Raw genomic sequence first — 52,826 nt, forward strand, 5'->3', positions numbered from 1 at the left:
TTCGGACAAAGTCAAGCAGTTCGAACGCTCAATGATGTTCCTGAATCTGAAGGACGCCGATCATCCCGCCGCGATGGTCGTCTTCGACAAGGTCGTCTCTTCGAATCCGAACTTCAAGAAGACATGGCTGATGCATACGGAAGAGGAACCTGTTGTGGACGGCACTATCACGACGGTGACGAGAAGCGATAGCGGATACTCCGGCAAGCTGGTCAACGAGACGCTGCTGCCGCTCGCGGACAATCTGAACATTGAAAAGGTAGGCGGGCCGGGCCATGAATTCGAAACGGGCGGAACGAACTATCCGCGTATTCCTTCAGGCAGGCCTGAATTTAACACGATTGAGGCGGGCGCATGGCGCGTGGAAGTATCGCCAGAAGCGCATGCGGAGACTGACTACTTCCTGAACGTTATGCAGGTGATGAACGATGGAGAAACGACGGTTCTGCCGAGCCAGCGACTGGACGCCAACCTGATGACCGGCGTTCAAATCGCGGACAGAGCAGTCTGGTTCAGCAAGAGCGGCCAGCGCTTAAACGAATCGGTGACGTTGTCCGTCTACGGTTCTCAGGCGGACATAACGGTAACCGTAGCCGATATGCACGCGGGGAACTGGGAAATTTCGATGCCCGGTCAAGCCGACCGAACAGGCGTAGTGAGCGAAGAAGGCGGCGTGCTGTCATTCGCGGCACCTGCCGGGACGTATACGCTGACGCCTGTCGGTGATAAGCCGGAGGACGAGTATTCCGTTGTTTATAGCGGAAATGGCCATACGGGAGGAACGGTGCCCTCGGATAGCCATAAGTATTTGCCTGGCGCCGCGGTAACAATAGCAGGGAACTCTGGAAACCTAGTAAGAGAAGGTTACGCATTTACGGGTTGGAATACGGCGACGGACGGCAGCGGGACGAAGCACGTGGCCGGCGCGACGTTTAGTATGGGTTCGGCAAACGTGACACTGCACGCGCAGTGGGAGAAGAACCCGCCGGTAGATCCTCCGGTGAACCCTCCGGTAAACCCGCCAGCGAATCCACCGACAGACACGCCGGTCAATCCTCCGGTAACTCCGCCGCCAACTAATCCTTCAGAGATCGAATTTAGTGATATTTCGGGACACTGGGCGGAGGCTGGCATTAAGCGAGCGATAAGCGTCGGAATCGTAAAAGGTTATTCCGATGAAACCTTTAAACCCGGCAATAAGGTGACACGCGCGGAATTCACGGTCATGCTAATGAACGCGTTGAAGCCGCAAGCGGAGGGAGCGGCACTTCAGTTAACCGATCTAGAGAAGATTGGCAACTGGGCGCAGAAAGCCGTGGCACAAGCAATCGATCTTGGAATTATTACAGGCTATGAAGACGGCAGTTTCCGCCCTAATGCCGTAATTACCCGTGCAGAGATGGCAGCTATGCTTACTAAAGCAATGGGTCTCCCAATCGAAGCGAATGCGCCAACAGGCTTTGCGGACGACAAGAACATTCCGGCTTGGGCAAAAGACGCAGTTGCCGCCTTGAAGAAAGCCGGGATCATCCAAGGGAAAGGAGCGAATTATTTCGATCCTCAAGACTCTGCGACTCGAGCCGAGGCGGTTACCGTTTTGCTTAAATTTTTGGATCGAAAAAGCAGCTAAAAGAATGTCTTAGCGACAGATAAGTTCATTATGGAAAAAAGGAGTTGTCTCATAAATGAGGCAACTCTTTTTTGGGGTATGCCTAGCATGGCGTCATCTAAAGGGTGAGTTGCTCCTCGGCAACAATCGGATAACCTGCGCAGCCGTCAACGACATATTGAAGGACCTTCATCTCCCGATTGTGAATAGCCCAACAATTCATATAATCTCGTCAAGGTTGGGTAAGAGTAATAACTCCAATGTGGGATGATTACATTGTTACACCAGGTCTTGTGAGGATAATGATCGAATGGTGCTTGTTTCGGAAGGATCAACTGACTTTTGTTGATTGGGAAAGCAACCTAACTTAATCTGTAGCATCTTAACTGATTAAGCTAACGGCAGGTTAGTTCCAATTAAAGGAAAATGAATTTATATAGCGAATAGTGCTGTATGAGAGATTGAGGCACACTTTTGCCCTCATAGATTTCGTCATACTTATACGTTTAGCTAACGAACGCTAGTTCAATAAAAACACGGAAGCAGCCGACCACAATGATCGGCTGCTTCATTACGCAAACAGGAAGGATAGCTCAAGCGGTCTCGGTGGTTCTGTGTACCTGCGAGTATGGATTTCGTTACACCGGCAGCAGCAGTTTTGCTATTTGCGCATCAAGTAAAGAAAGGACAAGGGGTCCAGTCCTTTCTTAATAGACGAGTGTATAAGCGTGAAAAAATTTTTTTCGATCAAGGTTTACAGATCGACTTTCAAGGTGCCCAGCATTTTGGCGAATTTCGGATCGTGGTAGGATAAAAAAAGACTTTCCCGTGTATCGAGGGAGGAGATCTGTTCCATATCGTCTGCGCTCAATTCAAAATTGAAAATGTCGAAGTTTTCGACGATTCGCTCTTTTCTCACCGATTTTGGAATAACAACGACTTCACGCTGAACAAGCCAGCGCAGCGCGACCTGTGCGGCGGACTTGTTGTGTTTTTCTGCTATAGAAGCCAGCACTTCGTTGCCGAACATGTTGTTGAGTCCTTCAGCAAACGGCGCCCACGACTGGTGCTGCACTCCCTGCTCTTTCATAAAAGCGGCACTCTCGATCTGCTGGTAGAACGGGTGCGTTTCAACTTGGTTGACGGCAGGTACAATTTCGTTATGTACGATGAGATCCATTAGACGATCTGGCAGGAAGTTGCTGACACCGATCGCCTTGATCTTGCCTTCGCGGTACAGGTCTTCCATCGCACGCCAAGCGCCGTAGTAATCGCCGAAAGGCTGGTGTATAAGGTATAGATCGAGATAGTCGAGCTGCAGTTTCTTCAAGGATTTGGAAAACGCCAACTTCGCACTCTCGTAGCCGGCATCCTGAACCCATAGCTTCGTCGTGATGAACAGCTGCTCACGAGGTACGCCGCTGCGCTTTATCGCGCGTCCGACCGCTTCCTCATTCAGATAACCGGCGGCGGTGTCGATCAGTCGGTAACCGGCCATCAGCGCTTCATATACCGCGTTTTCACATTCTTCAGCATCGGGAACCTGGTAGACACCGAAGCCGATGATCGGCATTTTCACTCCGTTGTTCAATGTTACGTTTTGCATATTAACTCCTCCTAGAGCTCAAATGTATAACGGCAAACGACGCGTATTTAGGGAATCGGGCACTGCAGCGATGATTCCACTTACGGTCGAATTGCATTACAATAAGCTTAGAACCTTCGTGTTACACGAAGTCAAGCCGTCTTCAAACATTTATTTTCAAGGAGGGTTTCAAATGCATACGGTCAAAGAAGCTGCCCAGATAACGGGACTCACCGAGCACGCCGTGCGCTTTTACACGGATAAAGGCTTAGTGCCAAGCGTACAGCGCAATCAAAACAACATTCGGATGTTCGACGATGAATCGATTAATTGGCTGCATGGCGTCAAATGCCTCAAGCAATCCGGGATGCCGATTGAATTCATTAAAAAATATATTGATCTCTGCCTAGAAGGGGATTCGACCATCCCACAACGCTTCACACTCATGATGGAGCATAAAGAAGCGGCTCTAGTTCAGCTAGAAGAAGCCAAACGGCACGTTGCGCATTTAGAACAAAAAACCGACCTATATCAGGCCATTCTGGAGCACCGCACTCCAGACACGACCAATCCCAGTAACTGGGACAAAATTCAGCATATGCATGCTGACGTATTTTACTCGAACTCAGTTCGGAAGGCGTGAGAGATACTCATGAGCACATCAAACGTTTTTAAAAAATTTCTCGGTTTAAAACTCTTGATTCACTCGCAATGAACAAGATTCATAAAGTCTTGATAGTACTAAAGGGATACGATAGCATTCCTATTATGAAGAAATACGAGGTGTGATTGTAATGGCAGACAATAAGTATCCAGAGAATTACCTTGAACACTACATAGTTAGTTTTTCTAGCACAGGACAAACACCTGATAAAATTGGATTTGAGAATTTAGCAAGGTTGTACATAGATATTGAAGGCTCTGGCACGTTTTCAGAATTGGTAAAAGAAATTCAGTTAATTAAGGAAAATGATGATTGGTCTTACTTTGATGAAATAGTTAGAGATTTTGAAATTAAAGATTTATCTACTAATAAACTAAAGGAAATGGCCGATGTAGCAATAACAGTTTTTATGGAAATGACTTAGTTGGGATTTAGTATAACTGGACGTTAGCTGCATTGATCTGTTCGTTAAACAAAAGTTAAGCGGTCCATACCTTTGAGCTCATAGGCTGGTTAGCAACCGGCGGTGATTATGTGGTAATTGAACTTGATGGTTTTTTCGAGAATTCATTTCTTATCGGCAATACATGTTCAATAACGGATTTAAGTAATAAGTACAGAATAGCCAAAAACCAATGTACGAACATGAGTGAGTTTACAGATGTTTTTTGCAGGCTTTTTCAATTTGAGCGGGTTCCTTCATCACATCTGGAGAGTGTCCGATCTGATATCGTAATTGATATCGATACTGATTACATTTATGCACCAAGTTAGTCTCAACTCCAATATACGTACATCCAACCAAAGCTGACTCAGTAAAAAGGGTGTATGCTACATCTGACGAAATATTATTTGATATGATGCGACCTTCGATAAATAAATTTGTTAACGATAATTATGGGCATGAAGTTTATTGGGTTGATCCACATATCACTGATGTGAAAAGTGAGGTAAGAGCGAATAACTTTAACTATGGAGTATCATTGATGATTAAAGTAGATGATCTAGAGGACCGATACGATAGTTTTGGGCTGGACAAATTGACATTAAAAATTAATTCAACCCGAAATGAAAGTAATGGGTCTACAAATGAGTCGGAAATATTATTGGTGGATTATAAGAGAATTTTGACTCCAAAGATGCAAATGCGGAACCAGTGATAATAGGGATCGTTCTGCTTACGGGAAACGATAATCAATATAAACACGGAAGCAGCCGACCACAATGATCGGCTGCTTCTTTACGATAACGGGTAGGTTAACTTAGTACATTTACATATTACTGTATGATCCTCCATAAACATGAAGGCTGAACGATCCTTCAATAGAGTAAGAGAGAAATGAGGTTCTTCCGCTTTGCAAATGAACCATTCGCGAGGTGCTCCTGTTCGCTTAGGCCGTTCATTGATCGCCTTTTCTGTTAGTTGCCAGAGTGGGGTGCTTTAGACAAAAATAATGGACAGACCCTGCATACAGTGAAATAATAATAGTCACTTTAATACAGGGGTGAAACTTGTGAAGCGTTTTAAAATTCGGTTAAACAATATTAGCTTGCGTGCCAAGCTTACAATCTCATTCATTGCCATGATCGTTTTATCTCTTACGATCATGGCTTTTGGTTATTTCATTAAGAGCTCCGACGTGATTTTGAGCAATGCGAGCCAAACATCGTTAGGTCTCGTCAGAATGAGCAATCAATCTATAGAAGCAGAGCTGGATCGCGTCGAACAAAGCGCAATTAACATGCACCTAGATGCTGATTTTTTTCAATTTTTTAATACGGGGGATTTTGAACAAAAAAGTATTGAATACGAATCGAATCGCAAGATCACAAGAACGCTTCAGAAGTATTTTCCCACTTCAGCTAATTTGTTTTCCGTCAATCTAGTGACGAAAGACTTTACATTTGGGGAGTCGCCTAGTTTCTGGATCCCCCGAAAGGAATATTCGCAGTTCAATATTTATAAAATCGGCCAACAGTCCATTCGCAATACGAGTTGGATTCCTACGTACAACTTGCTTGAGCAATTTTATTCCACAGCCCCTACCGACAGAGAACAATATGTGTTTACCGCAGCCAGATTAATGAATTTCGCCATGGTACGCAATAATATTCTCATTCAGATGGATCCTCATATTGAGCGTCCTGTTCTCATCGTGAATTTTAGTGAATCTATGTTAGAGAACGCTCTGAAGGGAAGTCTGACGGTCGATGACTCCTATTATAGCATCTTCACGAGTGCTGGCTCCCATGTGTCTAGTTCTGCTCAAATCAGAAATCAGGCGTCCGTCAGCCAGGAATGGATACGTCACGCTGTTGCCCAAAAAAGCGGTACGGAATACATAACGATTGACGGAAGGAAGATGGTCGTTTGCTTTGATACGATGAAAGTGACCGGGTGGTTATCGGCCGTATTTATTCCCTATGACAATCTGAAGAAAACCGTTCCTAATATGAATGACTATACGATTTACTCCATGGTCCTCATCGCTTTATTGTCTATTCTTTTGGCCTCTTTTCTATCCGGTAGGATTGTCCTGCCTTTAACGAAATTGATGTACGGTATCAACCGTATGGGAGACGGCAATTTCAATAATAAAATAGAGCTTTCCGATACCAAAGAAGTTAATGTCATCATTCGCAAGTTTAATCAAATGAATGATAATATACACAATCTGATCAAAGAAAATTATGAAACCCACTTGAAAGAGATGGAGGCTGAGCTGAAAGCTCTCAATTTTCAATTTAATCCCCATTTTTTGTATAACACTTTGAACATTATTAATTATTTAGCGATTGAAAATAAACAAGCATTAATCAGCAGGATGCTGGTCGAGCTTTCTGAAATGCTGGAATATACGGCTAAGAATACGGGCAAAGTGATTTTCTCGAAGGATGTTCAATACCTTAAAAATTACGTTTTTATTATGAGCAGCAGATTTGAAGATAAATTTACCGTAACCTATGACATTGATCCGGCATTGTACCATTATTCGGTGCCGAAATTTTTCTTGCAGCCCTTTATCGAGAATGCGTTAATTCATGGTCTAGAGGACATGGTAGAGGGTGGAACGATTCGCGTTTCGGGAAAAATGGAGGAGAATTCACGGATCTTTACGATTCAGGATAATGGGAAAGGCATGAGCCGAGACACCATACGGCGCGTACTTCGGACAGATGACGATCCAACACAGGTTGACAGCTCCATTGGGATTAAAAATGTCAATCAGCGCATCAAATTGTTATACGGATCTGACTATGGTGTGCATATTAAGTCGGAAAATGGTCATGGGACAACGGTTTCGATGATACTCCCTCTAGAGTGAAAGCCCTTTCACTGAAAAGTCCACTATTCAGCGATTTTTAGAGTAGGCTGGCGATAGTCCTTCCCCTTATGATGAATAGGTAAATAAAAACATACAAAAGGGAAGGTGCAGCAATTGCAAAAAGGATTTTATATTGCTCTTATGGCAGTAATTCTGTTAACCGGTTGTAGCGGACAATCGAACAGTTCGAATGTGAAAGAGGAGTCGGGGAAAGGCGACAAGGTGATTGAACTGAACTTCTGGCGTCCCCAAGCAAAAGAAATAGAAGATGATTTCTACGCGAAACGAATAGAAGAATTCAACAAAAAAAATGAAGGAAGAATTAAAGTCAAGATGGAAGTCATCACCCGCGGCAATTCTTTTGCTTATGAAGATAAAATAAATGCAGCCGTAGCTTCTCATACTTTACCCGATATCGTTGCTATGGATGGTCCGAACGTAGCCAATTACGCGTCCTCGGATATCATTATTCCATTGGATGATTATTTTACTCCAGAGGATATGAGCGATTTCGTACCTTCAATCGTTCAGCAGGGCACATATCAGGGGAAATTTTATGCGGCAGGTCTGAATGAGTCTTCGGTTGTTCTTTTCTATAACAAAAAAATCATGGATCAATACGGGATCACGCCTCCGGACAAAATGGAGAATGCATGGTCATGGGACCAATGGTATGACGTTATGAAGAAGACCTCTAAAGAGGGCGTGTTCGGGACAAACATGATCAATGATAAAGGCGAATGGATGACTTACGCCTTTGAGCAATTCTGGATATCCAATGGAACGGATATTGTCAATAAAGAAGGGACGAAAGCCGAGGGATTTGTAAACAGTCCTCAAGGAATCGAAGCGGCCACCTTTTTGAAAAAATTGGCCGACGAGAAGCTGTTCAATATCGATCCGAAACCAACCGAATTTGAAGAAGGCAAAGCGGCGACCAAGCTTGGTGGGCCATGGAATATTCCGGGATTTGAAGATTATCCTGATTTAGAGTGGGGCATCACTTATTTTCCTAAAAAAGCAGGCGGTACTCAAACCGCACCTTCAGGCAGTTGGGCTGTGGGCATATCCGCAGACAGTAAATATCCAAAGGAATCGGCAGAATTCCTACAATGGTTCACCAATACTGAAGGCTCAATGGGAATGGCGAAAGTAATCAGCATGCCGGCCAGCCGGAAATCTGCATTTGAAGGCATGTCGGAGTATGACAACCTTCCGCTGCGTGTCATTAAGGAGCAGGTGACGACAGTTTCCAATGCCAGACCGGTTACACCGGCCTATCCGGTGCTAACGCAGAAATTTGCCGAAGCATTGACGGATATTATGATGGGTGCGGATGTGACAAAATCGCTGAATAATGTGGCCAAGACGTATGACGAGGAATACGAGCGCAACTTTGCTGAGTAGCCTGCTTGATGAATGGATGCGGCAAGGGCATACCCACATATGCCTCTCGCCGCGTCTTTCGTTTACCCCACTTGAAGAAAGGAAGGATTCATGATGGAGGCGACTCGTGTTGTCCAGCCCAAAAGTGAAACGGTGTCGCTCGGCCGCCAGAAGCGCAGAGAGCGGCTTGTCGGTTATTCGTTCATCACACCGGCGACATTACTGCTCTTGTTGTTTCTAATTCTACCATTTGTGCTCGCGATCTCATTCGGATTCACGAAGTTTAATCTTTTAAGGCCGGATAAGATCCAGTTCATTGGCCTGGAGAACTATAAAACATTGTTCCAGGATAGCTTGTTCTATAAATCGCTTTGGAACACACTATATTTCACTGCTATCGTTGTACCCGTTCAATGCACAGTTGCCCTCATTCTGGCGCTTCTAATCAATAATAAATTAAAGCTTCGGAATATTTACCGAATCGCCTATTTCAGCCCTGTCGTTACATCAATGACGGTGATTTCTATTCTCTGGATCTCTCTCTATAATCCTAACGAAGGCTTAATCAATTCGGCTTTAAACTTCTTGGGAATTTCCAACCAGCCATTCCTAAGAAGTGCGAGTCAGGCTATGAATTCAATCATTTTCATGTCCGTATGGCAGGCAGCCGGTTACCAGATGATGATCTTTCTTGCCGGCCTTCAAGGAATTCCTAAAGACTTGTATGAAGCTTCAGCTATAGACGGAGCGAACAAATTTAAACAGCTTCGGTATATTACGATTCCAAGCCTTTACAACGTCATCGTATTTGTAGTAACAATTACAACGATTCAAGCCGTTAAGCTGTTCATACAGCCTTACATCATGACGAATGGCGGCCCGGAAAATTCGACGAGAACGCTTGCTCTGCTTATTTACCAACAAGGCTTTCAGTTCAGGAACGCGGGATATGCTTCAGCCATTTCCGTAGTTTTTTTCGTCCTGGTCGTGCTTATCTCTTTTTCCATCAAAAGATTTTTTAAAGATCGCTAAGGAGGTGCTCCCTACATGTCCTTCAAGAGAACGAACTTGCTATTGAATATAGTCAACATGCTAATCGCTCTGCTCTTCATTACCCCGCTGCTATGGATGGTGGTATCCTCATTAAAACCTGAAAATCAGATCTTTGCAGACTTGAGCTCAATTAAATCGCTCATTCCGATAAATCTCACCTTTGATAATTACATTGACGCATTCAATCGGATACCTATGATGAAATATTTGTCTAACAGTTTGTTTTATGTTTCGATTATTTCTATTAGCGGCCTTGTAGTCAACTCGATTTGCGGTTATGCGCTTGCCAAACTGGAATTCAAAGGCAAGGATGTCACTCTCACGGTTATTATCGCCTTGTTGATTGTACCCTTTGAAAGCATTCTAATGCCGCTGTACTTTATCGTGAATAGCCTCCATTGGGTCGATACCTGGCTGGCTATGATTGTCCCGTTCGTGGCGAACTGCTTCAGTATTTTTATGTTCCGCCAGTTTTTTATGGATATTCCGAATGAGATTCTGGAGTCGGCGTCAATCGACGGTTCTACTGCGATGAGAAGTTTTGCGAGTATTGTCGTCCCCTTGTCTGGACCGGTATTTGCTACGGTCTTTATTCTGGACTTCATCAGCCACTGGGGCGATTTCATGTGGCCCATCCTTGTTACTACAGGCGAGTCAATGCGAAATGTCCAATTGGGTATACAGACCTTTTTTACGTTACCACCAATCTATTACGGTCAGATTATGGCCACGCTTACCTTCACGACGATTCCGATTATTATATTATTTTTGTTTCTGCAAAAATACTATGTTCAAGGGATTACTAGCTCGGGAATAAAAGGTTAAGATAGGGTGAAGAAAGATCTTTGACTGAAGGATTTGGTTCGCATGATAGCGCCTTGGAAGAGTTTTCCCTGTTAAAACCGATGTGGTAGGTGAATGCTCCATGAACAGAATAATGGTAGTCGATGATGAAGCTATTCAGCGCAGAGTGCTTGGCAAGATGATGCGGGAGGCTCTGCCGGATGGTGAAGTCATGGAGGCAGGCAACGGCATGGCGGCTCTGGAGCTTGCGCGGTTGCATGCCTTCGATATGGTCATTACGGATATCAGAATGCCGATCATGGACGGGTTTGGGTTTATCGAGCACATGAAGGAGATTGCACCCGATTGTAAAATTATTATATTAAGCGGATACCGGTACTTTGAATATGCGCAGAGAGCGATTCAATTAGGTGCGTTCGATTATTTGCTGAAGCCCGTCAAGGAAGAGAGCATCGCGCAGATGCTGGATAAGGTCAAGGAAACCATCCTCAAGGAAAAGCAGCAAAACATTGAACAGGAAAATATGAAGAGGCAACTGGACAGCAATCTCAATGTATACTTTGAGCACTTGCTTCAGGAGTGGATTCTCGGAAATGCGACTACCGGCGCTCAACTTCAAGAGATTCAGCAGCAATATTCTCTTGGCATGTATGGGGCTGTATTCGTGACTAGACTGGTTGAATTACATGCGGAACCCTTGTCCTTAGAACGAATGGGGGAAATTAGGGATTTAATGCCGGATCAATATTCGACTCACACTGGCTTTAACGGCAGAGTGCTGTCCTTTTTTCCCCCGGAGGATAAGCGGATCATCATCACCATAATGACAGACGATAGTCCAGCTATCCTATTGAATAGTTTGAATGAATATATTCAGAATTATTGCCGTCAACTGTCGGAACGATATAATCTCAATGTGACCGTAGGAGTCGGGGAAGTTGGATCTGATTTTTATTTAAGCGCAGCGAAGTCGTATAGAGAAGCTCTGGAGGCAGCCGAATTTCGGTATTTTCTCACTGACGATCAGGTGTTTTACTATCGTGAGCTGGCAGGCCGAATGAAACCGATGCACTACGATTTCTTAGAGGCTGCAGCAGTATTCAAAGATTGCATTCGAGCATCGAAAACAGAGCTGATTATTCAGCATACGGACGAGGTGTTTCATAGGACTTTGGAAGAAGGCCTGCCTTATCCTAAGCAATGGCAGAAATCAATCGTGTATCTCATTTATAATATCGCGACTGTAATTAAAGACTTTCTGAGCGAGGAAGATTATCGGAGTACACTGGCCGAAATCGAGAAACGAATTACTGCATGCGCAACATTTCTTGATTGCAAGAAGGAGTTTCTTGATATTCTCCAGCAAATTATGACGATTCTTCAAAGCTGCCGAACCAGGAAACATGCGACGATTGTCGAAAGATGCATCAGCTATATAGACAATCATTACATGGAAGATCTCTCCTTGGACTCTGCCGCTCAGCAGATTTTTTTCAGCCCAAATTATCTGAGCAAAATACTTAAAGATCATTTAGGCGTGTCATTTACCAAATATTTAACAGAAATTCGGTTAAAGAAAGCGATTCAAATGCTTGAAAATGGGGATATGAAGGTTTACGAAATTGCCGGTAAAGTAGGATTCAAAGACGATAAATATTTTTATCGGGTTTTTAAAGCAAGGTTCGGCATTACACCTGATGATTATCGTAAAAATAACGCATTAAAAGAATAAAAACGGAATGTCAAAGATACGGATTAAAGAACAAGCTTTAGCGCATCTTAGAGGAAAAGCATCAAAGGAGTGCATCATAATGGCAAGAAGACGGCGGTATGCGGTGCCGGGGATTGAACAAGAGATGCGGAATTTCAAGGCGGATGTAATGAGGCGTGAAGGCTATGCGGTTGACCCGAATCGTCCGGATGACGTGAAATATGAAGTGGCCAAGGAACTGGGCATACCACTGCAGCCTGGCGACAATGGTGATTTAAGTACGGAATCAGCTGGCCATATTGGCGGTAAAATTGGCGGTTCCATGGTGCGGGAAATGATCCGTCAAGCCCAGGCTCAGCTTGCTAACGATGATAAATCGTAACAAAAAGTAACAAAGAGGTTGAATTCGCCTGATCTTACAGGGCGAATTCAACCTTTTTTCGCATCACTTTCATGAAGTTGGTCCCAGCGTGGCAGCTTATAAATTTAAATGATATTTTTGTCCATCGCCTTGACAATCAAGGTTGCAAACAAGCTATTGGACCAAGCAAACCATTCGCGGGAGAAGTCAGCCGGGTTATCCGGGTGGAAGCCCTCATGCATAAAGCCCGTATCGGCGTCCGTATCCATCAGCACTTGAATCAGCTCTTTGATCTCCTCGTCATTATCAGAGGTCAATGCCTGCATCGAGAGTGCCATATGCCATACATAGCCGCCAGGGGTATGGGGGCTGCCAATGCCTTTGGCATGCTTGCCCTCAAAGTAGAACGGATTATCAAAGCTAAGGGCAAAGCGGCGCGTATTCTGATAAATCGGATCGTCCGTGCCTACATAACCGATATAAGGGATGGAGATAAGCCCTGGTGTCCCCGCGTCATCCATCAGGCAATAATTGCCGAAGCCATCTGTTTCATAGGCATAGATTGGACCATGAGTCGGGTGGTTCACAATACCGTAATGCCGAATGCCGAAATCGATCTCTCTACGCAGCTTGTCTGCTCGCTCTGCAAGGCGCTCATCCTTATAAATCTCGGTTGCGATTTCAATAATATAGCCTAGCACAACGACAGCGAACATATTCGAAGGGATGTTATAGCCAAACACATTGGCATCATCGCTTGGACGGAAGCCTGACCATGTCATGCCCGTATAGTTGGCAGGCATGCCGCGTCCATCGTTTGGCAGAGTTTCTGTTTCTTGTTTGGTCTGCCTGATAAAATGGTAATTCGAACGCTCTTGATGACGCTGCTCCGTGATCATTACTTCGACGATGGAGGTGAGGGCCTGATAACATTCATGGGTGAATATTTCGGTTTGTTCCGCTTCCTTCCAATAAGAGTACATAAGCTGAACGGGAAAACAAAGCGAATCCAGCTCGTATTTTCGCTCCCACATCCATGGATTCAAATTGCAGTCGTCGGTGTCGCGATAATGGCGGTCGCTTGCCGTTTCATTAAAAGCATTGGTGTACGGGTCAATATTGATATAGAAGATTTGTCTGGCGATTAAACCGCCGATGATGCGCTGCAGTTGCTCGTCGTTTTTGGCAAACGGAATATAATGGCGAACCTGCTCGGTAGAATCACGCAGCCACATGGCGGGTATGTCTCCAGTGAATACAAACGTCGTACCGTCATCCAATAATTTGGTTGTTGTTTCTAGCGTGTTAGGAAACGTATTGCGAAATAGTTGCTGCAGCTTGGGACGATGGGCCAGACGCTTGTCGGCTTCCTCTAGAAAAATTGTAATCGAATTTGGCAATGTCATTTTATTAGCCTCCTGAAAGTTGGTCATGTCCTTACTTGACTTACCCAACAGGATGTCACAAGGTCATCAGGACGGCAATATGTATAATTTGCAGGTCGGAAAACGGGTTCAAAAACAACACAAAAGCGCTTACAGCGCTTTGCTGCAGGCATGTCGAATTTGCTTTGGCACTCGGTCAAACCCAGTAACATAAAGGGTTTGGCCTTTTTTTTCGCTTGCTTCAGATACGACATATTTATCCTGGCTAGATACCCGCCTATAATTTGGTGCAGAGCGGTACAGGAACAGGAAAGGGGCTTCAAAAATGAACAGTAAAGGACAGCAAGCTTTACGAACGCCTCCGCTGCGAGCGTCAGGCGGGATCGTCAAGCGAATGATGCAAAACTGGGAATTGTACTTATTTATGCTTCCCGCGTTTGTATATTTTGCGGTATTCCACTATGGTCCGATGTACGGAATTCAAATTGCATTTAAAAATTTCATTCCGTCCAAGGGTGTTTTTGGCAGTGAGTGGGTTGGCTTTCAGCACTTTGAACGTTTTTTTAATTCGCATTATTTTTGGGATTTGCTCTGGAATACGCTGAGCATCAGTTTTTATGAGCTGGCCCTCGGCTTTCCGCTGCCAATCATTCTGGCCTTGGCATTTAATGAAATCAGCAACGGCTATTTCAAGAAAAGTGTGCAAACGATTACTTACGCACCGCACTTCATTTCGATCGTTGTCATGACCGGAATGATCATTTCATTCCTTTCTCCGTCAAGCGGGATGCTTATCCGCGGGCTTGAGGCGCTTGGCATCGATGCGCCGCAGTTTCTTAATGATCCTGCTTGGTTTAAGACGGTCTATGTCATTTCCGGCGTATGGCAGAATACGGGATGGGGAACGATCATTTATTTGGCAGCGCTGTCAGCGGTTGATCCGCAGCAGCACGAAGCAGCCATTATGGATGGAGCAAGCAGATTTAAACGGATGCTTCATATTAACCTGCCAACCATTATACCGACCATTACGATCCTGCTTATTTTGAATACGGGCAATATTTTGGGTGTAGGTTATGAGAAGATTTTACTGCTGCAAAACTCATTGAATCTGGAAAGCTCAGATGTCATTTCGACCTTTGTTTACCGAACGGGTCTTGTAAGCGCACAATACAGCTTCTCAACAGCCGTAGGGCTGTTCAATTCAATTGTTAATGCTCTCATGCTGATTACGGTGAACCAAATTGCCAAACGTACAAGTGCCACAAGCTTATGGTAAAGGAAAGGAGAGGTTTAAGATGGTGAAGTCGATGAGGGAATCCACCTCGGACAAGCTGTTTCTGGCAGCAAACTATTTGTATTTGGCGCTTGCGCTCATTGTTGTGCTCTATCCGCTTATCTATATCGTCAGCGCTTCGATCAGTACGCCAAAGTTCGTCAATTCGGGGGAAATGTGGCTGCTGCCCAAAGGTCTGACATTGGATGGCTATAAGCTTGTTTTCTCTAACCCCAAAATATGGAACGGTTACGGCAACACGCTTCTCTATACCGTAGTTGGTACATTGCTGAATCTGGCAGTCACTTTGCCGGCAGCCTATGCCCTCAGTCGCTCCGACTTTGTGGGACGCAACTTTTTTATGGCGATGTTTCTCGTCACGATGTTTTTTAATGGCGGCTTAATCCCCCTCTATCTGACAGTCAAGAATCTGGGGCTGATTAATTCGATAGGAGCATTAATTCTCCCTGTTGCGGCATCTGTATGGAATATTATTGTGGCCAGAACATTCTTCCATTCCACGATTCCGAAGGAGCTGCAGGAGGCTGCGCATATGGATGGCTGTACGAATCTGCGGTTGTTCTTCCAAATCGTGCTGCCATTGTCCGCTCCGATTATTGCCGTTATGGCCTTATTCTATGGCGTCAGCCATTGGAACAGCTATTTTCCGGCTCTTATCTACCTGAATGATGAAATGAAATATCCTCTGCAAATGGTGCTGCGCCAAATATTGGTGCTGCAGGAGATGTCGGCGGAAACGACGGGGGCGGCCATCAGCGGCGATATTGCCCAAGCCATGAACAACAAAGCCGAAATTGCCTCATTGGTCAAATATGCGGTTATTATCGTATCTACCTTGCCGATTGTCGCTTTATATCCGTTTTTGCAGCGTTATTTTGTTCAAGGGGTCATGATTGGTTCGGTCAAAGGCTAGAATCACTTTTACCAAAATGGTAGTAGATGCATGCGGGTATGGGCTTTGCGCAGGCAAGGCCAGCTATTTCGCAATCATTTGTTATAGCGTTATGATTAGACAAAAAAGGGAGGATTTACGATGCAGAACAAGAAAAAAGGCGCAGCAGTGCTTTTGTCTGCCGCTCTAGTGGCCGGCTTGCTGGCGGGCTGCGGAACGTCTAATGACAAGGCCAAGGAAGAGGCAGAGGTTGAGGTAGTGGTGGCCAAGGAAGGCTTGCCCATTGTGAACGAGCAGATTTCGTTGACACTGACAGCGCCTGATGTCGGCATTCAGAACTGGAAGGACATGGACGTCCTGAAGGAAATGGAGAAACGTACGAACATTAAGATGGTTTTTAACAATGCACCGAAGGAAAGCTTTGATACGAAGAAAAACCTTATTTTCTCCAGCGGTGAATATCCGGATGTATTCTACGCTGCGGGGCTTACCCCAGCGGAGCAAATGAATTACGGCGAGCAGGGAATTCTCATTCCGCTTGAGGATCTGATTGAAAACTACGCTCCAAATGTCAAAAAGGTATTAGAGGATAATCCAGAGGTGCGCAAGTCCATTACGGCGCCGGACGGCCATATTTATTCCTTGCCGGTTATCGAGTTCAATCAGCCGTGGTACCGCAATCCGATGTGGTATAACGGCGATTTTCTGAAGGCGCTTGGCTATGACAAGCTGCCGGAAACAACAGAGGAACTGTATACGTACCTCAAGCGCGTAAAGGAAGAAGACCCGAACAAAAACGGAGCTGCCGACGAGGTGCCGTTGTCATCCGTCAATCTGCGTGATATTCGCACTTGGCTGCTTGGCGCCTATGGTATTTACGAGGAAGAAATCTATGTTGACGATAGCGATGTCGTTCATTACACGCCAGTTGAGGATGGTTATAAGGAATATTTAATCTTCCTGAACCGTCTGTGGACGGAGGATCTGCTGGATCATGAAACGTTCTCGCAGACGGCGGAGCAGAAAAAAGCCAAGGCCCAAAACAATCAGGTCGCGCTGTTCTCCGATTGGAATGCCTACATGACCTTGGGCGGCGAACCGAGCATGGATGATCCAATGTTCTTGCCGGTCAAGAGTGAAAAGGTGGACAAGGCTGTCATCGCCAAAAGCAAGGGCGTAACGACAGGAGCTTTTGCCATCTCCAAAACCAACGCTTATCCTGAAGCTTCGATGCGCTGGGTGGACTACATTTATGGATATGAGGGTGCGATGCTATTCAACAAAGGGCCTGAGGGCGTTTTGTGGGAGTATACGGATCGCGACAGCTTGACCAAGAAATATTTGCCGGTTCCTGGCGGCGGAGACCGCGAAGATTATCGCGCAACGCTGACGCCGAACTACGGTATTCCAGCGCCAACGATTTCGATTCCTGAAATTCAACTAGGATTGACTACCGAATTTGATGAGTGGGTGATGAATGAATCCAAGACCAAGCTATTGGATAAAGGCTCACGGATACCATACCCGACTTTATTCCTCACAGCAGAAGAGCAAGCTGAGGTAACGACGCTGACCTCGGATCTGACTACGTATGTACGTCAAATGGAAGCCAAATTCATTACGGGCGCCGATACGTTTGACAATTGGGAGAAATATGTTGCTACTGTTACCAAAATGGGCGGCGATCGCATGAGTGAAATCTATCAGGCCGCGTATGACAGATGGAAGCAAAGCTAACGATTAGAGCTTAAACAGCTAGTCCGAGCGAACCAAAGCTATCAGACAAAAAACAATCCAGATAGACTGCATTCGCCGGCTGCGGCTCCATCCGCAGCCGGCATATGGCATGAAATCTGATCATTTAGGGGAGGTGTGCTTCCAGGTGGACAAAGACAACAGGCAGGCTGAGGCGGGGAGGAAAGCACAGGATCTGATCGCCCGCATGACGCTTCCCGAAAAAATCGGACAATTAATACAGCCTTTTGGCTGGAAGTGCTATGAGAAGCAGGAGGATGGAAGCATTCGCCTGACAGACGAGTTCAAGGAGCAGCTGCGGCAAGGAGCGGTGGGTTCGCTGTATGGCGTGCTGCGAGCAGATCCCTGGACAGAAGTTACGCTTGCCACAGGACTGTCACCCGAGCAGGGGGCCAAGGCCATCAATGAAATTCAGGCATATGCGATGCAGCATTCCCGCCTCGGGATTCCGGTGCTGTTCGGCGAGGAATGCTCGCATGGACATATGGCGATCGGAGCGACGGTATTCCCTGTACCCATTCTGCTTGGAAGCTCCTGGAACGTAGAGCTGTACAAAGAGATGTGCCGTGCGGTTGCCCTTGAAACACGCAGTCAGGGAGGCGCCGTGACTTACTCGCCGGTGCTTGATGTTGTTCGCGATCCGCGCTGGGGCCGCACAGAGGAATGCTTTGGCGAGGACCCTTATCTCATTTCCGAGTATGCAGTTGCGGCAGTTGAAGGCCTGCAAGGCGAGAATCTTGCTGACGAGAACAGTCTGCTTGCAACGCTCAAGCATTTTGCAGGTTATGGCAGCACAGAAGGCGGGCGCAACGCACAGCCCGCGCATATGGGGCTGCGCGAGCTGCATGAGGTCGATTTGCTGCCTTTTCGTAAGGCGGTAGAGGCCGGCGCGCGCTCCATTATGACGGCTTACAATGAGATTGACGGTATTCCATGCACAAGCAATCCCTATCTGCTTAACGAGGTGCTGCGGCAGGAGTGGGGATTTGACGGCTTTGTCATTACGGATTGCGGTGCGCTTGGAATGCTTGTTAACGGGCATAATGTCGCAGCAAGCGGCGAGGAAGCGGTTAAGCTGGCGCTGGAGTCCGGAACGGATATGGAGATGTCGGGAGAGATGTTCAGCAAGCATCTGCTGGCCGCAATTGAACAGGGGCTATTGAGCGAGGAGACGCTGAACAAAGCGGTTCTGAGAGTGCTGCGCTTGAAGTTTGAACTGGGATTGTTTGACCGTCCCACGGTCGATCCAGCAAAGGCAGCGCAGGTTATCGGCAGTCTGGAGCACAAGCAGCTGGCTCGCAAAATGGCGGCTGAAGGAATTGTACTGTTGAAAAATGAGCGGCAAACTTTGCCGCTGAATAAGAATATAGGCAAGGTTGCTGTGATTGGCCCTAATGCTAATGCTCCATATAATCAACTGGGAGACTATACCTCGCCTCAGGAGGAAGGACAAATAGCAACCCTTCTGGATGGTGTGCGAGCTGCGCTAGGCGAGGATCGGGTTTTGTATGCTCCCGGCTGCCGCATTAAGGAAGAGGCACGGGAGGGTTTCGCAACTGCGATTGAATGTGCACGGCAGGCTGACGCCGTTATTGTGGCAATCGGAGGTTCAAGCGCCCGGGACTTTGGCGAGGGAACCATCGATCTGGTGACGGGCGCAGCTGTAGTGACCGACAACGCGCAGAGCGAAATGGAGTGCGGAGAAGGCATTGACAGAATGACGTTAAACCTACTCGGCTCACAGCTGGAACTGGTGAAAGAACTTCGTAAGCTGGACAAGCCGCTTATCGTTGTTTATATAAACGGCCGTCCGATTGTCGAGCCATGGATAGTGGATCAGGCCGACGCGATTGTTGAGGCCTGGTACCCGGGGCAGGAGGGCGGACATGCTCTTGCCGATATTCTGCTTGGTGACGTTAATCCATCTGGCAAACTGACAGTAAGCATTCCTAGACATGTCGGACAATTGCCAGTCTACTATTACAAGCGCCGTACACGGGGCAAACGTTACCTGGAAATGGACTTTGAGGCCCAATATCCGTTTGGCTACGGGCTTAGCTATACAAGCTTTGAATACTCGGGGCTGCAAATCGAGGATGCCGCCGCGGGCGAAGATGGTTATGCGGCGGCGGTTGTAAAAGTGCGTAATAGCGGCCAAATGGCCGGGCATGAGGTTGTGCAGCTATATGTGACAGATCATGCCGCCACGGTTACTCGTCCGCAAAAAATGCTCAAGGGCTTCTGTAAAATCTGGCTGGAGCCGGGAGAGAGCAAGCAGGTACGCTTCGTCATTGGAAGAGAACAGCTGGAATTTGTCGGCCAGCAGCTGCAGCGAATTGTTGAGGACGGCGATTTCACGATTATGGTCGGGTCCAGCAGCGTGCATTATCTGGAGGCGCCGCTGCGCGTCAGCTTGGAGGGAAGATCATCTTGAAATCCGTTCATCGTTTTGTCCGCTGGCTGGAACAGCGGCAATGGGTGGAGCAGATCCAGCTGACCCATTGGCAATTGAATAAGCTGCGCTATATCGAGCCCGGCGTCTATGAGCCTATTTCGGAAGGCTGGGCGTCGACCGATCTTGCCCAGCTTAATGAAGGGCATGGCACAACCTATATGCTGCGTCATCAGGTTGCATGGCCAGAAAATTGGCAGGCGGGAGACGCCGCCCTTCTGTATGATGGCGGAGGCGAAGGCTTGCTGCGACTGAGCGGAGCACCCTATCACGGTCTGGACAGCAATCATTGGTTTGTGCCGCTGCCGCAAACTTATCAAGCGGGCGACGTACTTGATATGGAGATTGAGCTGTTCGACCCAATCCCTGAGCCGGTAGATCCGCTTAACCGGCAATCGAGACAAAAGCCGCCGATTAACGGCGTTTCGGTCTCGCTGGTACAGGTCAATTGGCCAGTCTACCAGCTGCTTTTTACTGTACGTGCGGTACAGGAGTCGGCTGCGTTGCTTCCAGATGGAAACCTGCAGCGAACCCAGCTAATCTTGGCGCTGGAGGAAGCTATCGACAGCCTGTATGAGCCGGGCAGAGATACTTTCATTGATGTGTCCGCTTGCCAGCAGGCGGATGCTAAGCTGAGAATGGCAGCGGAGGCAGCGCAGCAAGCAAGCGGCAATAACGGACTGATGCATATGGTTGGACAATCGCATATTGATATTGCTTGGTTATGGCCGATAAAGGAAACCGTCCGCAAAGCAAGCCGCACCTTCTCTACCGTCTGTGCGCTGATGGATCGTTATCCTGATTTTTATTATTCGCAAAGCCAGCCTATTCTGTATGCATTCGTTAAGCAAAACTACCCGGAGCTGTATGAAAACATAAAGGGGCGGATTGCTGAAGGACGCTGGGAGCTTGTAGGCGGCATGTGGGTTGAGCCGGATCTCAATATACCAAGCGGAGAGTCGCTTGTTCGCCAAATCTTGATTGGCCAAAGATTCTACGAGGAGGAGTTCGGTCAGCGCTCAGGGATTGAGTGGCTTCCCGATACCTTTGGCTACTGCGCTTCGCTGCCGCAGCTGCTTAAGCAGGCCGGAATCGACTATTTCATGACGACCAAGCTTGGCTGGAATGATACAAATGAGTTTCCGCATACGTTGTTCAACTGGGTTGGCATTGATGGCACTAGCATTGTTGCTTATCAGAATCACGGTTTGAACGAGGATACTCGTCCAAAGGATGTGCAAGAGCATTGGCAGGCCTATAAAGAGAAGGACCGGCACGGTGAGCTGATGCTATTGTATGGCCATGGAGACGGAGGCGGTGGAGTCACGCATGAAATGCTGGAGTATATCGAGCGCTCGGCCTGCATCCCTGGCCAGCCTCAGGCGAAATATTCAACTGCACGGCAGTTTTTTGATCGAATAAGCAGCAGCGGGGTTAAGCTGCCCGATTGGCATGGCGACTTGTATTTGGAGCTGCATCGCGGCACCTACACGACACATGCCAAGAACAAGCGAAGCAACCGTCAAGCCGAGCAGCTGTATCGCGCTGCCGAAGTATGGCTAAGTCTCTCCGGCCTGCTTGATCCGCAGCGCCAAAGTCAAGCGGGACAGCAGCTGGAGGACGGCTGGAAGCTGCTGCTGCTCAATCAGTTTCATGATATTATTCCTGGCACATCCATTCCGGAGGTGTACGAAACCTCATCCAAGCAGTATGGGGAAATTATGAGGCTGGGCAATGCCGCACTGGAGGAAGCGATGGGGATGCTGGCCGGCCGTATGCAAACGGAGAATGAGGGAGCTGCCTACGTTGCTTTTAACAGCCTTGGCTGGGCAAGGGATGGATGGGTCTATATTCCGCTCCAGCCGGGCATGGAACAGCTGGCCGCTTATGATGCGGAGGGAGAACTGCCGTGTCGTATAGAAGCCCCATTGGAGCCGGGTGATGCGAGGCAGCTAGCTGTGCGGACGGGATTGATTCCTGCCTTCGGCTGCAAAACGATCTGGCTGCGCCAGGTGGATAGCGCTGCTCAGGATGCGCACTCAGGTGCGGAACAGCAACACGTTGAACAACAGGCTGCAGAAGCTGATAAATCTACTGGCATCGGCGTATTTGAAACCGATTATTATACGATTGAACTGGATGAACAAGGGCTTATCAGCCGCTTGTACGACAAGCCTTGCGATCGCGAGCTGCTGCAGACAGGGCGGCGCGGCAACGAATTGCAGCTATTCCATGATACGCCGCTGCTATGGGATGCATGGGACATTGCGCATGACTACGAGAGCAAACGCGCAGACGCGCAGCAGCTGACGGGCTGGCGCATACTGGAGCGCAGCGACGAACGTATCGTAATCGAGCTGAATTGGCAACTGAGCCAGTCGCGAATCAGACAGCAGATGATGATTCCGATTCATGATCGCTGCATCGAATTCCGTACTTACGTCGATTGGCAGGAGAATCACAAGCTGCTTAAGGCTGCTTTCCCAATTGGGTTGGTGAGCGGCAAAGCGACCTATGAAATTCCGTTTGGCGCATTGGAGCGCACGACCCATCGCAACACAAGCTGGGAGCAGGCGCAATTCGAGGTATGCGGCCACCGCTGGGCTGATTTGTCTGAGCATGGGTATGGCGTAAGCCTGCTGAATGATTGCAAGTACGGCTATGACATTAAGGATGCTGTCCTGCGCCTTTCGCTGCTTCGCGCTCCGGGCTGGCCGGATGAGGGAGCCGATCGGGGCGAGCATGTTTTCACTTATGCGCTATATCCGCATGAAGGCAGCTGGCAGCAGGCCCAGACCGTTCGTGTTGCAGCTGGTCTCAATGAGCCATTGCGGGCGATCAAGACGGGTTCTACTTTCGATATCGCCAAGGAAAGCCTGGGCTTTGAGCATTCCTGGATCGATTTGGCAAGCGGTCAGGTCATTCTGGATACGGTAAAACCAGCCGAGGACGGCACGGGAATCGTATTGCGGCTGTATGAATCAGCTGGCGGCCGCTCGGAAGCTAATATCGGCTTAAGCGGAAAGCTGCTTGCCGCCGGTGAACGGTTTGCTGTAACCGAGGTCAATATTCTGGAGGATCGACTGGCGGACTTGACGATGAGCGGCGATAGGCTCTTGCTGAGCTTCAAGCCTTTTGAGATCAGGACGATTAAAATAACGACAACATTATAACTGGGCAACCTCCCCAAATGCGGTAGTTCTTACTGGCTACCGAGCGGGAGAGCGCCTGGCAGGAGGAGAAAGATCATGCAAATTACGAGGCATCCGAACAACCCGATTGTTGTGCCGGGAGGATATGACTGGCGGAAAGTAACGGTTTTTAACCCGGCGGTTATCATTGATAACGATAAATTTTATATGATCGAAAGAACCGCGGAGTCGCTGACGCCATGCAAAAACTATTTGGGCTTGCTGGAGAGCGAGGATGGCGTGAACTTCACCCATGTGAAGGACGAGCCGATTGTAACGCCGGATATGCTCGGTTTTCCTTATGGCAGCGTACAGGACCCGCGTCTGGTCAAGATTGACGGTACCTTCTATTTGAATTATGCGCTACGTCCGTGTGCGATGAGTTATTATCCGACAGGCGCTGGCGTGCCTGCCAGATCCATTCCCGAATATCCGGATGGATGGGGGGAGCAGGAGGGGCATTGGCTGACTCGCTCATCCATTCTGAAATCGCAGAATTTGCTGGATTGGGAGTTTGTTGCTGATACTACGCCGCTGGATATTAACGATCGGGACAACATTCTGTTCCCTGAGAAAATTAATGGCAAGTTCGTTCTGCTTCGCCGGCCGGAGGAATATGTGGGCGAGCAGTACGGAACAGAAAAAGCGGCAATGTGGATTACCTATTCCGATGATCTGATCCATTGGGAGGAGCCGAAGCTGCTTATCAAAGGAGAAAATCCGGAGTGGGAATCCCGCAAAATCGGCGGCTCCACACCTCCGATTAAGACCGACAAGGGCTGGCTTGTGCTGTATCATGGCGTGGACGAGGAGATTGTGTACCGTGTTGGAGCAGTTTTACTGGATCTGGAAAACCCGGAGAAGGTGATCGCGCGTACCCGTCATTTCATTATGGAGCCGGAGGCTTATTATGAGAAGTTCGGCTTTCAAATTCCCAATGTCATCTTTCCGACAGGCAATGTCGTCAAGGATGGGCTGTTATACATTTATTATGGCGTGACCGATACGGCGATTGCGCTGGCTACAGTGCCGCTGGATGAATTGGTAGCGTATATTCTGAACGAGCCGGAGCAATAACAGGATAGCAGGGGCAAGTGATCCGGCTTCGGCCATTCACTTGCCCCTGGTCTGTTTGGGCTGTTAGTAGGAAGGAGTATTGCTTTGACAATGCTGCTTGCGGAATTGCCCCGGGGTTAAACCGCTGTCCTTCTTGAACTTGCGGATAAAGTTTGGGGCATCCAGATAGCCGACCCGCTCAATAATAATTTGGAGCGGGTCGTTGGTAACGATAAGCAGCCTTTTTACTTCGTTCATGCGCAGCAGCCAAATATAATGAGTGAAATTCATACCCATTTTTTCTTTGAAGCTGCGGCTAAGATAAGAAGTGGATACGGAAAAACGCAGGGCGATATGCTCAAGGCTCAGCGTATAGTCAGCAAAGTTCTGGTCGACGTAGGCAACCAAATCATCAATCAATGAGGGCTGGCTGGTTTCCGTCTGATGATTGACTTGCCTGCAAACCTCGCCGGCCAGCACGGCCAGCTTGTTCTCGAATTCCTCGAGCGTGTCAAAGGAAGCGAGCGCAGGCACGCGGCCAAACACGTCGCCCATGTCCAAATCAGCAGCGGTTCGTAACATCGTATTGAGTATGTCGAAGCATATAAGTCGCAATATAGGGACAGAAAGCGACTCCTGCTTAATTTCCTGCACCATGCCGGCAAGCATGGACTGTGCCAGCGGCTCGTTTCCTTGCTTTAGGCTTTGCTCCAGCCTAAGAATCGTTTTTTTGGACAGCCAGAACGTTGCCTGCGACACTGCCTGCTTATTCTGGAGATGATCAAAGAAGGTGATGCCCGGCTCTCCCGGCTGCCGATAATCAAGGGCGGTCGAGGCTTCTATAAAAGATTGGTTGATCTTTGACAAGCTGGGATATATCGTGCCCACGCCTATATGCGGCAGCGCATCCGTCTGTTCCAGAAGCAGCGCCCGAATGTTCTCAAAAAGGCTGTTAATCGCAGCTTCTTGCCGTTCGGGCTCTTGGTCTGGCAACAGTACCATAAGCGCAAAACGGTCACGGACAGAAAATTCAACGCCATATACTTGAATCTCAAGCTCTGGAAATGACAATTGGCTGAGCAGCTCCAGTTGAAGCATATGATCCGGCTGACGGGGTTCGTCTTCCGGCGGAGAATCCCAGGAGAGCACAGCCGTGAAATAAGCTACTCCGGCATTCGGGGGCTCAAGCCCTGTCTCCATAATCATTCGTTCGATCTCGGGATCGTTTGGTTTGCCATGCTTCAGCAGCAGCATGAGGCATTGATTGCGGACAAACGGCGTCTGCCAGTGAATACGCGCCTTATAGTCGCGAAAGGTCTGGGTAATCCATTCCCATTCGTTTCGTACCTTGAGCGCTTCATCACGGCTGCCTGTTTGCAGCCTGGCAAAGTCTATCAGATTTTTGATCGGATGATACTGGCGTCTCGCCAAAATAATGGCTACCACAATGCCGGTCAGAGCCGCGATAGTAAATACGAGCATGATCAGCGTTTTGATGTGGACCACGCTTTCAAAGAACTGGTAGGTCGGCATAGTGGTCGCGTAGCTCCAGCCGTTCTCGGTGGATTTGACCGCTACAACGGATTGCGTCTCCCCATCCAGACGGATGCTGTGTATGCCTGTCTCAAGCTCTGCAATGTCAGTCAGTGCTTCCCTAGAGAGCGCTGTTCCGTTCGTATTGGAGGTCAGTACCTCGCCGGTGGGCGACAGAATGTAGCTGTTGCCCTTGTACTGGTTAAGTATGGTGTCCATAAGACCGGTAATCTTGGCTTCCTTGAGCAGAAACATGACCGACCCGTACGGGTAGGGATCACTGGGTTTGATCGGGATGAGCAATGTAAGCAGAGCTTCCTCTCTCGAATAAATGGAGACAGGCTCGGCGGGACGAATAAGTGGAGCAGTGGAGTCGTTAAGCGCTTTCAATAAACCTGCGCTGCTCCAATTATGATAGATATATACCTTGTTGAAGAGGGTCATCGGATTGGTCATGCCTTCATAGGAATATATTTCGTCCCTGTCATGGTAATAGAGAAAGAGCTGCTCCACAATGCTGCTGTTGGCCGTGTAGCTCGCGAGCGTGTTAATGCCTTCCCGACTGCGATAGGGATCGCTCATCATATAGGGAGTCAAATGCTCGTCATAGGATATACGGCTGGCGATTTCGTAGAGATCAGACATATGGCCATCAATAGTCAGCTTGACTTGCGTCAATTGATTAAGGTTGGCCCGCTCGATTTCCGAGCGCAAATTGTAGGCTGCATTTTCATAAATAAAGATCGTTACGACTGTAAGCGGAACCAGAAACATGAAAATGTATGACGCTGCATATTTGAACAGCAGGCGAGATTTGTATTGGCTCCAATATTTGCTGATGTATTGAGTCAGTGTATTTGCTTTTATTTTGAATTGATGCACAAGAACGCTCCTTTTCTTCATTCATATAAACATTATAACGTTATATTTATTTTGATGCTAGATTGTGTTAAGCTGTTTTTGAAAAAATAATTGGAGCAGCTTTTCGAATGGGCATGGGGTAAAAGAGCCAGAGAGGGGCAGGAATGAAGTGAAGGATTTTATTTTGCACAATGTCAGGCTATTGTCAGGCGAGAAGACGGCGATTGTAGTCAGCGGCGGGCGGATTATTAATATAGCGCCACAGCTCCCGGCAAATGCGGCAGGCTGCAGAATGGATGGCAGGGAGGCCTATGTTTCCAGCGGCTGGATTGATTTGCATGTTCACGCAGATGCCGCTCTGGAGCCCTATGGAGATGAAATCGATGCGATAGGCATCGCTCAGGGCGTTGCCACAATTGTGGATGCGGGCAGCTGCGGAGCTGATCGCATCGGCGGTTTGCATGCAGCAAGCCAGAAAGCGCTAACCAATGTGCTTGCCCTGCTGAATGTATCGCATATCGGCTTGACACGGACGGATGAGCTCTCGCAGCTGGCCTGGTTGAACGAGCAGCTGCTGCGTGAAGCGGCCGAACGGTATGGCAAGTTTATTGTGGGCTTGAAGGCGAGAGTAAGCAGCAGTGTAGTCAAAGAGCAGGGAATTGAGCCGCTGCGCCTGGCTCGCGGCTTTGCTGATCGGCTGGACTTGCCTCTCATGCTGCACATCGGCTCGGGGCCGCCTTCCATCACAGAGATTCTGCCTTATTTGCGCGGCAATGATGTGATTACACATGCTTTCAACGGCAAGGCTAACGGATTGTTTAATGAGCAGGGGAGAGCGATACCCGAGCTTGTTGCCGCAATGGAGCGCGGTGTGCTGCTGGATGTCGGCCATGGCACGGCAAGCTTCTCGTTCAAGGTGGCAGAGCGTGCGCGTGCGGCAGGAATTGCACCAGACACAATCAGTACGGATATCTATCGCGGCAATCGGCTGAACGGGCCTGTGTACAGCATGGCGCATACGCTTGATAAATTTCTTCTTCTTGGTTATTCGCTTGAAGAAACGATTGCACGGGTGACAAGCATGCCCGCAAGCTGGTTGAAGCGTCCGGAGCTTGGGCGGATGCAGAAGGGTGACATCGCGAATTTAACCATTTTTTCAGTGCAAGAAGAAGAGGTATCCCTGACAGATTCAGAGGGAGAAACTCGGATGGGGATGCAGCATATCAGACCGGAAGGGGTAGTTGTAAATGGCAAGTACATTGCAATCTAAATATGGCCTTAAACGGGTTGTGAATGCCAGTGGGCGCATGAGCATTCTTGGCGTATCCGCACCGACGGATAACGTAATGGAAGCGATGAAGCAAGGCGGTCAGAGCTATGTTGAAATCGCTGAATTGGTAAAGCGCTCCGGAGAGCATGTCGCTTCAGTTATGGGTGCAGAGGGAGCGGTCGTTGTTAATTCGGCGTCTAGCGGCATCGCGTTGTCTGTTGCGGCTGTAGTGACAAGAGGATCGGAGCGTGCCGCACTTCGTCTTCATCAGGATCCTATATTGAAAAACGAGATCATTATGTTCAAGGGCCACAATGTCCAATACGGGGTGCCGGTCGAAACGATGATATATTTAGGCGGCGGGAAGCTGGTCGAGGTTGGCTACGCAAACGAGGGACATGCGGACCATCTCGAGCAGGCGATTGGCGAGCGCACGGCGGCTATCCTGTTTGTCAAATCCCATCATTGCGTACAAAAAAATATGATTGGCCTAGAGGAAGCGCAGCAAGTAGCCAAGCGACATGGGGTACCGCTCATTGTGGATGCAGCGGCGGAGGAGGATCTCTATAGCTATGTCAAGCTTGCGGACTTAGTCATTTACAGCGGCTCCAAGGCTATAGAAGGCCCGACCTCGGGGATTGTGGCAGGTCGAAGGCCGTATGTGGATTGGGTGCGCATGCAGCTTCACGGAATCGGCCGCAGTATGAAGGTAGGCAAGGAGGTTGTTTTTGGGCTGCTGGCCGCACTTGACGAATATCTGGTCAAGGAAGATAAAAGCGGGCAGGAGAAACAGGCGCTAGAGCAACTGAAGGTGCTGTCGGATTTGCCGGGAGTGTCTGTGGCTATCGTACAGGATGAAGCAGGACGCTCCATATTCAGAGGCAGGATTAGGCTGGATGCATCCGTCGCGGGCATTGGCGCGGGTGAAGTGAACGATCAGCTCCGCGAGGGGGATATTGCGGTGTATACGCGGGATTACGGCGTGCGCCAAGGCTACTTTGATCTGGACCCGCGTTCCCTTCAGGGAGATGATCTTGAAGTTATCATTGAGCGTATACAACAAATTGTAGGAGGGGAAACACATGTCTAAGCTGGAGAAACGCCTATACAAAAACAGGGCGGCACTTAATGTGCTGACAGGATCATTGGAAAATACGAAGCAGGTTTTCGCTGCGGCAGAAGGGCATGTCGTGGTTGGAATTTTGTCCAAAAGCTATAATACGGTCGAAGCGGCTGTGGAGGCCATGCGAGTGCATGGGGCGTATGTTGAGGACGCGGTATCGATTGGACTGGGCGCAGGCGACAACCGCCAGGCGGCGGTTGTGGCGGAGATCGTGCGGGAATACGAGGGCGCGCATATCAATCAGATTTTCCCTGCTGTAGGGGCTACCAGAGCTAACCTCAAGGAACGCGCGGGCTGGATTAATGCGCTCGTATCTCCATGCGGCAAGGCAGGCTATGTGAATATTTCAACCGGCGTCCATAGTGCGCAGCTTGAGCAGAAGGCGATTGTGCCTGTAGAAGCGGCCATTGCGTTGGTCCGGGATATGGGCGGAAATGCCTTGAAGTATTATCCGATGCACGGGCTGCGCTACGAGGAGGAGTACCGTGCCGTGGCTGCGGCCTGCGCAGTTGCGGGATTTGCGCTGGAGCCTACAGGCGGCATTGATATGGATAATTTTTCCGATATCTTGGAAATTGCGCTGAAGGCGGGTGTGCCTCAAGTCATTCCACATGTGTACACTTCGATTATTGACTCGGCTACTGGTGAAACAAGACCTGAGCAGGTGAGACAGCTGCTAGAGTCTCTCAAGCATTTGGTGGACAAATATGAGTAAAATTGCTGCGTTCGGCGAGGTGATGATGAGGCTTGAAACACCTGGCTACAGTACGCTTGCGCAGGAGAATCAGCTTAACTATTCCTTCTCGGGCACCGGTGTCAATGTACTGTCGGCGATGTCCCGGTATGGTCATGAGGCTTATCTCATTTCTGCGCTGCCGAACAATGCGCTGGGCGAGGCGGCGGCAGCGAACTTGCGCAAGCTGGGATTGTCCATCCGCCATATTATGCGCTCGGGACAGTATCTGGGCATGTACTTCTTGGAGAAGGGGTTTGGCGCAAGGGCAAGCAAGGTCACGTATAACGACCGCTTAGGCAGCAGCTTCAATACGGCAACGTTTGGCGATCAGCAGCTGGCTGCGGCGGTCGCAGAGGTGGAGGTGCTCCACTTTTGCGGTATTACGCTGGCGATGAACGATCAGGTTCGCAGCAATATGCTCCGCCTTGCTCGGGAAGCGAAGCGACAGGGACGGACGGTTGTATTTGATTGCAATTATCGGCCGACGCTGTGGGGGAAAGATGGTTATGAGCGGGCAAAATGTCATTATGAGCAGATGCTTCAGCTTGCGGATATCGTTATGATGAACGAAAAGGATGCCATGCTAGTGCTGGGAATGCCGACAGCTGCACTTGAGCGGGAGCAGCAGTTGCAGGAATTGCTTCCGGCAGTGGCGAAACAGTATGATATCCAGACGATCGCAGGCACTCATCGGCGCATTAACGGAGACAACACGCATTCGCTAAAGGGATTTATATACAGCAATGATCGTCTCGTTCTGGGCAGAGAGCATAGCTTCTCTGTGTATGATCGCTTAGGCGCAGGCGATGCGTATGCCAGTGGTATTATAGACGGCCTGCTGCGCGGGCTTCCTTTGGAGCAAGTGGTTGAATTTGCAGCGGCAGCTGCAAGGCTGGCCCACACGATTCCGGGGGATACGCCGCTGTCCACGCGCGAGGAAGTTGAGAAGGCTATCCATAACGAGACAGGTGATGTGGAAAGGTAGGGGACATTCGGTGTCCATTTCACGAAAAAAGGGTCCGCTCTATTTGCAAATCAAAAATATTATAAAGGATCGGATCATGCACGGAGTATATCCGCTTGGGAGTTTCGTCCCGGCGGAGCCGTTGTTGGAGCAGGAGTTTCAAGTAAGCAAGATGACAGTGCGCAATGCGATTCGTGAGCTTTCCACAGAAGGCTACGTCGAGAGAAAGAGCGGGGTAGGCACAATCGTGCTGCGCAATACGTCCTCCACCAAACTATCCAAGGGTAAGCGCTTCACAGAGCTGCTGGTGGAACAGGGACATCGCATGGAGAAACGGCTGCTCGGAGCAGAGATGGTGAATACGAAGACAAATGCTGAACTGCTGGAGCTGTTTGGAGAGAGCTGCCAACGCATTGAGCGGCTGTATTTGCTGGATGAGCAGCCTTATATTCATTTTCAGCATTATATTACGCCGGGCGTCGCACTGGTGCAGGCCGAAAACGATAAAGGTGCATTATTCTCTTCCTTGTATGAATGGCTGGAGGAGAAAGAAATCACGCTGGAAGGCTTCCGTGATCGCTTTCTTGTAGAGGCGGCAGCAGCGGAGAGCGCCGCCGTTCTAGGGGTGGAGCCGGGAACGCCAGTGCTCAAACGGCTGCGGCGCTCCTATGATAGCGAAGGCAATCTCATTGAATACAGCATCGGAATTTACAACACGCAGCTGCATCCCTACTTGGTTAGCTACGACGCTTGAACGGAATTGAAAATATGCTCATAGGTTCCATACGTGGAGCTGCAAGCTGGCTATGCAAGGAAGAGCTATCGTAGGCACATTTGCTTTGCGAAAAAGCTCTTCTTTTTCATGTGCCGGAATAAAAAGACTACGGTAAGAAAATGGTTATGTGGTACCTGCGGCTAAGACGGGAAATGCGATTATTGAAACCCAATCCAATGGCGGTGCATATTCCTTGCTGCTTAGTATCAATAATTCCACTGACATTGCCAAAAGCTTAGGCACAATGGATACGAATATTAGCATCCAAGCGAATATATCGCTGGTTGAAATGGCTAAACAAATTTGGATCGACCTATAGCGATTGAACTCCATGGGTCATTAAAAGAAAATAAGGCCCAATAATGGGCCTTATCGAGTAACGCTATAAAACCAAGCAGTCCGAACGCATGGAGGTTACGTCTAGACTGTATATGAGCAGAAGTTAGTAACCGCCGCCGTATCCGCCACCAAAAATTCCACAGCTACAAGAGATAATTACCAACAAAATAAAAAGTACCAATATAAAACCAATACTGTTATTAGCGCCGCCTACAAAACCACCCATTAAATCTTCACCTCCCAATGTCTTGAGTACCATGTAGATTATGTGAAGATGGCACTTTGTGTTTGGACGTTTGTGACGTAATGATATTAGCCCAAATGAAATCCAAAAGACGGCAAATGCTGAGATGGCTTTTTTCCATAAAGCTTATTTTCTTTTAGGAATAGGAGGCAGGCGAAAAGGAAGTCTCCTTCAAATAAAAAGTCCCAATAAAGTGATTGACCAATCAATAACGAGGTGGTAAGATGAATCAAAGTTAGTGATTGATCAATTACAAATGAAATGGGGCAAATAAAAATGGAAAAAGCGATTGTTATTGGAGCAACGGGCGGGACGGGAGCAGCAATCACGGAAGAATTGGTCAAACGGGGAATACATACCATTGCTTTTGGACGTTCGCGTCAGAAATTGGAGCAGATTGCTGGAAAGCTGGGTAATCCTAAGCATTTGAAGCTTGCCGTAGGGAACGCTATGCGACCTGATGATATTGTAGCCGAGGCAGGCGACGCAGACGTATTGTTCCATTGCGCGAATGTACCCTATCACGAGATGGTGAATAATCTAATTCCGTTAGGCGAATCGGTGATGGAGGCGGCAGAACGGCTTGCGATTAAAGTTGTAGCGATTGACGGAATTTATCCGTATGGGAGAAGGCAGATGGATCTTGTCACGGAAGAACATCCCAAACAGCCTCATACGATAAAAGGAAAAGTACGTCTGGACTATGAACGGATGTTGTTCAGTAAGCGTTGGACCAAGGCCGAAGTCATGATTGTTCGCTTGCCCGATTATTATGGACCTACGGCTAATGAAGCCTCGTATTTAGGTTCTACCCTGGAAGCGATAGCTGCTGGAAAAATGGCTTTTTTTGTTGGAAACATGCATGTTCCACGCGAATTCGTCTATTTGCCTGATGCGGCTTCGATGGTTGCTGAGCTGGCAGGCAAAAGCTTCGCTTATGGGCAGAACTGGAATATACCGGGAGCCGGGCTTATTTCGGGGCGAGAAATTGTACGGATTGCACAAAAGGCCATCGGCCAAGCTAAACCGGTCATACCGATGAGAAAATTTGGTTTATCGTTGATAGGCATGAGAGTGCCCGTGATGAAAGAAGTCGTCGAGATGCTTTATTTAACCGAAGATCCGCTGACGCTGAGTGGAGAAAAATACAAACGATTTATCGGACCGATCACCGCGACGCCTTTCCAAGAGGGTATTACCGCGACTGTGTTGGCATTGCAGGAAAGCAAGGCATCTCTTGCACTAAAGTGATTGATCAATCAATCATTAGGGAGGGAAACAGCGTTTAAAATGACGTAGTATGGGCAACAGTCGACTGCAAGCTGACAGCTGGGTTGCAAGTAGTTCCAGAACCAGAAACTACCTGCCTTTTATTGAAACTTTTTCCAATTAAATGCGTCTAATGGATGCGGTTATTTTGGGATGGATAAAAGGGGGGGCTGTCATGAATCGGCGTATGCGAACTTTCATCATACTGGGTAGCATTACCGTTATAACGCTTTCCATTGTATTGTTCTACTCAATAGCTACTAAGAAAGCCAATCATGTGCCTGCTGTGGAGCCTGCAGTTTCTATAGAATTGCCTGATGCGGGAGAAAGTGCTTGGCAGCCCATGGAAGGCGAATTTATGACTGACAAAAAGGAGCCTCAGGTGCTGTGGAAGCGAGGTCCGCAAACGATTTATGTGCAGGATCTTCATCTCTACTACATCTCGGACGAAGCGGGTGAGGAAGTGCTGCACGAATGGAAGAAACCGCTGTCTGCGCAGGCATGGTTGAATGGAGAGCATCTGCTCATTGGCACCCAGCTTATAGAGGAGGGTTCCGGGAAAGAGGGACGCCGAGGAGATTGGATGGCGGTTCGTATAGAGCCTAAGCCGGTCGTGACGACTCAGGAGGAATTATTTTTTGGGCCGCAAGAGGTGCTGACCATGACGGCGGCAAAGGAACCGCGTCTATTCTTCGTCAAAGCGATCAATGGACCTGGCTTCTCGGAGCATATATTTGATCCCTCCAGCAATAAGTGGGTATCTTTGAATAGGCAGTTCATCGATGATGCTGCTATGAAAAAAACGGAAAAGGCACAAGGCTTGCATTACTTCTCTGATACTCAATCGTTTCATGGGACTTCAATCTACGCTTTCACCGATGAGATTGGCGGCATTGTCTATATCCCAGAACCTAATAATGATGCGTGGCGCTATGCCGGTTATGAGCTGATTGACGCCAAGCAGGTGACCTTTCTGGAGGATTCCCCGCAGTTCATAGGACGTTTCCGCAGCCAGGACGGGCAGGAAGCATTGACGTTTATCAATAATGGATTTAGCTCCCTGCTTCCGGCAGAGCCAAGATTGTGGCAGAAAGATTGGCAAGCGCTGAATCCCCGTACGTTCACATATGCTTCGCCTGGCCGGTTGGAGGTTATTCAATACAAGGACGGGGGCGCGAAAAAACGTAACCCGCCAATATACACGCAGTTCTCAACCCAAGGTGCAAAGCTTGCAGCTGCTAAAGGGTCGTTCATGGAATTTGAATTAAACGGGGAAACAAAATATATTTCCTGGCATGATCTCATTCATGCCGAGAATTCAAATCCGGAAGCGATCTGGGCGTCCGCCATAAACAATGTCACCGTAAAGCGAGAAAATCGGCCGCCCCATTCCTTTGATTGGGTTAGTCATGATGTACTGGAATGGAGCTTCGAGGAGGATAATACGAACGCTTCAATTCCAGCGAAGGTTAAGCAGGCGGTGGACGAGGAGCATCAGGATTCAGATTATAGTTTTGCGAAGACATACCGTAAGTTCGGATCTCGGTGGTATGTGCTCGTTGACCGGCAATTCTACGAGTATAAAGACAACGAGCTTGTAAAAATCGGCGAATTGCCGATAAAGGTCACTGTTACTACTGGAGAAGGGTTTTCCAGTCGCGGAGCCAGAGATTTCGCTCGCGTGGCTGACGGATGGATCGTTGCGGATACGGAAGGCTCCCGGGTGCTCTTGCTGAATGATAAGCTGGAGATCAAGACAAAGCTCGAAGTTGCAGCTCCGTATCAGCTTGCGCTTGAAGGCGAGCAATTGCATATCGCTTCAACTGCTTACCGATACTCTACAGATATGGCATTGAGGCAAATGAGTGCCAAGCCGCAACCGTTTCAATCTACAGCCGGTATGAAAAAGACGGTGTTCGAGCATTTTCACCCACAAGAGTGGTATCAAGATCGGCAAAGCGGACTCACGTGGTACTATCTTAACGGTTATTTGTATCAGTATGATGAAGGGAAGCGGGAGTATCGTTCATCCTACATCGGTTATAATGAGAACGCGATAGCGGGGGTGCGGATTATTCCCTATGAAGATGAGGTCATTGTGTTGCTCGACCGCCGTTTAGAGCGTTTTGACCGACAAGGAAGATGGCTTAGCTCTTTAGCGTTCCCGCGTTCTGAGCCCGATGGCATCTATGACCGTACGACTCAAGGGGAAAATAGCTTGATCATCGACGAGGCGACGGATGTCTTTTACCTTGTGCAGGGCTATCGCATTCTCGGAATTGATTGGAAGCGGAATGAGGTAAAAACGATCTTTCGGCAAAATTATGCAGATATTGGCGAGCTTATTAAACATGGGGGCTATCTGTACTTTATGTTGCGGAGCAACGAGAACGATCGATATCGGCTTCAAGAGGAAGGGAAGAACGCAAGGACGAAGATGCATACCGAAATTGTGAAGATTGACCTGCGATCTCTCAGTGTGCATCGGTCATTAGCAGAGGGCTATTATGACGAAATGTCCATAGATGCCGGCGCTGACTCTCAGCCTGCCTTCGTCCTGATGAGTTATTCCTAAAGACTTATCGGCTAACTGGGTGCGATCACAATTGTAACAGCCGCAGGTGAAGCCTATTATGAAAAGCGCGACTCATACAGGCTCAGAGACAGCTTATTTTCATGATTATTCATTACAATTTAATTGAATGAAATATAATTTCTTAATAATAATTGAGTTTTAATTTTACATTACACTGTTATAGTACTCCTTGAATATAGATTTTACTAAGGAGTGAAGGGAAAGTAATGAAAGCAAAAGTATTATATAAGACAATAGTAATCGCATCAATGATAACGCTGCTGGGGGGAGGATTAAATACAGGAGTTGGTCATAAAAATTATATATATGCAGCAGATGCAACTGCGCCATCCGTCCTGATTGAAGATTTTGAAGATGGAATCTCAGATGTGAAATTTAATCCTAAACGTATGTACGACGCTACGCTGCACTTGGAAAACAACAAAAAGCATGTAAGAAACGGACAATATTCGGCTAGAATTGATTACGATATGATTGGCATAGTAGATAATCCCTCTCAAATTGAAGTAGGGTATAACACAGGAAATATTCCAGTAACCGGTTACCCTACTAAAGTAGGCATGTGGGTTTATGGGAACAATGAAGGGCATTTGCTAACGACAAAATTTAGAGATGCGGGTGGATCATCGTTCCAAGCAGAATTCTATAATGCGGATCAATTAGGTGTTGACTGGTCTGGTTGGAAATATATTGAGGCGAATATTCCGCAGGGTAAACCAGGTCCGTTTGTCCTTGAATTGTTTTTTCAATTGAAACAATCGAATATGAGCAAGAAAAATAAGGGCTCTATTTGGGTAGATGATATTGCCTTTATCTATGAGGAAGCTGACGAGGATAAAGACGTTCCAATCATTAAACCTATAGCACCTGCCCCGAATGAAATATTAACCGCGCCACTTGATGAGTTAAAGGTTGAGTTGACGGATAACGGATTAGGTCTGGATTTGGATACATTATCTGTTCTTTTGGATGAAACGGATATTACTGATGAAGTGCAGTATTCTCCAGATACAAATTTATTAACGTATCCAGGAGAATATGTAGATGGCGGTTATCATGAGCTTGTTATTGAAGTGAAGGATAAGGCTGGTAATCCAGCAGGGAGAACATTCGCCTTCACGATGAGTGCAGGAGAGCGTTTATTCATGACTGCTGATAAGGAAGCAGTAAGTAATGAAATTTATCCAGTTCAAGTTAGCATTAAAGATTATTTGAATGCAGATTCGGCAAAATTCGCATTACGTTATGATGCATCTATCCTTCAAATCGAGAGCATTACTCAAGTGACTGGAGCTACCCTAGCCTCGGATATTGATAATGAGAATGGAATGGTTCAGGTTACGCTGGACAACATACCAGCAGTTGCAGCTAATGGTATCGTTACTGTTAACTTTAGAGTAAGTCCTCATGCTGTACTAGAGCGCGGCGAAGATTACAAAACCATAACGATGAGCCATACAACTCTTACTGCGGGCCAAGTTCAGACCAGCTCACCGCTAGCCGCTCCAATTCACTACACAATTGCATTTCCATATCAGCTGGAAATGACGGGAGTTGGTTTGGGCACCCCTTCTTCATTTACTGTATTAGATCGTGAGGGTAAACCGTTTGAAGGGGCAGATATTGTCTTCACTGGATTGTTAAAGCAAAGCTCAGTCATAACAGTTAACACTGTAACTTCTAATGTATATGAGGACGATGACACATCTTCTGATGTATTAATGGTAGCTAAAGCTGGTGAACGTTATTATGCTTCAGCAGAAGCTGAAGATGGATTATTCGAGGTTATTTTTACAGATGGTCAGACAACAGGCTATATCGCTGAAGCTGATGTCAGCAGCCAGCTATTGAATGGCAGTCTTGGTAAAACAGATGCTAAAGGACAATTAATGACTGACTTAACGACATTGGCACTTGGAACTTATCAGGTTCAAGCTGTCAACGGTGACCAGAACAGTAAGGTCGTCAATTATGAAGTCGTTGAGCAGTACGGCACAGAGATACCTCAAAATGTTCAAACCTATGTGGCAGAAGATATGTCTTCGCAGCTTAGCGCTGCATGGCAAACAAATCCTGACCGGACATTTACTTATATTCAATATATTGAGGCTAGTGAATGGGGAGCAGCGGAAAACGCGGATATGAATCATGTAAAACAGCAGCAAGCTGAGAGTGAGCTTCAGGTGCTTAGCATGAAGGAAAATGGATCGAAGGGCGAGATCCGGTTCCATAATGTCTTGATTGAAGGCTTGAAAGCAGATACCACTTATAAATATCGTGTAGGTTATGAGGATAATTGGTCGGAGTGGCATGAATATTCGACAGTTGATCAGAATAAATCAACACCGACCTCATTCTTGTATGTTACAGATTCTCATACGAATCAATCACAAGGAATACAGGCCTACCAAGAACTTATGAATAGTGCATTGAAACAGCATCCATCGACACAGTTTGTTATGCATGGCGGGGATATGGTTGATGTAGGCGGCGCATTTGAAGAATGGCAAAAATTCTGGCAAGCATCTTCGGTCTATGCAACAAAAATTCCAACTGCTCTAACATTGGGAAATCATGATGTGAAGAGCGAGGGGAAGGAAGTATTCACCAAGGGTGCGAATTTTCCAAAGAACGGGCCAGAATCTCAACTGCAATATGTGTATTCCTATGATGTCGATGATACTCATTTTGTCATATTAAACTCAGAGGGCACAGAGGAACAAATGATTGATCAAGCAGCATGGTTGGAAGAAGATTTGGATAAAAATAATAAAAAATGGACGATCGCTATGTTTCACCGTCCTGCCTACCATACAGAAAATGGTCGAGAAACCCTAGTGGAGTATACACAAACGTATTTTGCACCAATATTAGAAGAGAAAAAAGTTGATTTGGTTCTCGTTGGTCATGATCATGTGTATGCGCGTACCTATCCCATGCAGAATGGAAAGCCCAATAAGGCTACAAATGAAGGTACCGTATATCTTGATGGCGGTGCATCAGGCTGGAAATTCTATGATGGTACGCAATATAATTATTTGAGTCATATATTCGATGAGAACATTCCTGTATATTCCGCTATTGAAATTACTGAAGATGGGATTCATGTGGAAGCACGTACGAGTGCGGGGGATAAGATCGATGAGTTTTCCGTCGTAAAAGCAGCGGAAAGCGAGCCGTCAACGCCGACACCAACACCAACACCAACACCAACACCAACACCAACACCAACACCAACACCAACAACAAAACCAACACCGACACCAACGTCTTTGGAGCTGGTCTTCAACGACAAGGTAGATGTTGATGCAGTTAAGGCTATCGTAGAAAAAGAAAAAACTGCTCCTGCTTTAAGCTTTACAGATGTCTTAGCATCTTCGTGGAGTGCCTCAGTAATTGAGCGTGCGGCTAAGATGGGAATTGTAACGGGATACAGTGATGGTTCATACCATCCTAATGCAAAGGTAACTCGCGCCGAATTCGCCACGATGCTTGCCAAAGCTTTTGGCCTAACGGCTGCAAGCACTTCTTCATTCTCTGACACGCAAGGGCACTGGGCTTCAGGAGCAATTGCGGCCTTACAGGCTAAAGAGTTAATTACGGGCTATGGTGATGGTTCTTTCCATCCTAATCAAGAGATTTCTCGTGCTGAGATTGTTGTCATGCTTGCTCGTCTGACGAACTATAATTCCAGCACATCCAATCTATTCACAGATGTAGGTACAAACTGGGCTTCTGAACCAATCAATGCTTTCGCCTCTGCAGGTATCGTCAGCGGTAAAGGCGACGGATTGTTCAAACCGAATGAAGCTGCTTCCCGAGCTGAGTCCGTTGCGATGATCATTCGTTTGTTGGATCAATTGCTTGTACAATAAGTTGTTAGAACTTATATTAACCTAAACCTTTCACGGAAATTCCAGTATCCCCGCAAGGAGCCATACTATATTTGCTGTAAATCTTAAGCGGATATTGAAGCTGAAGATGGAGAAGTCCGGATTCTCATTTCCTCAAGGTTCAAAAATAGAAGACATCGGTTCCCGAAATGGGATACAGATGTCTTCTATTTGTATTTGCCAATAAACAGAACCAAAGATAGTATGAGTATAATTGCAAACAAGGAGTGTGATCGTAAAGTGGAGGAGAAAGGAACGGTAGTATCGATGTTATCCTCGCAGACTGGAGATTCCACGCAGCAATCGAATGAGAATGCAGCGTTAACGTGCAAAGAAAACCCAGTTTTATTAAAACAAATGGCAGAAGGAATATTACATTCGGACTTCAAAATTGCCGGAGATTGTGCAGAGGTTTTTTCAAAGGTAGCAGAAACTCACCCCCACCTAGTTGCGCTATATGCCGAACAGCTCCTCTCTTCGATTCATCATAAGCATACACGGGTACGATGGGAGTCGATGCATGCTGTTGCATTCATAAGTCCTCTTATATCTAGTCGGATAATCACTGCACTTGGGGACTTGCAAGAAAGAATGTTCTCAGATAAAAGCACGATTGTAAAAGACTACTCGATACTTTGTTTGGGGAATGCGGCATCCTGCGGTGAATCGGAAGCCAAAATGATCCTGCCGATATTAAAGCAGGGACTCTTGCAATTAGGTGATAAGTTTATTTCAAAATTGTTAACCGCTATGATTGGAGTAGCGAAGGTCTCCCCTAGTTTAGCGGCCGAAGTTTTAATGTATGGATATGAATATGAGACTCACCCCAAAAGCTCCGTTCAAAAGGCGGCGAAAAAGTTAATGAAAGCAGCCCAATAGATCGCTTATTCTGAAAGAGGAGAATGGCATGCGTATATGGTTGGTTTGAATTTCGTCTATGTTAGGTTGGACACGAAAGAGACGGGAGGAAAGGGAATGAATATTCGAGTGTTGGATGAGCCCGATGCGATATTGTATCAAGCATTAAGATTGAATGCCTTGAAATGCAACCCGGAGGCCTTTGGCTCAACGTATGAGCGGGAAGCGGACTTTTCACTGGAAATAGTAATTGAACGGTTGAAACCCGGTGGAGATAAGTTTGTACTTGGGGCCTTTGACGATAATGGTTCGTTAGTAGGGATTGTATCTTTTGTACGGGAGAACAGTCAGAAAACGGCTCATAAAGGCAATGTTTATGGGATGTATGTGGCACCGGAACAGAGAGGGCAAGGCTTGGGGAAATTACTCATGAATGAACTTATTAGCCGAGCAAGCGATTGCGAAGGATTAGAACACATCAATTTAACAGTTATATCCGGCAATGATTATGCGAAAAAGCTATATCAGTCCTTGGGTTTCAAGGTATATGGTTTGGAAAATAACGCCTTAAAGTACAACGGTGAGTACTTTGACGAGTGCCTGATGGTACTAACCGTTTGATCTTTGCTGATCAAACGGGAATTGCGCTAAGGCACTGTATCACCATACATGGCAGTTGACAATCAAATAAACAATCGGTATGATAACCACATGAATGAACGTTCACTTCAATATTGGGTTTAATCCTCGTGAATGCAATGGAGGACAATAGGTATGTTTGAAAAGTACAGCAGTGCTCAAAAAGCCGTTTTAGAGTCCGTACTGAAGTTGATGAGCCAGAAGGATATTCAGGCTACATCGATGTCGATTATTTCAAAAGAGTCGGGCATTCCAACAGGAACGATTTATAACAATTTCGGAAGCAAAGAAGAAATTATTAATGAACTATTCAAAGCAATTGCCGATTCGTTCACTGCTTCTGTTTTAGAGGGTTTTGAGGCTGATCTACCTGTTCAGGATCGTTTTTTTCGAGTTTGGAATAATTTATTGAGGGCCAGCATCGAGAACCTGCCTGCTTTTCAATTTCTAGAGCAGTACTCTTTCTCGCCTTATATTAAAGAAGAGACGAAACAGGATGTCTATGAGAAGAATTGGTGTTACAATGTCGGTTTGATGTATCAGGAAGAAATGGAGCAGGATCGGTTTATTGAATCTTCTCCAAGACTTATGGTGCAGATGCACTACGGCATGATGGTGTATTTAATAAAGAGCCGCCTCTATAACCAGAATGAACTGACTGAGGAGATTATGCAAACGGCCATTCAGTCCTGTTGGAACTCTCTGAGCAAAATAAAATGGAAATCCAAACCTGCTGCCAAGGTATGACGTTTGAGTCATCATACCTTGGATTTTTTAAACCAAAATGTGAATGAACGTTCACTCTAAATTACTAAATTAAGCGGATAATGCCATGAATTCAGCTATTCATCATAAAATTTCACTAACTAATAGGAGGATTCAAAATGACTAAAACGATTTTTATTACGGGAACAAGCTCGGGATTGGGTAAGCTAACGGCGATTCATTTTGCAAAGATGGGTTGGAATGTTGCAGCAACGATGCGCACGCCTGAGAGGGAAACGGAATTGATCAAATATCCCAACATTCGAATATTTAAGCTGGATGTTACGGATTTGGAGCAGGTTGAATCAGCAATTGAACAAGCCATTACCGCCTTTGGCACAATCGATGTGGTTGTAAATAATGCAGGAATGGGCTCCTACGGAGCATTGGAATTAGCGGCAGAGGATACGATTGACTGGCAGTTTGCCGTTAATACGCGGGGACCGATCAATGTTATCCGCAAATTCCTGCCGCATTTCAGAGCAAACGGCGGGGGGATGTTCATCAACATTAGCTCGTTTATGGGAGTAACGACTGCTGTACCGCTGGGCTCGCTTTATAATATGTCCAAGTTTGCTTTGGAAGGCTTAACGGAGGGGCTTTATTACGAATTAAAACCGTTGAATATTGAGCTCCGGCTCATAGAGCAAGGCGGTTCATCCGGAAATAATTTTAAGAACAGCATCATTTGGAATAAGGATGAAACGATAACGGCTTACGATAATTTAATGGGCAAAATTGAAAGAATGATGGCGAACCCGGACAGCGCTCAACTGGATGATCCACAGACGATTGTAAATGCCATTGCAGCACAAGCAACAGGAGAGAGCAAGCAATTCCGAACCGTAATTGGCCAGGCAGGGAATGGACTGCTAGCTCTACGAAACTCTGTTCCTATCGAGCAGTATTTGGAGACCATAGCTCAAAACTATAATTGAAACCCATAAAGCGGGTATTGAAATGAGCCAAGCCATTCGTTAGATGGCTTGGCTCATTCGATGTTTACGCGGGACAATCTGTTTGGCACAACGTTTTAACAAGTATGCTTAAATCATCGGACAAGGGACAGACACTCGACCTAAGCGTTCGTTATTATCCGCTGATCTACAACAAATGCCAAATACGATACAAGATAACGGCTGCTTCTGCGCGAGTGAGCGAATCAGTCGGCGCAATGTTGCCATTCTTGCCGTTCACAACTCCGGCTTTCACTAAGCCAGCCGCGCTGTCTTGCGCATATTCAGAAATACTCGCTGCGTCAGAATAAGCCTCTAAGTCACCGCTTGCTTCAAGCAGCTTGTCGGCTGCTGCCAGCGCGCGCGTCGTCAGCACCATCATATCCTGACGGGAGATATCGCGGTTTGGTTTAAACGAATGGTCTCCAAAGCCAGTTGCAATTCCTAGTTCTTTCGCAATGGCCAGCTCATCGTAATAATAAGCGGTTTCCTGAACATCGCTGAACATTGCATCATCCTTGCCTGTACCTTGCAATTCAAGCGCTCTTACAAGGAGAGCGATGAAGTCTGCTCGTTTAATGGAAGCGCCAGGAGAGAAGCTGTCCTCGGAGATTCCTTTGATAACATCGCGTGCTGTCATGGCGTCAATCGCTTGCTTCGCCCATGGCACGCTCCCCAGGTCCCCGAAGGTTTTGACGACGGAAGCCACAGCATAGCTGCTGAAATGGGTCGTTTGGAATACGACTGCTTGGGTGGCGGCATCATATCGACCGTTCGGAATTGATGTCACATCGCCATTGTCAGCGAGATACCACACGACAATCGACTCCGGATTGCTAAGCTCTTCTGCTGTCGGCGTGTATGGAACAGAGATCGTAACAGGCGCGTTCGGGTTGCTCCATGCAATGATTTTTCCATCGACGAACATATTAAGATCCAGTACCGGACGGTTCCCAATCCGCTCGCGAGAGGCTGCATCCAGGCTAGCGGTAGAGGCCTTCGTTACACGGATGGATACTTGCTCCGCATTCTCGACTTCACTCGACAGCATGTTGCTTGGGATTCCAATGGCCGCATGCTCCGTCTTCATTGAAAGTACAAAGCTTTGTTGGCCTTTCAGGCTTTGAGTCGGCAATTGCACTTCATACGAATCGGCGTTGGTTTGCTTCGGAACATCGATTACGATTGTTATTTTGCCGTTTGCTGCTGGCGCAGCTAGTTCAAACGCTCTCCTCAGATTTTCGTTGGAAACCGAGGCTGTTACGAGGCCGCCCTCAGTTTTCACTCCAGGGTGGATCGTAACAAGGCCGTCTTTAACCTCTACGTTTCCTGAGGAGGAATTAGATCCGGTGCTAGTCGCTTCGCCTGGATGAACCGTTTGACCGGCAAGGGTCAGTACACCGTATACGGAAGTGTCCATATAACCGTTGCCAGTCGTATCGTTCCATGCAGCAACGCTTTGACGGGCACCGTCTTTTGCGTCATTAATCTGCACATCAAAGCCAAGCTTCTTATCGCTGCTTGGGGTTGCCTTTTTGAAAGGAATCTTCACTTCTACCGTGTAGCTTGTGCCGGAAACTTTAGTTGCAGACTCGAAGCCCTCCGCGATGCTTGACGGATTGAATGATGTTTCGTTATCGAAGTTAACTCGGTACTGTCCATCGTCATCCTGATAGAATGATGTTTTGGCATTGTTTTCGTCCAAAAAGATTTCAATGGAGTCCTGTTCATATGCAGCTGCATTGCTCTTGTCCAGCTGCGCGTCGCTAACCTGAATTAATACATACAGATTTTGATTATCCCAGAGCGTTTTTGCGACTCCTGTCGCGCCTTGCCATGCCATCTGATAGCGATTAACCGGAATCTCAGCCGCTCTGCTCCAAACGTCATCGACTGTTCCGTCGATTGTTGGTGTAGCAAATTGAGCGGTTGATTGCTTGGCATCTGTCGCAACAGGCGCATGTTCTTCCATAAATGAAACAGGATCGATGACACCATAATAAGACGGTTTGGCCTGCAGGTTCTGATCGAACAGCAGCGGGTTGTTAGCGGCCCTCCAGCTTGAACTGTCATTCAATCCCCAGAAGGTTACGCGACTGATATTAGCGGCATGAGCTTTGAAGATCTCAAACAGCTGCGCATATAAGTAGCCTTGAGCATTCGCAAGCTGCTCGGGGAGCTCGTAGCTGCTTCCCGCTTGAATGTCCAGCTCGGTTATGCTTACTTCTACGCCTAAGGAAATAAACTTCTCCAAGGACAGCTTAACGTTGTCCGGGTTCGTGTTTACATTGTAGTGCGCCTGCATCCCAACGCCGTCAATGAGGAGCTTGCCAGGATTAGTCAGCACATACTTATCATTGAGCTCTTTGACCATGCTGTAAATAGCTTGGGCTTTATTCTGGTTGTCTTCGTTATAATCATTGTAATAAAGTTTGATATCCCATTCCGGATGGGCGTCCAGCACTTCTCTTGCCGCTAAGAACGCCTGCTCTACGTAGTCTGATCCGATGGCGCTTTTCCAAGGGGATTGACGCAGCGCCTCTTTCCAATTCGATGGATCAGACGGATTATCGTTCATCGCTTCGTTGACGACGTCCCATGAGATCATTTTGCTGCCGTAATGCTCCATGACCGTTTCGATGTGAGTCTTCATATTAACGAGCGCTTCGTCCCGTCCCAAAGGAGAATCGTTCGACGTAGTCATCCACGCCGGCGTCTGCTGATGCCAGACAAGAACATGCCCATGCATTTGCATTCCCTCAGCCAGAGCCTTATCCACGAGTGCATCCGCGGCGGCAAAGGTAAAGCTGCCCTTTGTAGGCTGCATCTGATCCGGCTTCATTGCGTTTTCCGCTGTGGCGGCATTGTGATGGAGCTTGAGGAGCTCCAGCCTAACGCCTTCCAAATCCCCCGATGATATCGCGTTTCCGATTAGGAACTCGTTTTGATAAGCATTTTTGATTGGAGTCAGATCTTTTTGTATGGAGATCGGGTCCGATCCGGTGCTCTCAAAACTGATATCGTCGATATAATAAGAGGCTGTCTTATTATTGGAGCTTTCCACATAGATAGTCAGAAATTCGTTGCCTACGTTGGTATAACGGTAGGTGCCTTCGAACTGAACCCAGCCGTCGCTGGCATTGATCGTTTTGGATGAAAGGTTAACATAGCTTGGGCTGCTTTCGCCAACCTGGGTAGACAGCTGGAGCTGCGAGCTAGTAGGTGAGATCAGCTTGACCCAGAACGAAATGTTATATTCGTCGCCTTTGTCCACATATTTCTCCACGTGCAAGGTTGGCCCATGCCAGCTATCGGATCGGTTCTCCACCTTCAAAGCATAGGAACCGCCATCGGTATGATTGGCTTCATTGGTGACCGTGAGCGTTTCGGTACCGGACCTGCCTACAAAACCGCTCGCCGTTTGATCCTCGAAGGTTATGGTGTCGAAGTCTGCCGCCGGCGGTCTAGGTGTCTCCCCTTCGCCGCCGCCCGAAGCGGCCTTCTCGGTAATCCGTACGTCTCCAATATAAAACGGGACAGCCGCCCCATCAGCGTTTGATTGAACGCGCAGGCTCGTATCCTTGATCGTATCAACCGTAAATTCTTTCGTTAAAATAAAAGCTTCTCCGGCTGTGAAATTGGCTCCTGCCAGCCAGCTGTAGCTGCTCACCGTTTGAAGAAAGGCTTGTGCGCCGGCAGGTACGACTGCGTCAGCGTTTACGTAGCCTGTAACGGTTACCGTGTAGGTTTTTCCGTTATCGAGACCAATATCGCTGAATTTGAAGTCAGCCGCATCGTAATCGTTTTTTCTGTTGCTTACCGATAAAGCTGCTCCGTCAGCATTGCCGGCGAATACTTTATCGGTGGACTGCGAGAGGCTGGCTCCGCCTGATTGCGTCGCTGCTCCGTTACCATTTGCAAAGGTTTCGTGGTATACGGTCACGTCAACCAATGGCTCGGTTGGCGCAGGTCCGCCAACCATGGAAGCGAATTGGCTCAGAGTTGTACTTTTCATCATGTAGTGACGACCCATAGCATAGCTGCCTTGATTCGGGTAGCCAACCTTGAAGGCGTATTTGATGCTGTTCTCTTGTGCCGCTGTCTCCGCGTTCTCGTTAAAAGCACCGTAAGGGTAAGCCAATAGAAAGGGGTCTTTTCCCGTGATGCTCTTCAGGTAGGCGTTCGCTGCGGCAATCTCGCCTGAAGCTTGTTCTTTGGTAATATTGCTCGTCCAGATTTCTCCGGCTGCGCTGTCGTTAGTACCGTTATGCGTCTTGGAATGGTTCTGGAGGCTGACGCTAGGCTCTGCCGCAAGCGCCTGCAATTGCGCCGTCGTCATGCTGTATTCGCCGTTAATCCAATCGCTGACAACAAATTGCACGGATTGCATGCCATATTGCTTCAATATTGGGAGTGCATGAGCAATGAAATCAGGCGTTGCGTCATCAAAGGTAAGCAGGATCGGCTTCTCGGGAGGTGCGACTGTTCCTTCAAGAATGTGGGCATATTGCTCTGCAGACAACGTATTGTAATCGTTGTCGTTCAAATATTTCATCTGTTTCGTGAACTGCTCTATGCTTGTATGAGTCCAATCATCCGTTGCATTAGCGACAATCCGGTGGTACAAAATGACCGGTATTTCCTGTTCGGCAGCTTCCGCAGCCGGTGCAAGCCAGCCTGAAGGCAGGAGCAAAGCTGCTGCAAGCAAAATCGAGATGATCGGTTTGAAATGTGTACGCACGGGTTATATTCCCCCTAAAATAATTTGGCGAAGCGAGTGAAGCGCTTACATTATCTTAATTGGTTCTCCTTTCCAGAGCTTTATTATATCGTGTATCCAAATATTGTTTGACCAGAAGAACTATAGAACATACTGTGTTTTTTAAATATATAAGAATTTATATGTTTTCACATATAAATGTGCTTATATATCTCCGCGAAACGACTGCTATTGCCACAGTGGGCGGCGACAGCCGTTTACGCTTGTATGGAATGGAAATGAGGGCGAATTTTCACTCGCCTATGCCATCAGGCTGTCCAAAAGGGAACCCTGAGCCGGCCAGTCCTATAAAAAGAAAAATGAACCTTCAACGCCACTACAAAAGTGGAGCGGAAGGCTCTGATAACCCGATACGACGTAACAAGCGGTCTCTGAATGTTGCAAACGGACTTTTGAGACTGCCCCTTACATTATTCAATCTGCCGTATAGTTGTTTTTCAAAAGATGTCTCCGATAATCGCATATGAAGCATGCTGCATTAGTGAGCATTTTTTCTAGATCTCGCTGTGAAAGCAGGTTTTAATGCCAGTGAACGAACGAGTTCTTTTTGCGTGAACGATTTTTTCCTGCCCCATTGCTTGATGCGAACCATAAAGGGGCTTTCCGGGTTTTTCATATGGTAGAAGCCGGGTACGCGCATGACTCTAGATAGATTGGTGATCACGGGGTCAGAGCTGAATTTTTGTGCTAAAGCCTTTTGGATCGGAACGAATTTGTTAATCGACCCGCCTTGAAGAACCCAATAGATGTGATATCCGTTTTTTGTTTCGATAATCAACGTGTCCTTAATACGTCGTTTATACTTTTTTATATATTCTTTTTTTAAATATGCGACTCTCTCTCTCGTTCGCTCAGCCAAAAGGCGATATAGCCCTTGCTTATTTCTTTTGATGGTAATGGATAGGAGCTGCTCTGCGGGGTCTGCTTGCAGGGATTCAATCCGCTGCTGAGCTTGCTCGTTTGTGTGAAATTGTTCTGAAATTTTATTTAAGTCAACGTCGATGAACTGTGCCCTGATTTTTTTGAACTCACTTTTCCAGGTTTCGCGATTATTAATTTCCATAAAAACCGCGTAGCCTTTTTTATTTTGGCTGAGGATATGAATGAGCTCGTTTTTCTTGGAAAAGAGGGTTATTCGAGGCGTGCGCTTTTCTAGCAGCTTTAAAGGTTTATGCAGCGTCATCGCGGGGTGATGGGAGGAACGGCTGTAAACCTTGTTTTTGTGTTTTGGATCATAGACCAAAATAAAATGCAGCAGCTCGCTTGGTTTGCAGCCAAGCTTCTTAATAAAATGGCGTGTATGGCTTGAATAATGTCTCAACGACCTTGGAGGTCGCGATGAACGTGAGCTTTGCGCCAATGGATCACAGTCCCTTCTACGTTTGCGTTACATATCCGGTGCTTATCTAAACAATCATATTCTGTCGGGATGCCGCGAGTGTAAAGGAGAGTACCCATTTTTCGACAAAAGCCGAGCAATGTGAAAATATATGCTATCTATAGAAGCGGTATGCGCAGTATAATAACCCACGCATTGAAAAATACGAAATAAAGCGACCGGTATATTAGCGCGAGTGAAAGCCTGCTGAGTATTCACTTTCAAAGATGGGTATACAATAACTGTTAGCAGTTATTGTTCCGGGAAATATTTCTTTGAAAGGTGAGATGCGCGATGAACCAAAAGCTGGATGACAAGGATCAAGGAAGTACGCCAACAGAGGAGCTTATTCTCGCAGGAATGACGGCACTAGTGACTGGAGCCGGCTCGGGAATCGGCAGGGCTTCCGCTCTGAAGCTTGCCCGTGCCGGTGCGAATGTTTGCCTTCTCGATTTAATTGACGAACGGACCGCGGATGTAGAGGAGGAGATACGTGGCATGGGCAGGCAAGCCGAATTCTATGATGTCGACGTGTCTGATCCGGTCAGAATGGAGCGTGCCATCCGCGCTGCGGCAGATCGTTTCGGACGCCTTGACATCGTATTCGCCAATGCAGGGATTAATGGCACGCTCGCTCCGATTGAGGACTTAACGCCGGAGGCGTGGGACGATACATTGGCAATCAATCTGAAGGGGACGTTCCTGACGGTTAAAAACGCTGTGCCTTATATGAAAGCGAAGGGAGGCAGCATCGTCGTGACGAGCTCGATCAACGGTAACAGGAAATTTTCCGGTTTTGGCATGTCCGCCTATAGTTCCTCTAAGGCCGGGCAGGTAGCCTTCGCCAAGATGGCAGCACTGGAATTGGCCCGTTACCGGATTCGCGTCAACGTCATCTGCCCCGGAGGGATCGAGACGAACATCGGAGAGAACACAAAAAGCTCCAAGGAAGTGGACAAAATCCGCATTCCGGTTGTGTACCCGGAAGGATCGCAACCGCTTGAGCATGGACAGGGGAGACCCGAGCAGGTGGCCGATCTGGTGTGGTTCCTTGCTTCCGACAGATCGAGCCACATTACCGGTACGGAAATTTACATCGACGGAGCAGAGACTCTTCTATAAGTGGTATGACCAAGAGCTTAGAATAATCACCACACGGATTGTTAGAGGACAAGAACATATAGGTATAGAAAACCGCTGCGGATAGCGGTTTTTTTTGCTGCAAAGAAATATGTTCTTGTCCCAGTTCGAATGACTAGACCTTAGGAAAAACTTTTTTTGGAAATTTGTTCCTAGGATTCTATATCCATTATTTCTAGGAGAGACTATGCTTGAATGCTAGACAAAATGGGAGGTGTTATTATCAATGAGTTCTGAACCATTACGGTTGTTCATTGCAATTCCGATCGACCAAAAATGGCGTGAGCGATTGACTGAACAATCCAGACGGCTCAAATCAAATCTTTATTTTCAGAAATGGACGCACCCGGAAGATTATCACATAACTTTGAAATTTTTAGGTGATACCTCGATAGCTACGATCCAACAGATTCAAAAGTTATTGTCCAACGTTGCGCTCGCTACTGAACCATTTGAATTGAGAGCGAAAGGATGGGGGACTTTTGGTGCCCCAACGTCACCCAGTATTCTTTGGGCAAGTGTAGGCGGAGACTTAGATGCATTAACAGATTTGCATCGACGAATAGAAGATAGCTTGGAGGGACTCTACCCGAGGGAAAATCGTGCATTTAGTCCTCATTTAACGATAGCTCGCCGTTATAAAGGGAAAGACCAGTTGAAAACAGCAATTGATGATTATTTTCCTGATGATAAAGGGTCAGAAAACAATTGGTTCGTTAAAGAAATACAGCTGTATGAAAGCAATCTGGAAACGGTCCCCATGTATAAACCTATTGCGACATTTACATTTGCTTGATACCACTTCATAGCGGGATAAGGATGAAATATAGCGTACTTTGAGAAGCTAACCATTCTCTGGAATTAAGTAGTAGAACTATGCTTCCATTAAAATCTTGGACGTTCGCCATACTCGTATGGCACAAGGCGAGGAATTGCGTGGTTTCCATCTTCCCACTGGCAGTTTCTTGTTTTCCGTACGCGGTTGTGCTCGTATTCTGTTAAACGGTCCATTTCAATACTGCATAAGGTTAGAGCGATGGAGCAAGGATGGTGGCAGCAAGCCTCGTTGGAGCATTTTCACGTAAAAGTACTGTTTTATCAATTTGTTCATCAGCTGCTCTGTCAGCTGGAAGCACGGGAATTGGAAAAGCTCGAGGTTTGGAAAGCGATACCTGCAGTGAAGCAAAACCATGTCTATAAGATTTCAGCGAGGCACTGGATGCTTAACGGTCCCATCTCCGATAGCATGAAAATAGACGATGTCTTACAAGCATTGACGGGAAATAAGCAATAGAAACGCAATTACGTCCGTTACAGGCTGGAAGCGGGTAAGTGATGAGATGAACTTCAAACTTAATCAGGGAACCGAAGCGCTCGCCAGGAAGTTTTCTAACAATCAAATCGATGAAGTGATTGATTTAAATAGAAAAAACGCATGTAAGTTTTTCTAAATGGATAAGGTAACAACAATTATTTATGCACAAAAACGAAACAATAACAGGTGGCCTCATGGCCGCCTGTTTTTTTGTTATCGTACAAAGAGCAAATCATTACGATGAAAATCCAATCAACGTTATATGGTTTGCCTTATTGAATCCCCTTACAATGTATATCAGAAGGAGGAATGCGACATCATGTTAGCACAACTATATAAATATCGTTGGCAGTATGTCATGATTTTACCGGCGGTTTTGCTTTTGTTTCTATTTAACTATGTTCCGATGGCGGGCATTCAAATCGCATTCCGCGATTTTCAGATCGGGTCCTCGATATGGGACAGCGCTTGGGTTGGATTCCAAAACTTTACGTTTCTGCAAGAGCCTCAGTTTTGGATCGTCGTAAAAAATACGTTGTTCATTTCGGTATTGAAATTCGTATTCGGATTTCCGGCTCCAATTGTATTGGCCATTATGATTAATGAATTGGTGAGCGCAGGGTTCAAAAGATTCGTTCAATCGGTCAGCTACTTGCCTCATTTCTTCTCATGGATCGTCGTCGCTTATATTCTACAATCCTTTCTTACACTAGACGGCGGTTTGGCCAACGATTTGATTACGAAAATGGGCGGAGAACCTATCTTTTTCTTAGGCTCGGAGAGCTGGTTCCGGCCAATGATCGTCTCCAGCGGCTTGTGGAAAGAAGTGGGCTGGAATACGATTCTTTATCTCGCAGCGATTACA

Annotated in this window: 37 protein-coding genes and 1 pseudogene (1 of these 38 only partly in view); 32 read left to right on the forward strand and 6 right to left on the reverse strand. The window is 47.2% G+C overall.

Translation table 11 applies throughout. The features are described 5' to 3' along the window. Nucleotides 1-1,630 carry the end of a heparin/heparin-sulfate lyase HepB gene (gene hepB / locus FHS16_RS27780; protein WP_183570385.1) on the forward strand. Its footprint begins 3,734 nt before the window's first position, so the window shows 1,630 of its 5,364 coding nt (coding positions 3,735-5,364); its start codon lies beyond the left edge, outside the window; its stop codon occupies nucleotides 1,628-1,630. Nucleotides 1,631-2,363: 733 nt separating this feature from the next. Here the strand turns inward: hepB and FHS16_RS27785 are convergent. Then, complete coding sequence (locus FHS16_RS27785) at nucleotides 2,364-3,215, reverse strand: aldo/keto reductase (RefSeq protein ID WP_183570387.1); 852 nt, start codon at nucleotides 3,213-3,215, stop codon at nucleotides 2,364-2,366. A 172-nt stretch (nucleotides 3,216-3,387) separates the two neighbouring features. Here FHS16_RS27785 and FHS16_RS27790 point away from each other — a divergent pair, with 172 nt between their 5' ends. The 8 genes from FHS16_RS27790 to FHS16_RS27830 all read left to right on the forward strand — a co-directional run bounded on the left by FHS16_RS27790 (nucleotide 3,388) and on the right by FHS16_RS27830 (nucleotide 12,520). Continuing rightward, the gene (locus FHS16_RS27790) at nucleotides 3,388-3,837 is read left to right on the forward strand and encodes a MerR family transcriptional regulator (protein WP_183570389.1); all 450 of its coding nucleotides are present in this window, start codon (nucleotides 3,388-3,390) and stop codon (nucleotides 3,835-3,837) included. 151 nt (nucleotides 3,838-3,988) lie between these two features. Beyond that, nucleotides 3,989-4,282 carry a hypothetical protein gene (locus FHS16_RS27795; RefSeq protein WP_183570391.1) on the forward strand — a complete coding sequence of 98 codons (294 nt, stop codon included), beginning with the start codon at nucleotides 3,989-3,991 and terminating at the stop codon, nucleotides 4,280-4,282. Nucleotides 4,283-5,372: 1,090 nt separating this feature from the next. After that, nucleotides 5,373-7,184, forward strand: a complete 1,812-nt coding sequence (locus tag FHS16_RS32530; protein WP_183570394.1) for a sensor histidine kinase — start codon at nucleotides 5,373-5,375, stop codon at nucleotides 7,182-7,184. A 114-nt stretch (nucleotides 7,185-7,298) separates the two neighbouring features. Continuing rightward, complete coding sequence (locus tag FHS16_RS27810; RefSeq protein ID WP_183570396.1) at nucleotides 7,299-8,591, forward strand: ABC transporter substrate-binding protein; 1,293 nt, start codon at nucleotides 7,299-7,301, stop codon at nucleotides 8,589-8,591. Between the two features lie 90 nt (nucleotides 8,592-8,681). Next, on the forward strand, nucleotides 8,682-9,602 hold the full coding sequence (locus tag FHS16_RS27815; protein ID WP_221226492.1) for a carbohydrate ABC transporter permease: 921 nt from the start codon (nucleotides 8,682-8,684) through the stop codon (nucleotides 9,600-9,602). 15 nt (nucleotides 9,603-9,617) lie between these two features. After that, nucleotides 9,618-10,448: a carbohydrate ABC transporter permease gene (locus FHS16_RS27820; protein ID WP_183570398.1), complete on the forward strand. Its 831-nt coding sequence runs from the start codon at nucleotides 9,618-9,620 to the stop codon at nucleotides 10,446-10,448. A 100-nt stretch (nucleotides 10,449-10,548) separates the two neighbouring features. After that, nucleotides 10,549-12,159 (forward strand): response regulator, encoded by a 1,611-nt coding sequence (locus tag FHS16_RS27825; protein WP_183570400.1) that lies wholly within the window; start codon nucleotides 10,549-10,551, stop codon nucleotides 12,157-12,159. A 79-nt stretch (nucleotides 12,160-12,238) separates the two neighbouring features. Continuing rightward, the gene (locus FHS16_RS27830) at nucleotides 12,239-12,520 is read left to right on the forward strand and encodes an alpha/beta-type small acid-soluble spore protein (RefSeq protein WP_183570402.1); all 282 of its coding nucleotides are present in this window, start codon (nucleotides 12,239-12,241) and stop codon (nucleotides 12,518-12,520) included. Between the two features lie 104 nt (nucleotides 12,521-12,624). Here FHS16_RS27830 and FHS16_RS27835 read toward each other — a convergent pair whose 3' ends face one another. Next, nucleotides 12,625-13,905, reverse strand: a complete 1,281-nt coding sequence (locus FHS16_RS27835; RefSeq protein ID WP_183570404.1) for a glycoside hydrolase family 125 protein — start codon at nucleotides 13,903-13,905, stop codon at nucleotides 12,625-12,627. Between the two features lie 304 nt (nucleotides 13,906-14,209). On the opposite strand from FHS16_RS27835, the gene FHS16_RS27840 reads away from it, so the two are divergent. The 6 genes from FHS16_RS27840 to FHS16_RS27865 all read left to right on the forward strand — a co-directional run bounded on the left by FHS16_RS27840 (nucleotide 14,210) and on the right by FHS16_RS27865 (nucleotide 24,548). Beyond that, complete coding sequence (locus tag FHS16_RS27840; protein WP_183570406.1) at nucleotides 14,210-15,163, forward strand: ABC transporter permease; 954 nt, start codon at nucleotides 14,210-14,212, stop codon at nucleotides 15,161-15,163. 19 nt (nucleotides 15,164-15,182) lie between these two features. Continuing rightward, nucleotides 15,183-16,094, forward strand: a complete 912-nt coding sequence (locus tag FHS16_RS27845) for a carbohydrate ABC transporter permease (RefSeq protein WP_183570408.1) — start codon at nucleotides 15,183-15,185, stop codon at nucleotides 16,092-16,094. 120 nt (nucleotides 16,095-16,214) lie between these two features. Further along, complete coding sequence (locus FHS16_RS27850; protein WP_183570410.1) at nucleotides 16,215-17,810, forward strand: type 2 periplasmic-binding domain-containing protein; 1,596 nt, start codon at nucleotides 16,215-16,217, stop codon at nucleotides 17,808-17,810. Nucleotides 17,811-18,015: 205 nt separating this feature from the next. Further along, nucleotides 18,016-20,262 carry a glycoside hydrolase family 3 N-terminal domain-containing protein gene (locus FHS16_RS27855; RefSeq protein ID WP_246432006.1) on the forward strand — a complete coding sequence of 749 codons (2,247 nt, stop codon included), beginning with the start codon at nucleotides 18,016-18,018 and terminating at the stop codon, nucleotides 20,260-20,262. Next, entirely contained in the window at nucleotides 20,259-23,453 is a 3,195-nt protein-coding gene (locus FHS16_RS27860; protein ID WP_183570414.1) for an alpha-mannosidase, read from the forward strand. Before FHS16_RS27855 ends, FHS16_RS27860 begins: the two co-directional genes overlap by 4 nt. A gap of 75 nt (nucleotides 23,454-23,528) precedes the next feature. Next, nucleotides 23,529-24,548 (forward strand): glycoside hydrolase family 130 protein, encoded by a 1,020-nt coding sequence (locus FHS16_RS27865; RefSeq protein ID WP_183570416.1) that lies wholly within the window; start codon nucleotides 23,529-23,531, stop codon nucleotides 24,546-24,548. Between the two features lie 63 nt (nucleotides 24,549-24,611). Here FHS16_RS27865 and FHS16_RS27870 read toward each other — a convergent pair whose 3' ends face one another. Next, nucleotides 24,612-26,942 carry a helix-turn-helix domain-containing protein gene (locus tag FHS16_RS27870; protein WP_312891106.1) on the reverse strand — a complete coding sequence of 777 codons (2,331 nt, stop codon included), beginning with the start codon at nucleotides 26,940-26,942 and terminating at the stop codon, nucleotides 24,612-24,614. 148 nt (nucleotides 26,943-27,090) lie between these two features. Here FHS16_RS27870 and FHS16_RS27875 point away from each other — a divergent pair, with 148 nt between their 5' ends. The 6 genes from FHS16_RS27875 (at nucleotide 27,091) to FHS16_RS27900 (ending at nucleotide 32,108) form a co-directional block, all read left to right on the forward strand. Beyond that, nucleotides 27,091-28,191: an amidohydrolase/deacetylase family metallohydrolase gene (locus FHS16_RS27875; protein ID WP_183570420.1), complete on the forward strand. Its 1,101-nt coding sequence runs from the start codon at nucleotides 27,091-27,093 to the stop codon at nucleotides 28,189-28,191. Further along, nucleotides 28,169-29,281, forward strand: a complete 1,113-nt coding sequence (locus FHS16_RS27880; RefSeq protein ID WP_183570422.1) for a DgaE family pyridoxal phosphate-dependent ammonia lyase — start codon at nucleotides 28,169-28,171, stop codon at nucleotides 29,279-29,281. The genes FHS16_RS27875 and FHS16_RS27880 overlap by 23 nt, the downstream gene beginning before the upstream one ends. Next, nucleotides 29,274-30,029, forward strand: a complete 756-nt coding sequence (dagF, locus tag FHS16_RS27885; RefSeq protein ID WP_183570424.1) for a 2-dehydro-3-deoxy-phosphogluconate aldolase — start codon at nucleotides 29,274-29,276, stop codon at nucleotides 30,027-30,029. Before FHS16_RS27880 ends, dagF begins: the two co-directional genes overlap by 8 nt. Then, nucleotides 30,022-31,035, forward strand: a complete 1,014-nt coding sequence (locus tag FHS16_RS27890) for a sugar kinase (protein ID WP_183570426.1) — start codon at nucleotides 30,022-30,024, stop codon at nucleotides 31,033-31,035. The genes dagF and FHS16_RS27890 overlap by 8 nt, the downstream gene beginning before the upstream one ends. Continuing rightward, a complete protein-coding gene (locus FHS16_RS27895; protein WP_183570428.1) occupies nucleotides 31,022-31,768 on the forward strand; it encodes a GntR family transcriptional regulator in 747 nt (248 codons plus the stop codon). Before FHS16_RS27890 ends, FHS16_RS27895 begins: the two co-directional genes overlap by 14 nt. Nucleotides 31,769-31,916: 148 nt before the next feature. Further along, complete coding sequence (locus FHS16_RS27900) at nucleotides 31,917-32,108, forward strand: hypothetical protein (RefSeq protein WP_183570430.1); 192 nt, start codon at nucleotides 31,917-31,919, stop codon at nucleotides 32,106-32,108. A gap of 123 nt (nucleotides 32,109-32,231) precedes the next feature. On the opposite strand, the gene FHS16_RS27905 is transcribed toward FHS16_RS27900, so the two are convergent. Next, nucleotides 32,232-32,354, reverse strand: a complete 123-nt coding sequence (locus tag FHS16_RS27905; RefSeq protein WP_183570432.1) for a sporulation protein YjcZ — start codon at nucleotides 32,352-32,354, stop codon at nucleotides 32,232-32,234. A gap of 294 nt (nucleotides 32,355-32,648) precedes the next feature. Between FHS16_RS27905 and FHS16_RS27910 the strand changes: the two genes are divergently transcribed. The 7 genes from FHS16_RS27910 (at nucleotide 32,649) to FHS16_RS27940 (ending at nucleotide 43,330) form a co-directional block, all read left to right on the forward strand. Then, complete coding sequence (locus FHS16_RS27910) at nucleotides 32,649-33,623, forward strand: SDR family NAD(P)-dependent oxidoreductase (RefSeq protein ID WP_183570434.1); 975 nt, start codon at nucleotides 32,649-32,651, stop codon at nucleotides 33,621-33,623. A 193-nt stretch (nucleotides 33,624-33,816) separates the two neighbouring features. Continuing rightward, entirely contained in the window at nucleotides 33,817-36,216 is a 2,400-nt protein-coding gene (locus FHS16_RS27915) for a hypothetical protein (RefSeq protein ID WP_183570436.1), read from the forward strand. A gap of 227 nt (nucleotides 36,217-36,443) precedes the next feature. After that, complete coding sequence (locus tag FHS16_RS27920) at nucleotides 36,444-40,112, forward strand: S-layer homology domain-containing protein (protein ID WP_183570438.1); 3,669 nt, start codon at nucleotides 36,444-36,446, stop codon at nucleotides 40,110-40,112. Between the two features lie 258 nt (nucleotides 40,113-40,370). Continuing rightward, on the forward strand, nucleotides 40,371-41,009 hold the full coding sequence (locus FHS16_RS27925) for a hypothetical protein (RefSeq protein WP_183570440.1): 639 nt from the start codon (nucleotides 40,371-40,373) through the stop codon (nucleotides 41,007-41,009). 96 nt (nucleotides 41,010-41,105) lie between these two features. Further along, nucleotides 41,106-41,609, forward strand: a complete 504-nt coding sequence (locus tag FHS16_RS27930) for a GNAT family N-acetyltransferase (protein ID WP_183570441.1) — start codon at nucleotides 41,106-41,108, stop codon at nucleotides 41,607-41,609. Nucleotides 41,610-41,762: 153 nt separating this feature from the next. Further along, nucleotides 41,763-42,374: a TetR/AcrR family transcriptional regulator gene (locus tag FHS16_RS27935; protein ID WP_183570443.1), complete on the forward strand. Its 612-nt coding sequence runs from the start codon at nucleotides 41,763-41,765 to the stop codon at nucleotides 42,372-42,374. A 137-nt stretch (nucleotides 42,375-42,511) separates the two neighbouring features. Beyond that, complete coding sequence (locus FHS16_RS27940) at nucleotides 42,512-43,330, forward strand: SDR family oxidoreductase (protein ID WP_183570445.1); 819 nt, start codon at nucleotides 42,512-42,514, stop codon at nucleotides 43,328-43,330. A gap of 166 nt (nucleotides 43,331-43,496) precedes the next feature. Here FHS16_RS27940 and FHS16_RS27945 read toward each other — a convergent pair whose 3' ends face one another. Together FHS16_RS27945 and FHS16_RS27950 are read right to left on the reverse strand one after the other, a co-directional pair. Next, nucleotides 43,497-48,089: an endo-1,4-beta-xylanase gene (locus FHS16_RS27945; RefSeq protein WP_312891107.1), complete on the reverse strand. Its 4,593-nt coding sequence runs from the start codon at nucleotides 48,087-48,089 to the stop codon at nucleotides 43,497-43,499. Between the two features lie 517 nt (nucleotides 48,090-48,606). Continuing rightward, entirely contained in the window at nucleotides 48,607-49,191 is a 585-nt protein-coding gene (locus tag FHS16_RS27950; protein WP_183570447.1) for a DNA-primase RepB domain-containing protein, read from the reverse strand. 609 nt (nucleotides 49,192-49,800) lie between these two features. On the opposite strand from FHS16_RS27950, the gene FHS16_RS27955 reads away from it, so the two are divergent. The 4 genes and pseudogenes from FHS16_RS27955 to FHS16_RS27970 all read left to right on the forward strand — a co-directional run. Further along, on the forward strand, nucleotides 49,801-50,628 hold the full coding sequence (locus FHS16_RS27955; RefSeq protein WP_376769708.1) for an SDR family oxidoreductase: 828 nt from the start codon (nucleotides 49,801-49,803) through the stop codon (nucleotides 50,626-50,628). 244 nt (nucleotides 50,629-50,872) lie between these two features. Beyond that, nucleotides 50,873-51,442, forward strand: a complete 570-nt coding sequence (gene thpR / locus FHS16_RS27960; RefSeq protein ID WP_183570449.1) for an RNA 2',3'-cyclic phosphodiesterase — start codon at nucleotides 50,873-50,875, stop codon at nucleotides 51,440-51,442. 240 nt (nucleotides 51,443-51,682) lie between these two features. Further along, nucleotides 51,683-51,940, forward strand: coding sequence for an ABC transporter substrate-binding protein (locus FHS16_RS27965; protein WP_183570451.1), 258 nt, complete (start codon nucleotides 51,683-51,685; stop codon nucleotides 51,938-51,940). A gap of 340 nt (nucleotides 51,941-52,280) precedes the next feature. Continuing rightward, a pseudogene (locus FHS16_RS27970) lies at nucleotides 52,281-52,826 on the forward strand (sugar ABC transporter permease); the annotation flags it as partial.

It is taken from the genome of Paenibacillus endophyticus, assembly GCF_014192395.1.
In the GTDB taxonomy this organism is placed as follows: Bacteria; Bacillota; Bacilli; order Paenibacillales; family Paenibacillaceae; genus Pristimantibacillus; species Pristimantibacillus endophyticus.

Excerpts from the sequence above, each read along its gene's own strand:
- FHS16_RS27785 (WP_183570387.1), bottom strand. The coding sequence starts at position 3,215 with ATGCAAAACGTAACATTGAACAACGGAGTGAAAATGCCGATCATCGGC.
- FHS16_RS27950 (WP_183570447.1), bottom strand. The coding sequence starts at position 49,191 with ATGGAAATTAATAATCGCGAAACCTGGAAAAGTGAGTTCAAAAAAATC.
- thpR (WP_183570449.1), top strand. The coding sequence starts at position 50,873 with ATGAGTTCTGAACCATTACGGTTGTTCATTGCAATTCCGATCGACCAA.
- dagF (WP_183570424.1), top strand. The coding sequence starts at position 29,274 with ATGTCTAAGCTGGAGAAACGCCTATACAAAAACAGGGCGGCACTTAAT.
- FHS16_RS27940 (WP_183570445.1), top strand. The coding sequence starts at position 42,512 with ATGACTAAAACGATTTTTATTACGGGAACAAGCTCGGGATTGGGTAAG.
- FHS16_RS27880 (WP_183570422.1), top strand. The coding sequence starts at position 28,169 with ATGGCAAGTACATTGCAATCTAAATATGGCCTTAAACGGGTTGTGAAT.
- FHS16_RS27825 (WP_183570400.1), top strand. The coding sequence starts at position 10,549 with ATGAACAGAATAATGGTAGTCGATGATGAAGCTATTCAGCGCAGAGTG.
- FHS16_RS27820 (WP_183570398.1), top strand. The coding sequence starts at position 9,618 with ATGTCCTTCAAGAGAACGAACTTGCTATTGAATATAGTCAACATGCTA.
- FHS16_RS27830 (WP_183570402.1), top strand. The coding sequence starts at position 12,239 with ATGGCAAGAAGACGGCGGTATGCGGTGCCGGGGATTGAACAAGAGATG.
- FHS16_RS27815 (WP_221226492.1), top strand. The coding sequence starts at position 8,682 with ATGATGGAGGCGACTCGTGTTGTCCAGCCCAAAAGTGAAACGGTGTCG.
- FHS16_RS27795 (WP_183570391.1), top strand. The coding sequence starts at position 3,989 with ATGGCAGACAATAAGTATCCAGAGAATTACCTTGAACACTACATAGTT.
- FHS16_RS27930 (WP_183570441.1), top strand. The coding sequence starts at position 41,106 with ATGAATATTCGAGTGTTGGATGAGCCCGATGCGATATTGTATCAAGCA.
- FHS16_RS27840 (WP_183570406.1), top strand. The coding sequence starts at position 14,210 with ATGAACAGTAAAGGACAGCAAGCTTTACGAACGCCTCCGCTGCGAGCG.
- FHS16_RS27845 (WP_183570408.1), top strand. The coding sequence starts at position 15,183 with ATGGTGAAGTCGATGAGGGAATCCACCTCGGACAAGCTGTTTCTGGCA.
- FHS16_RS27905 (WP_183570432.1), bottom strand. The coding sequence starts at position 32,354 with ATGGGTGGTTTTGTAGGCGGCGCTAATAACAGTATTGGTTTTATATTG.
- FHS16_RS27850 (WP_183570410.1), top strand. The coding sequence starts at position 16,215 with ATGCAGAACAAGAAAAAAGGCGCAGCAGTGCTTTTGTCTGCCGCTCTA.
- FHS16_RS27965 (WP_183570451.1), top strand. The coding sequence starts at position 51,683 with ATGGAGCAAGGATGGTGGCAGCAAGCCTCGTTGGAGCATTTTCACGTA.
- FHS16_RS27910 (WP_183570434.1), top strand. The coding sequence starts at position 32,649 with ATGGAAAAAGCGATTGTTATTGGAGCAACGGGCGGGACGGGAGCAGCA.
- FHS16_RS27935 (WP_183570443.1), top strand. The coding sequence starts at position 41,763 with ATGTTTGAAAAGTACAGCAGTGCTCAAAAAGCCGTTTTAGAGTCCGTA.
- FHS16_RS27855 (WP_246432006.1), top strand. The coding sequence starts at position 18,016 with ATGACGCTTCCCGAAAAAATCGGACAATTAATACAGCCTTTTGGCTGG.
- FHS16_RS27790 (WP_183570389.1), top strand. The coding sequence starts at position 3,388 with ATGCATACGGTCAAAGAAGCTGCCCAGATAACGGGACTCACCGAGCAC.
- FHS16_RS27865 (WP_183570416.1), top strand. The coding sequence starts at position 23,529 with ATGCAAATTACGAGGCATCCGAACAACCCGATTGTTGTGCCGGGAGGA.
- FHS16_RS27835 (WP_183570404.1), bottom strand. The coding sequence starts at position 13,905 with ATGACATTGCCAAATTCGATTACAATTTTTCTAGAGGAAGCCGACAAG.
- FHS16_RS27915 (WP_183570436.1), top strand. The coding sequence starts at position 33,817 with ATGAATCGGCGTATGCGAACTTTCATCATACTGGGTAGCATTACCGTT.
- FHS16_RS27895 (WP_183570428.1), top strand. The coding sequence starts at position 31,022 with ATGTGGAAAGGTAGGGGACATTCGGTGTCCATTTCACGAAAAAAGGGT.
- FHS16_RS27955 (WP_376769708.1), top strand. The coding sequence starts at position 49,801 with ATGAACCAAAAGCTGGATGACAAGGATCAAGGAAGTACGCCAACAGAG.
- FHS16_RS27890 (WP_183570426.1), top strand. The coding sequence starts at position 30,022 with ATGAGTAAAATTGCTGCGTTCGGCGAGGTGATGATGAGGCTTGAAACA.
- FHS16_RS27920 (WP_183570438.1), top strand. The coding sequence starts at position 36,444 with ATGAAAGCAAAAGTATTATATAAGACAATAGTAATCGCATCAATGATA.